The 57221-nt window shown below is 62.5% G+C and carries 56 protein-coding genes and 1 riboswitch (1 of these 57 running past the window's edge); of the genes, 32 read left to right on the forward strand and 24 right to left on the reverse strand.

The genetic code is table 11. The annotated features are described in order from the left end of the window. Nucleotides 1–85 precede the first annotated feature (85 nt). Nucleotides 86–1306, forward strand: coding sequence for a group II intron reverse transcriptase/maturase (gene ltrA / locus CIK76_RS06155; RefSeq protein WP_255248369.1), 1221 nt, complete (start codon nt 86–88; stop codon nt 1304–1306). Between the two features lie 51 nt (nt 1307–1357). On the opposite strand, the gene CIK76_RS06160 is transcribed toward ltrA, so the two are convergent. Continuing rightward, nucleotides 1358–2437 (reverse strand): IS110 family transposase, encoded by a 1080-nt coding sequence (locus CIK76_RS06160; protein WP_096284510.1) that lies wholly within the window; start codon nt 2435–2437, stop codon nt 1358–1360. Between the two features lie 368 nt (nt 2438–2805). Further along, the gene (locus CIK76_RS06165; RefSeq protein ID WP_217990351.1) at nt 2806–3774 is read right to left on the reverse strand and encodes a GNAT family N-acetyltransferase; all 969 of its coding nucleotides are present in this window, start codon (nt 3772–3774) and stop codon (nt 2806–2808) included. Nucleotides 3775–3853: 79 nt separating this feature from the next. After that, nucleotides 3854–3959, forward strand: a riboswitch (TPP riboswitch). Between CIK76_RS06165 and thiO the strand changes: the two genes are divergently transcribed. The 7 genes from thiO (at nt 3955) to CIK76_RS06200 (ending at nt 10296) form a co-directional block, all read left to right on the forward strand. Then, the gene (gene thiO / locus CIK76_RS06170; RefSeq protein WP_096284512.1) at nt 3955–5073 is read left to right on the forward strand and encodes a glycine oxidase ThiO; all 1119 of its coding nucleotides are present in this window, start codon (nt 3955–3957) and stop codon (nt 5071–5073) included. It overlaps the preceding riboswitch by 5 nt. A gap of 12 nt (nt 5074–5085) precedes the next feature. Further along, nucleotides 5086–5331 (forward strand): sulfur carrier protein ThiS, encoded by a 246-nt coding sequence (gene thiS / locus CIK76_RS06175; protein ID WP_096284514.1) that lies wholly within the window; start codon nt 5086–5088, stop codon nt 5329–5331. 2 nt (nt 5332–5333) lie between these two features. Next, nucleotides 5334–6137, forward strand: coding sequence for a thiazole synthase (locus CIK76_RS06180; RefSeq protein ID WP_096284517.1), 804 nt, complete (start codon nt 5334–5336; stop codon nt 6135–6137). Then, nucleotides 6137–7276: a ThiF family adenylyltransferase gene (locus tag CIK76_RS06185; RefSeq protein ID WP_096284519.1), complete on the forward strand. Its 1140-nt coding sequence runs from the start codon at nt 6137–6139 to the stop codon at nt 7274–7276. Before CIK76_RS06180 ends, CIK76_RS06185 begins: the two co-directional genes overlap by 1 nt. 22 nt (nt 7277–7298) lie before the next feature. Then, nucleotides 7299–7835 carry a GNAT family N-acetyltransferase gene (locus CIK76_RS06190; protein WP_096284521.1) on the forward strand — a complete coding sequence of 179 codons (537 nt, stop codon included), beginning with the start codon at nt 7299–7301 and terminating at the stop codon, nt 7833–7835. Between the two features lie 141 nt (nt 7836–7976). Then, nucleotides 7977–9887 (forward strand): translational GTPase TypA, encoded by a 1911-nt coding sequence (gene typA, locus CIK76_RS06195; RefSeq protein ID WP_096284523.1) that lies wholly within the window; start codon nt 7977–7979, stop codon nt 9885–9887. Next, entirely contained in the window at nt 9868–10296 is a 429-nt protein-coding gene (locus tag CIK76_RS06200) for a hypothetical protein (protein ID WP_096284526.1), read from the forward strand. Before typA ends, CIK76_RS06200 begins: the two co-directional genes overlap by 20 nt. A 46-nt stretch (nt 10297–10342) precedes the next feature. Here CIK76_RS06200 and CIK76_RS06205 read toward each other — a convergent pair whose 3' ends face one another. Both CIK76_RS06205 and CIK76_RS06210 read right to left on the reverse strand, forming a co-directional pair. Further along, the gene (locus CIK76_RS06205; RefSeq protein ID WP_096284528.1) at nt 10343–10840 is read right to left on the reverse strand and encodes a helix-turn-helix domain-containing protein; all 498 of its coding nucleotides are present in this window, start codon (nt 10838–10840) and stop codon (nt 10343–10345) included. Nucleotides 10841–10998: 158 nt separating this feature from the next. Beyond that, nucleotides 10999–11259 carry a hypothetical protein gene (locus tag CIK76_RS06210; RefSeq protein ID WP_105568841.1) on the reverse strand — a complete coding sequence of 87 codons (261 nt, stop codon included), beginning with the start codon at nt 11257–11259 and terminating at the stop codon, nt 10999–11001. 205 nt (nt 11260–11464) lie between these two features. On the opposite strand from CIK76_RS06210, the gene fdxA reads away from it, so the two are divergent. The 4 genes from fdxA to CIK76_RS06230 all read left to right on the forward strand — a co-directional run bounded on the left by fdxA (nt 11465) and on the right by CIK76_RS06230 (nt 15042). Further along, nucleotides 11465–11788 (forward strand): ferredoxin, encoded by a 324-nt coding sequence (gene fdxA / locus CIK76_RS06215; RefSeq protein WP_096284532.1) that lies wholly within the window; start codon nt 11465–11467, stop codon nt 11786–11788. Nucleotides 11789–11800: 12 nt separating this feature from the next. Further along, complete coding sequence (dapC, locus tag CIK76_RS06220; protein WP_096284534.1) at nt 11801–12916, forward strand: succinyldiaminopimelate transaminase; 1116 nt, start codon at nt 11801–11803, stop codon at nt 12914–12916. 98 nt (nt 12917–13014) lie between these two features. Continuing rightward, nucleotides 13015–14295, forward strand: coding sequence for a citrate synthase (locus tag CIK76_RS06225; RefSeq protein ID WP_096284536.1), 1281 nt, complete (start codon nt 13015–13017; stop codon nt 14293–14295). 198 nt (nt 14296–14493) lie between these two features. Continuing rightward, nucleotides 14494–15042, forward strand: coding sequence for a hypothetical protein (locus CIK76_RS06230; protein WP_096284538.1), 549 nt, complete (start codon nt 14494–14496; stop codon nt 15040–15042). Nucleotides 15043–15110: 68 nt separating this feature from the next. Here CIK76_RS06230 and dapD read toward each other — a convergent pair whose 3' ends face one another. Beyond that, entirely contained in the window at nt 15111–16067 is a 957-nt protein-coding gene (gene dapD, locus CIK76_RS06235) for a 2,3,4,5-tetrahydropyridine-2,6-dicarboxylate N-succinyltransferase (protein ID WP_096284540.1), read from the reverse strand. 83 nt (nt 16068–16150) lie between these two features. Here dapD and dapE point away from each other — a divergent pair, with 83 nt between their 5' ends. Further along, nucleotides 16151–17236 carry a succinyl-diaminopimelate desuccinylase gene (gene dapE, locus CIK76_RS06240; RefSeq protein WP_255248370.1) on the forward strand — a complete coding sequence of 362 codons (1086 nt, stop codon included), beginning with the start codon at nt 16151–16153 and terminating at the stop codon, nt 17234–17236. Nucleotides 17237–17318: 82 nt separating this feature from the next. Here dapE and CIK76_RS06245 read toward each other — a convergent pair whose 3' ends face one another. The 4 genes from CIK76_RS06245 to CIK76_RS06260 form a co-directional block, all read right to left on the reverse strand. Further along, nucleotides 17319–18239 (reverse strand): amino acid ABC transporter permease, encoded by a 921-nt coding sequence (locus CIK76_RS06245; RefSeq protein WP_096284544.1) that lies wholly within the window; start codon nt 18237–18239, stop codon nt 17319–17321. Further along, nucleotides 18236–18913: an ABC transporter permease subunit gene (locus CIK76_RS06250; RefSeq protein WP_096284546.1), complete on the reverse strand. Its 678-nt coding sequence runs from the start codon at nt 18911–18913 to the stop codon at nt 18236–18238. The genes CIK76_RS06245 and CIK76_RS06250 overlap by 4 nt, the downstream gene beginning before the upstream one ends. A 138-nt stretch (nt 18914–19051) precedes the next feature. Then, a complete protein-coding gene (locus CIK76_RS06255) occupies nt 19052–19879 on the reverse strand; it encodes a glutamate ABC transporter substrate-binding protein (RefSeq protein ID WP_096284548.1) in 828 nt (275 codons plus the stop codon). Between the two features lie 33 nt (nt 19880–19912). Further along, nucleotides 19913–20644, reverse strand: coding sequence for an amino acid ABC transporter ATP-binding protein (locus tag CIK76_RS06260; RefSeq protein ID WP_217990352.1), 732 nt, complete (start codon nt 20642–20644; stop codon nt 19913–19915). Nucleotides 20645–20821: 177 nt separating this feature from the next. Here CIK76_RS06260 and CIK76_RS06265 point away from each other — a divergent pair, with 177 nt between their 5' ends. The 3 genes from CIK76_RS06265 to CIK76_RS06275 all read left to right on the forward strand — a co-directional run bounded on the left by CIK76_RS06265 (nt 20822) and on the right by CIK76_RS06275 (nt 22244). Further along, nucleotides 20822–21604, forward strand: a complete 783-nt coding sequence (locus CIK76_RS06265) for a TIGR00730 family Rossman fold protein (protein WP_096284552.1) — start codon at nt 20822–20824, stop codon at nt 21602–21604. 2 nt (nt 21605–21606) lie between these two features. Continuing rightward, nucleotides 21607–21951, forward strand: coding sequence for a DivIVA domain-containing protein (locus CIK76_RS06270; protein WP_096284554.1), 345 nt, complete (start codon nt 21607–21609; stop codon nt 21949–21951). Between the two features lie 125 nt (nt 21952–22076). Further along, nucleotides 22077–22244, forward strand: a complete 168-nt coding sequence (locus tag CIK76_RS06275; protein WP_096284556.1) for a DUF3117 domain-containing protein — start codon at nt 22077–22079, stop codon at nt 22242–22244. 65 nt (nt 22245–22309) lie between these two features. On the opposite strand, the gene CIK76_RS06280 is transcribed toward CIK76_RS06275, so the two are convergent. Beyond that, a complete protein-coding gene (locus CIK76_RS06280; protein WP_096284558.1) occupies nt 22310–22969 on the reverse strand; it encodes a class I SAM-dependent methyltransferase in 660 nt (219 codons plus the stop codon). Nucleotides 22970–23110: 141 nt separating this feature from the next. Between CIK76_RS06280 and sigE the strand changes: the two genes are divergently transcribed. Both sigE and CIK76_RS06290 read left to right on the forward strand, forming a co-directional pair. Further along, on the forward strand, nt 23111–23734 hold the full coding sequence (gene sigE, locus CIK76_RS06285; RefSeq protein ID WP_255248371.1) for an RNA polymerase sigma factor SigE: 624 nt from the start codon (nt 23111–23113) through the stop codon (nt 23732–23734). A gap of 67 nt (nt 23735–23801) precedes the next feature. After that, nucleotides 23802–24194, forward strand: a complete 393-nt coding sequence (locus CIK76_RS06290; protein WP_096284562.1) for a sec-independent translocase — start codon at nt 23802–23804, stop codon at nt 24192–24194. A gap of 5 nt (nt 24195–24199) precedes the next feature. Here the strand turns inward: CIK76_RS06290 and CIK76_RS06295 are convergent, their stop codons facing one another. The 3 genes from CIK76_RS06295 to CIK76_RS06305 are packed head-to-tail and all read right to left on the reverse strand — an operon-like array spanning nt 24200 to nt 27206. Further along, the gene (locus CIK76_RS06295; RefSeq protein WP_255248372.1) at nt 24200–25303 is read right to left on the reverse strand and encodes an Mrp/NBP35 family ATP-binding protein; all 1104 of its coding nucleotides are present in this window, start codon (nt 25301–25303) and stop codon (nt 24200–24202) included. After that, nucleotides 25300–25908, reverse strand: a complete 609-nt coding sequence (locus CIK76_RS06300; RefSeq protein WP_096284564.1) for a DUF1003 domain-containing protein — start codon at nt 25906–25908, stop codon at nt 25300–25302. Before CIK76_RS06300 ends, CIK76_RS06295 begins: the two co-directional genes overlap by 4 nt. A gap of 47 nt (nt 25909–25955) precedes the next feature. After that, a complete protein-coding gene (locus CIK76_RS06305; RefSeq protein ID WP_096284566.1) occupies nt 25956–27206 on the reverse strand; it encodes a CBS domain-containing protein in 1251 nt (416 codons plus the stop codon). Nucleotides 27207–27338: 132 nt separating this feature from the next. Between CIK76_RS06305 and CIK76_RS06310 the strand changes: the two genes are divergently transcribed. Then, entirely contained in the window at nt 27339–28187 is an 849-nt protein-coding gene (locus tag CIK76_RS06310) for a general stress protein (RefSeq protein WP_176484112.1), read from the forward strand. 170 nt (nt 28188–28357) lie between these two features. Here the strand turns inward: CIK76_RS06310 and CIK76_RS06315 are convergent, their stop codons facing one another. Continuing rightward, the gene (locus CIK76_RS06315; RefSeq protein ID WP_096284568.1) at nt 28358–29905 is read right to left on the reverse strand and encodes an aminopeptidase P family protein; all 1548 of its coding nucleotides are present in this window, start codon (nt 29903–29905) and stop codon (nt 28358–28360) included. A 66-nt stretch (nt 29906–29971) separates the two neighbouring features. Here CIK76_RS06315 and CIK76_RS06320 point away from each other — a divergent pair, with 66 nt between their 5' ends. Beyond that, a complete protein-coding gene (locus CIK76_RS06320; RefSeq protein ID WP_096284570.1) occupies nt 29972–30817 on the forward strand; it encodes a PHP domain-containing protein in 846 nt (281 codons plus the stop codon). Here CIK76_RS06320 and CIK76_RS06325 read toward each other — a convergent pair. The 6 genes from CIK76_RS06325 to CIK76_RS06350 form a co-directional block, all read right to left on the reverse strand. Next, on the reverse strand, nt 30802–31683 hold the full coding sequence (locus tag CIK76_RS06325; RefSeq protein ID WP_096284652.1) for a site-specific DNA-methyltransferase: 882 nt from the start codon (nt 31681–31683) through the stop codon (nt 30802–30804). The two genes, CIK76_RS06320 and CIK76_RS06325, sit on opposite strands and share 16 nt — an antisense overlap. 74 nt (nt 31684–31757) lie before the next feature. Next, the gene (locus CIK76_RS06330) at nt 31758–33377 is read right to left on the reverse strand and encodes a DEAD/DEAH box helicase (RefSeq protein WP_096284572.1); all 1620 of its coding nucleotides are present in this window, start codon (nt 33375–33377) and stop codon (nt 31758–31760) included. A gap of 266 nt (nt 33378–33643) precedes the next feature. Further along, the gene (locus CIK76_RS06335) at nt 33644–35110 is read right to left on the reverse strand and encodes an RNB domain-containing ribonuclease (protein WP_096284574.1); all 1467 of its coding nucleotides are present in this window, start codon (nt 35108–35110) and stop codon (nt 33644–33646) included. A 102-nt stretch (nt 35111–35212) separates the two neighbouring features. Next, on the reverse strand, nt 35213–35434 hold the full coding sequence (locus CIK76_RS06340) for a DUF3107 domain-containing protein (protein WP_096284576.1): 222 nt from the start codon (nt 35432–35434) through the stop codon (nt 35213–35215). A 63-nt stretch (nt 35435–35497) separates the two neighbouring features. Further along, nucleotides 35498–36121 (reverse strand): TetR/AcrR family transcriptional regulator, encoded by a 624-nt coding sequence (locus CIK76_RS06345; RefSeq protein ID WP_096284578.1) that lies wholly within the window; start codon nt 36119–36121, stop codon nt 35498–35500. Between the two features lie 134 nt (nt 36122–36255). Further along, entirely contained in the window at nt 36256–37596 is a 1341-nt protein-coding gene (locus tag CIK76_RS06350) for a glutamyl-tRNA reductase (RefSeq protein WP_096284580.1), read from the reverse strand. A 149-nt stretch (nt 37597–37745) separates the two neighbouring features. Here CIK76_RS06350 and hemE point away from each other — a divergent pair, with 149 nt between their 5' ends. The 9 genes from hemE (at nt 37746) to CIK76_RS06395 (ending at nt 47635) form a co-directional block, all read left to right on the forward strand. After that, the gene (hemE, locus tag CIK76_RS06355) at nt 37746–38801 is read left to right on the forward strand and encodes a uroporphyrinogen decarboxylase (RefSeq protein WP_096284582.1); all 1056 of its coding nucleotides are present in this window, start codon (nt 37746–37748) and stop codon (nt 38799–38801) included. A 117-nt stretch (nt 38802–38918) separates the two neighbouring features. After that, nucleotides 38919–40499, forward strand: coding sequence for a protoporphyrinogen oxidase (gene hemG / locus CIK76_RS06360; protein ID WP_096284584.1), 1581 nt, complete (start codon nt 38919–38921; stop codon nt 40497–40499). Between the two features lie 80 nt (nt 40500–40579). Next, complete coding sequence (gene hemQ / locus CIK76_RS06365; RefSeq protein ID WP_096284654.1) at nt 40580–41266, forward strand: hydrogen peroxide-dependent heme synthase; 687 nt, start codon at nt 40580–40582, stop codon at nt 41264–41266. Then, entirely contained in the window at nt 41263–42468 is a 1206-nt protein-coding gene (locus CIK76_RS06370; protein ID WP_255248373.1) for a ferrochelatase, read from the forward strand. Before hemQ ends, CIK76_RS06370 begins: the two co-directional genes overlap by 4 nt. Continuing rightward, nucleotides 42465–43439, forward strand: a complete 975-nt coding sequence (gene hemC, locus CIK76_RS06375; RefSeq protein WP_096284586.1) for a hydroxymethylbilane synthase — start codon at nt 42465–42467, stop codon at nt 43437–43439. The genes CIK76_RS06370 and hemC overlap by 4 nt, the downstream gene beginning before the upstream one ends. 8 nt (nt 43440–43447) lie before the next feature. Further along, on the forward strand, nt 43448–44245 hold the full coding sequence (locus CIK76_RS06380; RefSeq protein ID WP_096284588.1) for a uroporphyrinogen-III synthase: 798 nt from the start codon (nt 43448–43450) through the stop codon (nt 44243–44245). 11 nt (nt 44246–44256) lie between these two features. Next, nucleotides 44257–45243 (forward strand): porphobilinogen synthase, encoded by a 987-nt coding sequence (hemB, locus tag CIK76_RS06385; RefSeq protein ID WP_096284590.1) that lies wholly within the window; start codon nt 44257–44259, stop codon nt 45241–45243. Then, a complete protein-coding gene (hemL, locus tag CIK76_RS06390) occupies nt 45244–46551 on the forward strand; it encodes a glutamate-1-semialdehyde 2,1-aminomutase (protein WP_096284592.1) in 1308 nt (435 codons plus the stop codon). A gap of 163 nt (nt 46552–46714) precedes the next feature. Then, nucleotides 46715–47635 (forward strand): amidohydrolase family protein, encoded by a 921-nt coding sequence (locus CIK76_RS06395; RefSeq protein WP_255248374.1) that lies wholly within the window; start codon nt 46715–46717, stop codon nt 47633–47635. 86 nt (nt 47636–47721) lie between these two features. Here CIK76_RS06395 and CIK76_RS06400 read toward each other — a convergent pair whose 3' ends face one another. The 4 genes from CIK76_RS06400 to CIK76_RS06415 form a co-directional block, all read right to left on the reverse strand. Then, nucleotides 47722–48573 carry a MetQ/NlpA family ABC transporter substrate-binding protein gene (locus CIK76_RS06400; protein ID WP_096284595.1) on the reverse strand — a complete coding sequence of 284 codons (852 nt, stop codon included), beginning with the start codon at nt 48571–48573 and terminating at the stop codon, nt 47722–47724. Between the two features lie 106 nt (nt 48574–48679). Continuing rightward, nucleotides 48680–49360: a methionine ABC transporter permease gene (locus CIK76_RS06405; protein ID WP_096284597.1), complete on the reverse strand. Its 681-nt coding sequence runs from the start codon at nt 49358–49360 to the stop codon at nt 48680–48682. Between the two features lie 3 nt (nt 49361–49363). Next, the gene (locus CIK76_RS06410) at nt 49364–50356 is read right to left on the reverse strand and encodes an ATP-binding cassette domain-containing protein (protein WP_096284599.1); all 993 of its coding nucleotides are present in this window, start codon (nt 50354–50356) and stop codon (nt 49364–49366) included. Nucleotides 50357–50599: 243 nt separating this feature from the next. Continuing rightward, on the reverse strand, nt 50600–51283 hold the full coding sequence (locus CIK76_RS06415) for a 3'-5' exonuclease (RefSeq protein ID WP_096284601.1): 684 nt from the start codon (nt 51281–51283) through the stop codon (nt 50600–50602). Nucleotides 51284–51370: 87 nt separating this feature from the next. Between CIK76_RS06415 and CIK76_RS06420 the strand changes: the two genes are divergently transcribed. The 3 genes in view from CIK76_RS06420 to CIK76_RS06430 are tightly spaced (at most 2 nt apart) and all read left to right on the forward strand, a layout consistent with a single transcriptional unit that may run on beyond the window. Then, the gene (locus tag CIK76_RS06420) at nt 51371–51760 is read left to right on the forward strand and encodes an MGMT family protein (RefSeq protein ID WP_096284603.1); all 390 of its coding nucleotides are present in this window, start codon (nt 51371–51373) and stop codon (nt 51758–51760) included. 2 nt (nt 51761–51762) lie between these two features. After that, nucleotides 51763–54966 carry an ATP-dependent DNA helicase gene (locus CIK76_RS06425; RefSeq protein WP_255248375.1) on the forward strand — a complete coding sequence of 1068 codons (3204 nt, stop codon included), beginning with the start codon at nt 51763–51765 and terminating at the stop codon, nt 54964–54966. Then, nucleotides 54963–57221, forward strand: partial view of an ATP-dependent DNA helicase gene (locus CIK76_RS06430; RefSeq protein WP_096284607.1) — the 5' portion only. 1089 nt of this gene lie beyond the right edge of the window; only the first 2259 of its 3348 coding nucleotides appear in the window; the start codon lies at nt 54963–54965; the stop codon falls past the right edge of the window. The genes CIK76_RS06425 and CIK76_RS06430 overlap by 4 nt, the downstream gene beginning before the upstream one ends.

Consider the following 57221-nt stretch of genomic DNA (forward strand, 5'->3'; position numbering starts at 1 on the left):
CACAACATCATGACAGCTCAATGGGGAAGAAATCAGGGATCAACAGGTTGATCTGTGGGAACGAGTGTTCTCGCAGGAGAATCTGATGTTCGCATTGAAACGTGTTGAGCGTAATAAGGGTGCCGCTGGTGTTGACGGTCTGGGAGCGCGTGTATTGCGCGACTGGGTCGGTGAACACTGGGCTGATACTCGTAGGGCGCTTGATGCTGGCACTTATGCGCCGTTGCCGGTGCGTCAGGTGATGATTCCGAAGCCTGATGGTGGTCAACGGATGTTGGGTGTGCCGTCCGTGTTGGATCGTTTGATTCAGCAGGCTCTCGCGCAAGTTCTGTCTCCGGTGTTTGATCCGGGGTTTGTGCCGGTCTCTTATGGATTCCGGCCGGGTAAAAGCGCCCACGATGCGGTGAAGGTCGCCCAAACGGTGATCTCCCAAGGGTATCGGTGGGTTGTTGAGGTTGATCTTGATGCGTTCTTTGATCGGGTGAACCATGACGTGCTGATGTCTAGGGTTGCGCGGAAGGTGAAAGACAAGCGGGTTCTGAAGCTTGTTCGCCGTTATCTTGAAGCGGGGATCATGGCGCAGGGTGTTCGCCGGGAAACAGCGGAGGGAACCCCGCAGGGGTCGCCTTTGTCGCCGTTGCTGTCGAATATTATGCTGGATGATTTTGATCAGGAGTTCTGGTCTCGGGATCATCGCTTTGTGCGGTACGCCGATGACATCAGGATTTTTGTGAGGTCTAAGCGGGCTGCGTCGCGGGTGCTGGAGCAGGCGACGAAAGTCCTTGAACAGCGCCTGAAGCTGAAGGTCAATCGGCACAAGTCCGTGGTCAATCCAGCGAATGTTGCAACTTTGCTGGGCTTCGGATTTTACTTCGTCAGGGGCGGGGTGCAGATTCGGGTTGCTCCGAAGGCGTTCAAACGCATGAAGGATACGATTCGGAGGCTGACTTCCCGTAAGTGGAGTGTGTCGATAGACTACCGCATCGGTCAGCTGAACCGTTATGTTCGGGGTTGGATGGGCTATTTCCGGTTGTCTGCGACACCGAAGAAGTTCTCTGAGCTTGATAAGTGGTTTCGGCATCGGATGCGTCAGATCCGTTGGAAGGAATGGAAGCTTCCGAGGACTCGGGTGGCGAATCTTCGTCGTCTGGGTATCGTCAAGGATCAGGCTTACCAGTGGGGTAATAGCTCGCGTGCTTATTGGCGTGTGGCTGGTTCTCCGATTCTTCAGCGTGCCCTGCCGAATTCCTATTGGGAAGAGTTGGGTGTGTTGCTCTTTCGCCGGGCTTGGGACCGTTTTAAATGACTTGGCGAACCGCCGGATGCGGGCCCGCATGTCCGGATTCTTCTATATCTGTCAAGCCTTGCTCGGTAGCATTTCGGCGGACTCAAGGATCTTGAAGATTCGGCGAGCTAAGAACCGTTTGATGCACCGGCGGATCTCCTTGATTGTCTTGCCTTCCGCGGTACGTTTCTCAACGTAGGCCCTCGTCTCCTCGTCATGGGTCATCCGCACCAATGCAGCAGTATGCAGCGCCTTATTCAGCTTTCGGTCCCCTCTCCGATTGAGCCGGTGGCGCACCGTATTCCCCGAAGACGCAGGGATAGGATTCACTCCCGCCAAGGAGGCGAACGCGGCCTCCGAACGCACTCGGCCGGGATGCGACCAGGCCGCTACGCAGACCGCCGCGACCACCGGCCCAATACCTGTGACGTTAAGCAGTTCCTTGCCTTCGCTGAGCTTGACCAATTCAGACATTTCCGAGGAGTTCTCCTTGATGTCCGTGTCTAGTTCACCGATGCGTCGGGCCAGGCGTACCGCCTCGGCGCGGGCAACCCGTAATTCGATGGTTTCATCCCGGGTGCGCCAGCCCGCCACCTCGAGGATCTGAGCGTTGCTCAAGGGTTTGCGGGCATCGATACCCAGCAGGGTCACACGCAGAAGCGCGGTGAGTGCGTTGACGTATTTCGTGCGTTCTACGGCCAGCATGTCACGGGCTGTGACCAGTACGCGTAATGCGGCGCGGGCCCCGTCGTTCTGCCGTGGAATACGTAACTTTTCGCAGTCCACTGGTAGCGCTGCTGCGGCCATTCTCTGGGCGTCTAGTGGATCAGTTTTGCCCACGCCGCGTCCGGCTTTTGCGTAGCCGCCGGGGGCTTCGGCGACCGTGTAACCGGCGTCGGAGACGGCGCCGGTGAGGATCGCTCCGTAGGAGGCTGTTCCTTCGATCACCCATAGGGTGTTGGCATCTCCACCGGTGCGTCTGTCGACCCAGGCGATGGCTCGTTTGATGCTGGCGCTGGTGGTGGGGAAATCGCGGGTTTCGAGGTGTTCACCACTGTTGGTGATGATGGCGTAGACATGCTTTTTCGCGTGGGTGTCCACGCCGATGATGTAGGAGTATGTTTTGGCGATGCTCTGGGGGAGGATAGTCATGCGGCTCGGTGCTCTCTTCTTTTCACGGACAAGGGTTTCGGCCGTACGGCCGGTACCGGTCCGGGGAGAGGTCACCGTCGGAGCAACACTGTGATGGGTCACGCCCTGTTGGGTGGACAATCTTCTGATCAGGCTACCGGGGTGGGCCGGGTAGGTGCCGGCCGCCCACCACCGAGAGCAGACAATTCCGGACAATGACACCATACGGGTCAGTAGTGTGATGAGTCATGTTCCCGGCAGTGAGAGGCCTGGTTCCTACCTTGCCAGCTGATCCCAGACCAGCCACTACAAGACTCACAGTGGTGTGAGAGGTGGGGGCTAGACACCCCCACCTACTCGATTCCGTTCCGCTGCGGCCCCGAAGAAAATCAGCCTCCCGCCGCCTCCGCGCGAAACTCCAGCGGACTGATCGGCGGGATGGGATCGGTGGGCAACCGCGCATAATTCAACACATCGATCCGCTGGCCATCGATCAGGAACTTGCCGCGCTCGCGTCCTTCGAGAATGAACCCGCAACGCTCGGCGACTATCCTCGACGCCGGATTGTTCACGCGCAAACCCAACTCCAGTCGCTGCAAGCGGTAGCTGGAGAATAACTCCGCCGAGAGGGCGGCCAACGCCCGGCTGCTCAACCCGCGGCCCCGATGCTCCGCGTGCAGCCAATACCAGACCCAGGCGCTCAGGTTCGCCTCATCGATGATCCCGCACACCAGGCCAACGAGCGCAGAATTCTCGACGACGGCCAACGGAACCTGCCGGGCCGGGAATTCGAGCAACATGCGGACATAGGCTTCGGCCTCGGCAAGCGTACTCACCTCGCCTTGCCGGGCCATATCCGGGCTCGAAAGGAAGGCCGCGAGGACTTGCGGTGCATCCGCTAGGCGAAGCGGACGCAAAGATGCCGTCGTTTGCCCAGCGGCGCCGAGCCGCCGGCCGCTGATCTGGGACGACGCAGATTGACCGGTGCCTTGATGAAAGAGCAATTGCCAACCTTGGGCCGAATGAACCCAGAGCGAGGTGCGTTGGCTCAGGTTCTCCGGCTTGGTTCGCCACCGCAGCATCAGCAGCGAATCGCTGAGCCTGCGCACGCGCGGATCATGCACTTCGTCCCTAGTCGATTCAACGACTGGTTCATTGCACAGCTGCTCGATAATCTGCGCGCGAGAATAGCACCTGCCCGAGGCACCAACCTCTTCGAAATCTGCGTGGAGCAGCCGCAATAATGCCTGCCGATCCCGGCGGACGGCAGGCAAGAGCAGTTGCCGTTCGCCATCGATGACAACCTGTGCCAGCCGATGATCGGTAGACAAATCCTCCGGACCACTGAATTCGCTCATGCCAACGAGTAAAACACAGGCAGAAGCACAGGTTGAAGTCATGAAGTTCGCCAAAGTGAGCTGAGGCATGCTTATAATCCAAGTACTCCGCGGGAGCCCAACAGCGATTGGGCTGAGAGGGCCATGTGCCGACCGCTACACCTGATGCGGGTCATGCCGCCGTAGGAAGGAAATGCCTTCGTGCATATAGTCATTGTCGGCGCCGGAATCATCGGGCTTGCCACGGCATTCGAACTGCGCGCCCGCGGCGCCGAAATCACGCTAGTGGATCCGGCGCCTGGGCTAGGAGCCAGCCACGCCGCGGCGGGAATGCTCGCACCGACCGCCGAAACCACCTGGGGACAGGGCGCACTTCACCGCCTGATGGCCACTTCGGCCAAGGAATACCCCGCATTCATTGACCGCGTGGAACAAACCACCGGCAGCAGACCAGCGTACGTAGAAAACTCCACGCTGGTCGTCGCCGCCGAAACCGCGGATATGGACGCACTGCTTGCGCTCATGAAGCTGCAAGCCTCGCTGGGATTCAGCGCCGAGCGGCTGCTGGGCAGCGCGGCACGCAAACTCGAGCCGGCGCTTGCCACCGGCATCGCCGGCGCCATCCGCTGCGCCGAAGACCAGCAACTGGACCCGCGGTCCCTGCTGCGCATCCTGATCGATGAGCTTGACCGGTCGATCGTGCGCGAAACGGCGGTGCGGCTGCTGCGCCAGGGATCACGGACCAGTGGAGTGCTTACCTCAACTGGCCAAGAAATCCATGGCGATCAGGTACTGCTTGCCAACGGGTTGGGCGCGCTAGCAGGTGCGCCGGCTCTGCCATTGCGCCCGGTCTACGGAGACATCCTCAGGCTCCAAGGACCGGTGGGCGCGCCGCTGATCAAGCACACCGTGCGCGGAATCGTGCATCGGCAGCCGGTCTACCTGGTGCCACGCACCGATGGAAGCCTCGTGCTGGGCGCGTCGAGCCGCGAGGACGGCCAAGAGCAGGTGAACGTGGGAGAAATGCACGCCCTGCTGGACAATGCGCGCAGGCTCGTGCCGGGCATCGTCGACACCACCTTGAACGAGGCGATCGTGCGGGCCAGACCGGCGACACCCGATGATCGGCCGCTGCTCGGACGCGTAGATGAGGGACTGGTGGTTTCCACCGGTTATTCGCGCCACGGGGTGCTGCTTACCCCGCTCGGCGCACGGCTGGGGACCGAGCTGCTGCTCGGGAACCCGGCAGATGCACAACAGCTGACCAGCGTTTCACTCGATAGGTTTGGCGCGCAACTCGCCAACAGCACACCATTTTAGGAGCCAGAGAAGATGCAACAGATCGAATTTATCCTCAACACCGAGGCGGCCACCGTGCCGGCGGGAAGCACCGTGCGCGAGCTGCTCGCGGCGCACTTGGGAAAGAGCATCGGAACGGACGGACGGGCCAGCGACGGGTCGCGTTTAGGCGTTGCGGTGGCGGTGGACTCGGCAGTTGTCCCGCGCAGTGGCTGGAATGACTTCGAGCTGAAGCCCGGCCACCGGGTTGAACTCGTCACCGCGGCTCAGGGAGGCTGAAGATGGAAGAGCTAACTCTTGACACCGATGGCTTCGAGGTCGCCGGGGAACGCTTCGACTCCCGGCTGATTCTCGGCACCGGCGGGGCGACCTCGATGCATACCCTCGAGCAGGCCCTGCATGTTTCGGGCACCGCGCTGACCACCGTCGCCATTCGCCATTTCGCCGCGGCCGGTTCCGGATCGGTGTACGAGCTTCTGGCGCGCAACGGGGTGCGCCCGCTGCCCAATACCGCCGGATGCTTCACCGCGCGAGATGCGGTGCTCACCGCCCAGCTGGCGCGCGAAGCGTTGGAAACCGACTGGATCAAGCTCGAGGTGATCGCCGATGAGCATACGCTGCTGCCGGATCCCATCGAATTGTTCGCCGCGGCCGAAGAACTCGTCGCCGACGGTTTTAAGGTGTTCGCCTACACCAACGATGATCCGGCCCTGGCCATGCGGCTCGAACAGCTCGGCGTGGCAGCGGTCATGCCGGCCGGATCCCCGATCGGCTCCGGAATGGGGATCCTGAATCCGCACAACATCTCAACGATTACCGCACGCGCCGGGATTCCGGTGATCCTGGACGCCGGGGTGGGGACCGCCTCGGATGCGGCCAAGGCGATGGAGCTCGGCTGCGATGCGGTGCTGCTCGCCAGTGCGGTGACCCGAGCGCAAAACGCGCCCTTGATGGCCGCCGCGATGCGCGACGCGGTCCGGGCCGGGCGCGCGGCGTTCCTTGCCGGGCGTATTCCGCAACGCGATCTCGCGCTGGCCTCATCTCCGACAGCGGGAATGATGCAAAGACTCGTTGGAGAATTCTGATGTCTACCAAGCCGATGCCGCCGCGCAGCCGTGCACAACTCGCCCGGTACACCCGCCATCTGTCCCTGCCCGGGGTGGGTGTGGAAGGCCAAGAGCGTATCGCGAACGCGAAGGTACTGATCGTGGGCGCTGGGGGATTGGGCAGCCCTATCGCCAGCTACCTGATCGCGGCCGGCGTCGGAGAGCTGAGCGTGATCGATCCGGACACCGTCGAACTCTCGAATCTGCAACGCCAGACCGTGCACCGTGAAACGGACCAGGGCCAGCTTAAGGTTGAATCGGTGCGGCGCCTGGCGGAAGAACTGAACAGCGAAGTTTCTGTGCGGCTCTACGCACAGCGACTGGATCCTGGCAACGCGTTGGAACTTTTTGCCGAACACGATGTGGTGATTGACGGCAGCGACAATTTCGCCACCCGGTACCTGTCAAACGATGCCGCGGAGTTGACCCAGACGCCGCTGGTCTGGGGCACCATCTTCCAATTCTCCGGTCAGGTCTCGGTGTTCGACCCCCGAGTGGGCCCAATGCTCAGGGATATTTTTCCCGACCTCCCGGAAGCGGATTCGGTCCCTTCCTGTGCCGAGGGAGGAGTCTTCGGGGCCCTTTGCGGAGTCATCGGTTCGCTGATGGCCACCGAGGCGCTGAAGCTGATCACCGGCGTCGGAGAACCTTTGAGCGGAAAGCTCTGGCTCTACGACGCGTTGGAGGCAAGCGTTCGCATCTTGACGTTTGCACGAGATCCGGAGCGTGCTCCGGTCACCGGGCTCGGTGAATATACCGTGGCGTCCTGTGCGGTTGCAGGCTCCGCCCAGGAGCTGAACGCAAGTGAATTTGAACTGCTTCGGGCCGCCCGGGAAGTCCTGGTGGTAGATGTTCGCCAGGGGTGGGAACGCGAGCTTGCGGTCATTCCCGGCAGTGTCCACTTCCCGCTGGAAAGACTTGCCAACGAAGGCTGGCGGGAGCTTCAGAGCTTCCCCGCAACCGAGCTGGTTTTCGTGTGCAAAACCGGTGTTCGCTCGCTGCGCGCCGCCACGGAATTGAACCAGTCGCTCCCCGAAGGCAGCGCCCGGGTGCGGAGTTTGCGCGGGGGAACGCTTGGGTGGCTTGCGGAAATCCGCGATGAAATAGTGACTTACTAGCCGGTGCTGACATACTGAGGTTATGCAGCGTTCCACGAAACTAGTGATCAGAGAGCTTGTTCCGGATGATGAAAGGCAGGCTATCGCCGCTCATCACGACTTGCTGGACGATGACTTTGATTTTCTTCCGACGTGGTCCGCACGCCAAAACTGGGAGGCGTACATCGAGCGCATGGCCGAGGGGCGCAGCGGCGAGTTCGTCCCCGAGGGATGGGTGCGCAGCGGACTGTTCGTTGCCGAACTGGACGGACAACTCGTTGGCCGTGTTTCGGTGAGGTACGAACTCAACGATTATCTCAGCGAAGTCGGCGGACACCTGGGCTATGGTGTAGTCCCGAAATTTCGCAGACAGGGAATCGCCACCCAACTGTGCAGATTCGCCCTCGCCGAGCTGGGATCCCACGGTGTCGACTCGGCTTTGGTAACCTGTGATAAGCAGAACGCCGCCTCGCGCGCAACGATTATCGCGTGCGGCGGCCAAATAGATCAAAACCGTCCCTCGGTTGAAGAAAACGGCGGAAATACGAAGCTCCGCTATTGGATTTCAACACGCGGCTAGATCCCGTTAATCAAGTAATTTCTGTATGTTGCGCCACAGATAAACAACGCAATTGCCTCGAGCGCGTAAAATAGTATGTTGGGTCGCCTGTGGCCCCGCCTCCGAGACCCTAAATTCTCTACACGAAGTGAGCCTTCCCGTATGTCAGATACAACTCTCATCCGTCGCGACGACCTGCGCAACGTAGCAATCGTTGCTCACGTTGACCACGGCAAGACCACCTTGGTCAACGCAATGCTCCAGCAGACTGGTGCATTCGACAGCCACGGTGAAACCGAAGATCGCGTGATGGACTCCGGCGAGTTGGAACGCGAGAAGGGCATCACCATTCTTGCTAAGAACACCACGGTGTTCTACAGCGGTCCGGCCGCCGAGGGCAAGAACATGACCATGAACATCATCGACACCCCGGGTCACGCTGACTTCGGTGGCGAGGTCGAGCGCGGCCTTTCCATGGTCGATGGCGTGGTTCTGCTGGTTGACGCTTCCGAAGGTCCACTGCCACAGACCCGTTTCGTGCTTCGCAAGGCCTTGAGCGCCAACCTTCCGGTGATCATCGTCGTGAACAAGACCGACCGCCCGGACTCGCGCATCGAAGGCGTCATCTCCGACTCCATGGATCTGCTGCTGGGTCTGGCCTCGGACTTGGCCGATGAAGCTCCAGATCTGGATCTGGACGCGATCTTGAACGTTCCTGTCGTCTTCGCTTCGGGCAAGGCCGGCTACGCGTCGAAGAACCAGCCAGAAGACGGCACCCTGCCAGACAATGAGGACCTCGAGCCATTGTTCGAGACCATCATCAAGCACGTGCCGGCCCCGACCTACAACGAGGGCGAAGTTCTCCAGGCGCACGTCACCAACCTTGACGCCTCGCCATTCCTTGGCCGTCTTGCCTTGCTGCGTATCTTCAACGGCACCCTGCGCAAAGGCCAGGTCGTCGCCTGGGCCCGCCAGGATGGCACCATGAAGCAGGTCAAGATCACCGAGCTGCTGGCCACCAAGGGCCTGGCCCGCGTTCCGGCCGAAGAAGCCGGTCCGGGCGAGATCGTTGCAGTCGCCGGTATCGAGGACATCATGATCGGTGAAACCCTCACCGACCTTGAGAACCCAAAGCCATTGCCGCTGATCACCGTTGATCCACCGGCCATCTCGATGACCATCGGTATCAACACCTCGCCGCTGGCCGGCAAGGTGAAGGGTGCCAAGGTGACCGCGCGCCAGGTCAAGGACCGCCTGGACAAGGAACTGATCGGTAACGTTTCGTTGAGCGTACTGCCAACCGAGCGTCCGGATGCTTGGGAAGTTCAGGGCCGTGGCGAATTGGCACTGGCAATCCTCGTCGAGCAGATGCGCCGCGAAGGCTTCGAACTGACCGTTGGCAAGCCACAGGTTGTCACCAAGATGATCGACGGCAAGGTCAACGAGCCAATGGAACACATGACCATTGACGTGCCAGAGGAGTACCTCGGCGCAATCACCCAGCTGATGGCTTCGCGCAAGGGCCGGATGACCAACATGGCCAACCACGGCACCGGCTGGGTCCGCATGGAATTCATGGTTCCAGCCCGTGGCCTGATCGGCTTCCGTACGCGCTTCATGACCGAAACCCGCGGCGCCGGCATTGCCGCCTCGTTGGCTGAAGGCTACGAGCCATGGGCCGGTCCGATCGAGTACCGCATCAACGGTTCGATCGTGGCTGACCGCGCTGGCGTGGTCACTCCGTTCGCGATGATCAACCTGCAGGAACGCATGAACTTCTTCGTGCGTCCAACCGAAGAGGTCTACGAGGGCATGATCGTTGGCGAGAACTCGCGCGCCGATGACATGGACGTGAACATCACCAAGGAAAAGAAGCTCACCAACATGCGTGCGGCTTCCTCGGACTCCTTCGAGAACCTGACCCCACCGCGTAACCTGACTCTCGAAGAGTCGCTGGAATTCGCTCGCGAAGACGAGTGCGTTGAGGTGACCCCGGAAGCGATCCGCATCCGCAAGGTGCTGCTGAACGCAAACGACCGTGCCAAGGCAACGCGTGCACGAGCAAAGAGCTAACCAGCCGCTCACCGTCGGCGGCAACCCGGGCGCGCTGCTGCGTGGCCTGGTTGCCGCCGTGGTTGCAGGTTTACTCGGTACGGCAATCCACGCTTCGCTGAGCTACGCGGGCGATATCCCGCTGGTCTGGGGAGTGCTGCTGGCTTGGCTGCTGCTGGGGCTGCTCGTTTACTGGTCTGTGATTGCCTCGGGCAAGCTCTGGGCCGGGGCGGTCGGCTTCATCGGCTGCTACCTGGTCGTCGGCTCGATTTCCTATTTCGGAAACGACACGCTGATCTTGCCGTTGCAGTACCTTCAGTACCTGCCAGGTCCGACCATCGCGTCCCTGTTGTGGATGTATGGGATGATCGTGCCCGCCGTGATCGCGTTAACCGCTGCACTGCGAGTGCTTCGCAAACGCCAGCGTTAAGCCAAAAAATCCCCAGCCAATGGCTGGGGATTTTTTTGCGCAAAAACTACTTATTGCCGGTCACATCGAGGTGGTGGGCCAGGAACAACGAGGTGGCAACGCCGTCAACCTCCGGTTCGCGCATCGCATAGTCTTCGATAACCGCGCGAATGCGGCCCATCATTTCCTTCTGCGTAGCCTCGGATAATTTCAACCCCACGCGGATGACCTGAATTTCCTCGGGCTCCAGCCCGTTGATTTCCTGCAAGAACGTGTCCACAAGCAGGGGAGCGGCATCGGGGATGCGGGTACCCCACGATTGGCGGGTGCTGCGATAGGGGACTTCCTTCGCCCCCCGGTTTCCCCGGCGAGGTTCCTCTGCGCTGAGAAAACCGCTGCTCACCAGCGTGCGTACGTGATGCAACGAGGTAGCCGGGTTCAACTCGAGAATGTCAGCTATTTCCTTGTTGGTGCGAGGCTCATGCAGGCATAGGCGCAGAATTCTAAGCCGCAACGGCGAGCTCAATGCTCGAGCGCGGGCTTGGACATGTTCGTCGGACGGCATATGGCCAGCATACGCGAAATTGGCCCAGTGATTGGTATCTTCAAATCACATGTCGCGAAACCAGCGGTCTGCGGGCGGCGGCGCAACCGCGCAAGGAGTTCCGCGGGGCTCCGTGGAACCTCTGCGGGCCTGTCAACGCGCGGGCTCGCGCGGAGGGGTTACTTCAGGGTTGGCGGACGAGATCGGCGTACCGGTGGCGGCGGAACGCGTTTGGCATGGGTGATATTTTCACGCTCCACCTCGACCGGGCCGCGCCGAGTGCTGATGCGGATCTTGTCCGCATTCACCTCGATGACCTCCCCAAGTACGTCGCTGCTGGCGCGGTTGCCTGTGGCGACAGATGACTCGGTAAGTCGGTAGCGGACCACAATGCGGTCACCGGGAGTAAGATCTTCAAATTTGAGCATATTTTCCGTCATGTAATTGTAAGAAGAATTCACTTTCGCAGTCGCGCAACGAAATGTGAATGGTCGATTACGTCACAGGATGAGTGTGCGAGATCCCTTGCATGGGTATCAGGACTAGACTGTAGCTAGAGCTTACTTGCGGATTCAACGAGCAGTCGTTAAATCCGTGAAACCGAAGTGAAATCTTAAAATTGCGCTAAGAAAGGTCTCAGCACCCGTGACTTACATCATCGCCCAGCCGTGCGTCGACGTTAAAGACAAGGCGTGTGTCGAAGAGTGCCCGGTAGATTGCATTTACGAAGGCGAACGCTCGCTGTACATTCATCCCGATGAGTGCGTCGACTGTGGTGCTTGTGAACCGGTGTGCCCCGTCGAGGCCATCTACTACGAGGACGATGTTCCGGACGAGTGGGCCGACTATTACAAGGCCAATGTCGAGTTTTTCGACGAACTTGGTTCACCCGGTGGCGCCGCTAAGATTGGAAACACAGGAAATGATCACTCGTTGATCAGTGTCCTGCCTCTGCAAAACCAAGGCTAGGTTCCCCCTTTTATGCTTGAGCTCCCCGATTACCCCTGGAACCAGCTCGCACCCTACCGCGAGTTGGCTGCCGAACATCCAGGTGGTGTTGTCGATCTTTCCATCGGCACACCTGTCGATGACACACCACAGGTAATCCAGCAGGCTCTGGCAGAAGCCGCAAATTCCCATGGATACCCGACCACCCACGGAACGCCCGCGGTGCGTCAGGCAATCGTCGACTGGTATGCCCGACGGCGCAACGTCACCGGGCTCGGTATTGACGATGTCATGCCCACCGTTGGTTCCAAAGAGCTGGTGGCCTGGCTCCCGCTCTTGCTCGGCATGGGTGCCGAGGACATCTTGGTGCGTCCGAAGATTGCTTACCCCACTTACGATATCGGTGCTCGCTTGGTTGGAGCCACGGCCATCGCCGCGGACGATTTGAGCGAACTGACCGAGGCGGAACGCGCTCGCGTGAAGCTGGTCTGGGTCAATTCTCCCGGTAACCCCACCGGCAAGGTCCGCGACGTGGAATCGCTGCGCCAATTGGTCGCCGAGGCGCGCGAACTCGGTGCGGTCGTGGCCTCCGACGAATGCTACGCCGAGCTTGGCTGGGATGAGTTCGACGGTCAGGTGCCCAGTGTTCTGGACCCGCGGGTCAACGGTGGAAACCTGGATAATTTACTCTCGCTGTACTCGCTGTCCAAGCAATCGAACCTCGCTGGATACCGGGCCGCATTCGTTGCCGGTGCCCCGAATTTGATGCCCGCGTTGGTCAACAGCCGCAAACATGCCGGCATGATCGTCCCGGGTCCCATTCAGCACGCAATGGTCATCGCCCTGGGTGATGACGCGCATGTGGCCGCGCAGCGTGAACTGTATCGGGCGCGCCGCGAAGCGTTGCGCCCAGCTCTTGAAAACTTCGGGTTGACCATCGAGGATTCGGTGGCCGGACTCTACCTCTGGTGCACCGAGGGCCGCTCCAGCTGGCAGACGCTGCAGCGCCTGGCGGAGCTTGGAATCGTCGCCGGCCCAGGTGCCTTTTACGGAACTGCCGGGCAGTCGCACGTACGTGTGGCGCTGACCGGTTCCGACGAACGGATCGCCACGGCCGTTGAGCGGTTGAATTCATCCGCCGCCCGGTGAAGATGACAGTCTAATTAGCATGAACGGGTCAGTTAGCGGTATGTTCTACCGTGACGACTGACCTTTCGGAACTAAAGCCTTTCCGGTTAGGAGATGCAATGACAGATACTAAATCTGCACAGCTACATTTTGGTGAATCCAGCCTAGAGCTACCGGTTATCCCGGCTGCCGAGGGCAATGATGGTTTTAACGTAGCGCCACTATTGAAGACCACCGGGAACGTAACCTACGATCCCGGCTTCATGAATACCGCGGCCACTAAGTCCGCGATCACCTACATCGACGGCGACGCAGGCATCCTGCGCTACCGCGGTTACCCAATCGAGCAGCTGGCACAGCACTCGAGCTTCACCGAGGTCAGCTACCTGCTGATCAACGGCGAACTGCCTTCGGCGACCGAGCTGGAAACCTTCGATGGTTCCCTGCGCCGCCACACCCTGCTGCACGAAGAGCTCAAGGGCTTCTTCGGCGGCTTCCCCCGCGATGCACACCCCATGCCGGTGCTGTCCTCGGCCGTTTCGGCCCTGTCGACCTGGTACCAGGATTCGCTGGATCCAACCGACGACGTGCAGGTCGAGCGTTCGACCCTGCGCCTGCTGGCAAAGCTGCCGGTACTTGCCGCCTATGCGCACAAGAAGTCCATCGGCCAGGCACTGCTGTACCCGGATAACTCGATGAACATGGTCGAGAACTTCCTGCGCCTGTGCTTCGGTACCGCCGCCGAGCCTTACGAGCTGGACCCAGATGTGGTCAAGGCCCTCGACCTGCTGCTGATCCTGCACGCAGACCACGAGCAGAACTGCTCGACGTCCACCGTGCGCCTGGTCGGCTCCTCGGATGCGAACATGTTCGCCTCGGTCTCCGCAGGCATCCATGCCCTGTCGGGCCCAGCACATGGTGGCGCCAACGAGGCAGTGCTCAAGATGCTGCGCGAGATCCAGTCTTCGGGCATAACTCCTGAGGCCTTCATGGAGAAGGTGAAGAACAAGGAAGACGGCGTACGCCTGATGGGCTTCGGCCACCGCGTGTACAAGAACTACGATCCACGTGCACGCATCATCAAGCAGACCGCACACGATCTGCTGGCCAAGCAGGGCAATAACCAGCTGCTTGACATCGCGATGAAACTGGAAGAAACGGCGCTGAACGATGAATACTTCATCTCACGCAAGCTCTACCCGAACGTGGACTTCTACACCGGCCTGATCTACACCGCGATGGGCTTCCCGGAGAAGATGTTCACCGTGCTCTTCGCCATCGGCCGCCTGCCGGGCTGGATCGCCCAGTGGCGCGAACTGATCAAGGACCCAGAGACCAAGATCGGCCGTCCACGCCAGTTGTACATGGGTGAGACCGAGCGCAACTACCCGGGCGTCTAAACCGCGGATAGACGATTGAGTCTTGGCGAAACGGCCGGGCAAGCACGAAAGTGTTTGCCCGGCCGTTCCCTGTTTTAACGCGGAATTTCGGCGTATCCTAGGGTTCTAGGGCGCAATGATGCGTGGAAAAGTCAGGTGGTGCGCGTGTATTTTCGTCGTGGCAATAATTGGACTTTGGCCATAAATACAAATCCGAGCATGGTGTTGGCACTTTACCTACGCGAGTTGGGCGGGCTGGACCCGACCGAGGTGGGACCGAACTCCGGACTTGCGCCTGGCATCAAGGCACGCGGCAATCGGCAGGTGGCGGCCGGGCAAATCAAGCAGGAATGGTCCTCCTGGTGGGATTCGCTCATTTCCCGGGATCCAACAAGCGACGCCGAAGGCACCGTGGATCTGCTGGCGGACCTAGGCGCCGGCTGCTATCCAGAACTAGCGAAGCTGGCCAGCGCGCACTACGGGCAGGCCACCTTGTACGCTCAGCAGCACCGTGCGAAATTCAGCGAGCAGTCCAAAGACTATATTCCGCAGCGCATGGACGAGGTCGAACGGATTCTCATCGACCACGGGGTAGAACATGCCCAAGAGGTGGAAGAAATGCAGATTCAGGTCATCGACGTGCCGCTCACCGAGCCGCGGGCCTGGCTGATCGGCGGCGCGACGATCGTCGCGAGCACCTCGCTGTTGCGTGACGGGCGGGCCTTTCACGGTTACATCCAACCCATGGTGACCATCATCTTCCCCTGAGCACTGCACGGATAAAGGTCGAGGGACGCACCAGCCGGTGCGTCCCTCGACCTTTTGCATTGGGAGAACTAGTTGGCGTGCAACGCGCTGTTCAGCTCGACCTGCTGTCCGGCGCGGGCCAGTGCCTCCACGGCGCCGCTGACCGAATTGCGGCGGAAGAGCAGGTTCGGGACACCGGAGAGCTCCAGGGCCTTGACCGACTTCGCACCGAGCTGCACCCGGGTGCCAGCGGTAACGTAAAGCCCTGCTTCGACCACGCAGTCATCTCCGATGGAGATGCCCACCCCCGCATTGGCTCCCAGCAGGACGCGCTCGCCAATGGTGATGCGTTCCTTGCCGCCGCCGGAGAGCGTGCCCATGATCGAGGCGCCGCCGCCGACATCGGAGCCGTCGCCGACAACCACGGAGGCCGAGATGCGCCCTTCGACCATCGAAGCGCCCAGGGTGCCGGCATTGAAGTTCACGAAGCCCTCGTGCATCACCGTGGTGCCTTCGGCCAGGTGCGCGCCGAGGCGGACACGGTCCGCATCGGCGATCCGCACGCCGGTGGGCAACACGTAGTCGACCATGCGCGGGAACTTGTCGACGCCGAAGACATCGACGTTGCCGCGGGCACGCAGTTTCAGTCGGGTCATTTCGAATCCCGCCACCTGGCAAGGGCCGAAGTTGGTCCACACCACGTTGGCCAGGTGTCCGAACACGCCGTCGAGGTTGATCGAGTTCGGGGTGACCAGGCGGTGCGAAAGCAGGTGCAGGCGCAGCCACACATCGGCGGTGTCGGCAGGCGCCACATCGAGGTCGATGGTCAGCGAAATGACCTTCTGCGTGGTGCCACGCTGGGCGTCGTCGAGTGCGGCGGCGGAAAGTTCGCCGGAAAGTTCTGGAGCCTCGGCGAGCACACCGAGAACGGGGGCCGGGTACCAGACGTCAAGTACGGTGCCATCGGTCGCGATGGTGGCCAAACCATGACCGGAGGCCAAACGTACTGAGGAGTCAAAAGAAGTTGCTGCAGGTTCAAAAGTCATTCTCTGATCGTAGCGTTTGCACTGCGAGTAATGTTGATAAATGACAGCGGTATGAACTCAAAAAGTGTAGAACGATGGGTATTGTGAACGAATTAGACCTTCGAGAAGACGTCGCCAGCTTGACCGAACGGATCATGAATATCGAATCCGTCTCCGGAAACGAAAAGGCGTTGGCAGATGCGGTCCATCAAGCGTTGTTGGCGCTGGAGCACCTGGAGGTGCATCGGGACGGGGACTCCATCGTGGCGCGCACTCGGCTCGGTCGCGAGCGACGGGTGGTGCTGGCCGGGCACCTGGATACGGTGCCGTTGCCGCATACCCAAGGAGCGCGCGGCACGGTGCCGGCCACGGTGGTCGACGGGGTGCTCTACGGCCGCGGGGCGACGGATATGAAAGGCGGGGTCGCGGTCCAGCTGGCTCTGGCCGCCGAACTGACCGATCCACGCTATGACGTCACCTACATCTTCTACGACCACGAAGAGGTCGCCGCGGCGAAATCCGGATTGGGACGTCTGGCCCGGAATGCGCCAGAGCTGCTGACCGCCGACTTTGCGATTCTGCTTGAACCGACCAACGGCACGGTGGAGGGCGGCTGCAATGGCACAAGCCGTTTCCTGGTGCGAACCACCGGCGCCGCGGCGCATTCGGCTCGCGCCTGGATGGGGGAGAACGCCATCCACAAGGCCGCTCCGATCCTGGCACGCTTGGCAGCCTACGAGCCGCAGACCGTCGATGTCGAAGGCCTGGCCTACCGGGAATCGATGAACGCGGTACGGATCTCCGGTGGCATCGCCGGGAACGTGATTCCGGATTATTGCGAGGTGGAGGTCAACTACCGCTTCGCCCCGGATAAGGACCTGGCCCAGGCCGAAGCGGCCGTGCGCTCGCTGTTCGAGGGATTTGAGGTCGAACGCACCGATGGTGCCGAAGGCGCCCGCCCGGGCCTGGACCAAGCCATTGCGGCCTCGCTGGTCGAGATCCTCGGGCAGGAGCCCAAGCCGAAATACGGTTGGACCGATGTGTCGCGTTTTTCTGCGCTGGGAATCTCGGCGGTGAACTTTGGCCCGGGCGACGCCTTGCTGGCCCACACCGATGGCGAGCATGTCACGCAGCAGGCGATCCGCGATTGCCGCAACACCCTGCGTGCCTGGTTGAGCGAAACCAAATAGTAGCCGGACCCTTGGACCCGGGGGTTAAAACAGCAGTTGCCTCCCCAAAAGGAGAGGCAACTGCTGGCGAGGAGCAATCCGACTAGCTCCGAGGATTCGGTTCGTCCTCGGCGTTCGGAGTTGGTTCCACCGGCAATACCGAGGGAGCTCCGACAACTGCAGCCTGCGGCGCCTGGCCGCCGGTCTTGTCCTTCTTCTCCCTGCTGCCCAGACGGCGCGAGACGATCTCGGCAATCTTGCCCAGGGTGAAGTTGATCAGGATGAAGATCGCCGCGGCAACGATCAGTGCCTGCAGGACGTTGCCGTTGGGAGACGAGTAGGTGCGTGCGAAGAACAGCAGCTCGTTGAAGCTGATGATGTAGCCCAGGGCCGAGTCCTTCAAGATGACGATGAACTGCCCGATCAGGGCCGGCAGCATGGCCACCAACGCCTGGGGGATTTCAATGAACCGCAATGACTGCCCGCGGGTCAGGCCGATCGCAATGCCTGCCTCGCGTTGCCCCTTGGGCAGGTTATGCACGCCGGAGCGCACCAGCTCGGCGACCACCGAACCGTTGTAGAACACCAGTGCGGCGACCACAGCCCACAGCGCGGTATCTCCTGGCAGCTGCAGGGAACGGGAGAAGAACACGTTGAAGAACACGATCATCAGCAGCACCGGCACGGCGCGGAAGAATTCCACGACAACGGTGCTGAATCCGTTGATGAGCTTGTTCTGCGAAAGCCGTCCGACGCCGAAGATCAGGCCGAAGATCACCGAGCCGACGATGCCCAGCACGGCGGCCTTGAGCGTGTTCAGCAGACCCGGCAGCAGATAGTTAGCCCAGGTGCTGCCTTCGATGAAGTCATCCCATTGGGAAGGCTGCATCTGGTCCTTGTTGGCCAGCCCGAAGATGATCCAAGCCAGGAGTCCGGCTGCAATCAGCGCGCCGACGACGTTGATGGCCAGGATGTTTCGCCGGGCCTTAGGACCCGGGGTGTCAAAGAGAATCGAGGCGCTCATCGTGCCACCGCCAGTTTCTTGGAGAGCCAGGTTGTTAGCAGACCCACCGGGATCACGATGATCACAAAGCCGACGGCGAAGGTCAGGAAGATCGGGATCACGATGTCCGCGCGGAATTCGATCATGGTCTTCATGGTCGAGGAGGCCTCGGTTGCCACCGAGCCGACGGCTGCTACGGTCGAGTTCTTAATCAGCGCGATCAAGGTGTTGCCCAACGGGACGATTGCGCCGCGGAAGGCCTGCGGCAAGATGACCTCGCGGGCCGCAGGCAAGAAGCTCAGCCCTATGGCGCGAGCGGCCTCGGCCTGCCCCAGCGGCACGGTGTTCACGCCCGAGCGGATGGCCTCGCAGACGAATGCTGCGTGGTAGAGGGCAAGTCCCATGACCGCCAAGCGGAAGAAGTTCCCCTGGAAATCTCCACCCAGGTTGAAGCCCAATTGCCCGTAAAGCGCCAGCACTCCGAAAAGGATGATGATCGTCAGCGGAGTGTTCCTGATGAGGTTCACATAGCTGGCGCCTATCGCACGGAAGCTGGCGACCGGTGAAATGCGAAGGAGCGCAAGTACCGTGCCTAGGAGCAGGGCGCCCAGAGCGGCCCAGAAAGTTAGTTGGATGTTGACCCAGAATGCTCCGGGTACGTCGTATTCAGTGAATATCGATAGATAGTTGTCCACTGCAAGCCTCTATCTCGATGGCCGCACCTGCGGCCAAGCGGCTATGGGTGTGGTGCCCGCTGCACGGGGCACCGCGAAACATGAAGGTGTGCAAAGGGGCCAAGGGCAATGCGCTTGGCCCCTTTGCTACGGATGCTGCTAAGCGCAGGTATCCGAGAGTTCCGGTGGGTTGGTTTCCGAGTTCGGCGTGTAGCCGGTGCCCTCGGTGTTTGCCGTCAAGGCTTCTTCCCAGGCGCCGGATTCGATCATCTTGGTGATCGCCGCGTTGATGTCGCCGCACTTGTCGGTTCCGTCGGGAAGGCCCACTCCGTAGTTTTCCTCGGAGAACGGTGCACCGGCAACCTTGAACTTGCCCTGGTAGGCAGGCTGGGCCGCCAAACCGGCGAGGATGATGTCATCGGTGGTCACCGCGTCGATGGTGCCGCCGCCCATCTGGGTCACGCATTCTGCGTAGCCCGGAAGCTCCTGCAGGTTGGTGTTCTCGGCGTAGTTGTCCTTCACCTTCTGGGCCGAGGTGGAACCGGTGACCGAGCACAGGTTCTTGCCGTTGAGGTCTTCGGGGCTGGCGATATCCGAATCGGTGGCCACCAGCAGATCCTGGCCTGCAACGAAGTATGGTCCGGCGAAGTCGACAACCTTATTGCGTTCCTCGGTGATCGAGTAGGTTGCGAAGATCATGTCGACCTGGTCATTCTGGAGCATGGTTTCGCGGTTCGCCGAAGGGGCCGAAACCCATTCGATGTTCTCCTCGGCGTAGCCCAGCTCGTTGGCAACGTACTTGGCAACATCTACGTCGAATCCGGTGTAGTTGTTGCCGTCTTTGAAGCCGAGGCCCGGCTGGTCGAACTTGATGCCGATGCGGATGCTCTCGGCATCGCCTTCGCCGCTCCCGCCGCCACATGAAGTGAGGGCCAAAGCCGCCACGGCTGCCATTGCAGCGACAGCGCCTAAACGATTCTTACGCATGATTCCTCCTGAATACAGAATGCGGTGATGGAATTAGTGGTTGGTAATGAGCTTGCCCAGGAAGTCCTTGGCACGGTCGCTCTGCGGGTTGGTGAAGAACTCGTGCGGAGTGGCCTGCTCGACGATCTGCCCGTCGGCCATGAAAATCACTCGGTCGGCGGCCTTGCGGGCGAAGCCCATCTCGTGGGTCACCACCAGCATGGTCATGCCTTCCTTGGCCAACCCGACCATGGTGTCTAGCACCTCATTGATCATTTCCGGGTCCAGCGCACTGGTCGGCTCGTCAAACAACATGACCTTCGGCCTCATGGCCAGCGCACGGGCAATTGCCACGCGCTGCTGCTGGCCGCCCGAGAGCTGAGCCGGCAATTTGCCGGCCTGGTTGGCGACGCCCACGCGCTCCAAGAGCTGCATGGCGAGCTTGTCCGCCGCGGCCTTCTTCAGACCCTTGACCTTGATCGGGCCGAGAGTCACGTTCTCCAGGATGGATTTGTGCGCGAAGAGGTTGAAGGACTGGAAAACCATTCCCACATCGGCGCGAAGCGTCGCCAGCGCCTTGCCCTCCTCGGGCAGGACCTTGCCATCGATGCTGATTTTGCCGTCGTCAATCGTCTCCAGACGATTAATGGCGCGGCAGAGCGTCGACTTGCCCGAACCGGAAGGTCCGAGAATGACTACAACCTCACCCTTCGTGACCTGAAGATTGATGTCGTTCAGTACATGGAGTGCCCCATAATGCTTGTTGACCCCAGTCAATTCAACGATGGGGCCGTCAGAAGAAGCTTGAGCTTGCTGATCGCTTTTCATAATCTAGACATTACTTCATGTGACGCACATAATGCGAGGCTACGAATGCGTCACAAAAAGTTGTTATCAAACTGTTCCGTAATCGTGCATCGGGCAATGCGCTGGATGCTGGGTGGTTACCGATAGAGTGAGGTCATGGTCCATAAGCGTAAAAGCGAAGAAAATGCGCATGCAGGGCGCAAGGTCCACGTTGAAGCGAGCTGGCCAAACAAAGAGCCAGCCGAGCAACTTGACCGCTATCTGCTGGAGAGTCCGCAGGAAGACGTCACGCATAGCGATGTGTGGCGCGTGCTGCGCATCCAATCGGAATTCGTCTCTGGATTCGGTTCGTTGGCAGGGCTGGGACCAGCGGTGTCGGTCTTCGGTTCGGCGCGCACCGATCCGGACAGCCTGTACTACAAGCAGGCTTATCGCATCGGGCAACGGCTAGCCCAGTCCGGGGTAATCACCATCACCGGTGGCGGCCCGGGCGCGATGGAGGCTGCCAACAAGGGTGCCAGCGATGCGGAAGGCTCCTCGGTGGGGCTGGGGATCGAACTGCCCTTCGAAACCGGGCTGAATTCCTGGGTGAACCGCGGCATCAACTTCCGCTATTTCTTCGTGCGCAAAACCATGTTCGTCAAGTACTCGCAAGGATTCATCGTGCTGCCCGGCGGTTTTGGCACCTTGGACGAGCTTTTCGAGGCATTGACCTTGGTGCAGACGCAGAAGATCACAGGATTCCCCATTGTCTTGGTTGGCACCGAATATTGGGGTGGGCTGGTGGACTGGCTGACGGATGTGGTTGCCAAGGAACGCGCCATTTCACCAAAGGACCTGGATCTCTTCCACCTCACCGACGATCCCGACGAAGCCGTGGACATCGTGTTGCGTAATATGGTGGAGGACCTGGACAAGAAGCAATCGAGCCGGAGCTAGCCATGCCATTTTTTCTCATAGCACTGGCAATCCTGGCCGTGGGCGGCGTGGCGTTGCTGATTTCAAGCCAACGGAAATCGGTTCCGGCCGGCCGGCATTTCGAATCCACGAGCGAGCCAATTGTGGGGCTCGTGGAGCATGAAGCGTCGTTGCCGCCGGTGTTGTTGCCGGAGCATCCGCGCGCCAACGATATTGACTCCGTGAAGTTCTCGCTGGGGCTGCGCGGCTACCGCTGCGATCAAGTAGACGACACCCTTGATGTGCTGGCTGCCGAGATCACCCGACTGGAAAATACAATTCGTGACATGGAGTCCCGGCGTGTGATTAGCGACACGACGCAAAATTAGCAATAATAGAAGATAAGTGTCCCTTATCAGCGACGAATCATCGCAGAAGGTGGACTTAGACATTGGGTTGTGCGCAAGGCAAAAAATGTTGCGCGCGTTAGCCACGGACGAAGGGAACAGCTCATATGGCTGCGATGAAGCCACGTACCGGTGACGGGCCGATGGAAGTCACCAAAGAGGGTCGAAGCCTGATTTTGAGACTGCCAATCGACGGCGGAGGTCGTCTGGTGGTGGAGCTGAACAGTGCGGAAGCAACTGAACTGCGTAACTGTCTAGTTGGGGTCACCGAATAATTCTTTAGCAAACCGAGGGCCGGCAAGATGCCGGCCCTCGGTTTTTCTACCCGCCGAACGCCCCGCTAGCGCGCTTTAGGTGCGGGCAGCACCGTGGCCACGAACAATCCCTGCTCGCTGGGGAAAAGGTGGGTCTGCAGCTTCGGGTCCTCGCGCAGCAGGCGCAGCGCATCGCGGGTGGCGACGGTGGAGGCGCGGCGTACCGCGGGACGCGCGAGGCGGTGCTCATCGAATGCGTTATTCAGCACGATCACCCCGCCCGGACCCACCAGGCGCTTGGCCTCGGCCACGTAGTCCAGCAGCAGTTCCGCGCTGGCATCGATGAGCACCAGGTCATAGGCGTGGTCGGCCAAGCGGGAGAGCACGCTTTCGGCGCGCTCGTTGATGATGCGCACGCGCGCCGAGAGGATTCCGGCTTCGCGCAGGCCCTGGCGCATGGCGTTGGCATGCTCCAGATCCGATTCGATGGCCGTCAGCGTCCCCGTGGCGCCCATGGCTTCGAGCATCGCCATGGAGGCGACACCCACTCCGGAGCCGATCTCGACGATGCTGTGCGGGGCGCGCAGGGTGCAGAGCAGGGCGAGCATCGAGCGCCCGGCCGGATCGATGCATCGAACACCAAGATCCGCGGCCCGTTCGCGTGCGGCAAGCACATGATCGCGCTCGGGCAGCTGGTTTTGGCTGAAGCCCCAGCTGGCGAGGAGTTCTGGATTCATCGAAGGCATGAGTGTGAGGTCCTTGGGGTTGTCTGTCGGGTGGTCCGGAGACCATCGTACCTACCGAGTTGGGCCGATCTTGGACGAACTGCTGGCAGGTGCGCAGGCGATTCTTAGCTTCAGCTCAGCTTTCCGGGTCACAATTGAAGAGTGAACACTGCAAGTAGCCAGCTAATTGCCCCCGTGGACGGCCCCGAAACCGAGACCCCCTCATGGGACTCCATGGTGCACGACCATGGCGAACGGGTCTTCCGTTTGGCGTACCGTCTGACCGGTAACCGCCAGGATGCCGAGGACCTGTCGCAGGAAGCCTTCGTGCGGGCGTTCAACGCGTTGGAGAAGTACACGCCCGGCACCATGGGCGGATGGCTGCACCGCATCACCACCAACCTGTTCCTCGACCAGGCGCGGCGCAAGTCCAAAATCCGTTTTGACCGTTTTGCCGAAGGCGCCGAGGACCGCTTCCCGAGCAACGCGGTCACCCCCGAGCGGGACTTCGAATTCAACAATCTGGACGTCGATGTGGCCAAGGCGCTCAAGGCGCTCGCCCCCGACTTCAGGGCGGCGATCGTCTTGTGCGATATGGAGGGTTTCTCCTATGAGGAAGTCTCGCAGATCCTGAATGTGAAGCTGGGCACCGTGCGGTCGCGCATCCACCGTGGGCGCGCCATGCTGCGCGACGCGTTGGCGCACCGCAACCCGGCCAACCGCGCCCCGTTGACCGTGAGCCTGCCGCGCATCCCGTTGGGGCTGCGCACCGCCAAGCAGGGCTGACGCATAAGTCATCCGCCGTGGCGCGGTGACTTCGACCATTCGAAGCCGACAAGGTAATCTTTCATACGTGGAGTTAATTGGAATCAATGGCGGAGAATTCATTATTCTCGCCATCCTCGCAGTGGTGATCTTGGGTCCCGAGAAGCTTCCGGAGTACGCCAAAAAACTGGCTAACCTGGTCAAGGAACTACGCCGCATGGCCAATGGCGCCAAGGAGCAGCTGCGTGAAGAGGTCGGCGACGAGGTCGCAGACATGGACTGGCGCAAGCTGGACCCGCGGCAGTACGATCCGCGGCGGATCATCAAGGAAGCGCTCGTCGATGAATTCGACGAGGCGGTGAACGCGGCCAAGGCGCCGCCGCACCCCGCGCAGGCCCCGGTGCGAACGGCCGTTGAGACCGCCAAGCAGCAACCGCTGGCGGCCGACGAGCTGGCCCCCTTTGACACGGAAGCCACCTAGAACCTCTAGAAGGACATTGGCAGCGATCGCCCGGCAAGCCCGCGCGGCCGCTGCCCTAATTTCTGCGCCAGCTGGCGCAGGGAACCGGCCACCGGCGACTCCGGGGTGCCCAGCACCACCGGGACCCCTCGATCCGAGCCCACCCGCACCGCCTCTTCCAGCGGCAGCTGGGCGAGCAGCTCCACCGGATATCCGAGCTGTTCGCTGAGCGATTCGCTCAGCCGCTGCCCGCCGCCGGTTCCGAAGATCTCCATCTTGCCGCCGTCGGGCAGGCTCAGGTAGCTCATATTCTCCACCACGCCGATAACCTGCTGCTTGGTTTGCAAGGCAATGGTTCCGGCGCGTTCGGCCACCGCGGTCGCCGTGGCCTGCGGGGTGGTGATCACCAGCAGTTCGCTATTGGGCAGCAGCTGCGAAACCGAGATCGCCATATCCCCGGTGCCCGGGGGCAGGTCCAGCAGCAGCACGTCCAGGTCCCCGAAGTACACGTCGGTCAAGAACTGTTCCAGCGCGCGGTGCAGCATCGGCCCGCGCCAGATCACCGGCTGGTTCGAGTCCAGGAACATGCCGATGGAAATGACCTTCACCCCGTGGGCCACCGGGGGCAGGATCATCTCGTCCACACGGGTCGGTTTCCCGGTGATGCCCATCAGCGCCGGGATCGAGAAGCCGTGCACGTCGGCATCGATCAGTCCGACCTTCAACCCGTCCGCGGCCATGGCGGCCGCCAGATTCGCGGTGATCGAGGACTTGCCCACCCCGCCCTTGCCGCTGGCCACCGCGATCACCCGGGTCAGCGAATCCGGGTCGGAGAATACCGTGCGCTTGGCTTGCAGCTTCGCGCGCAGCTCGGCGCGCTGGACCGGGTCCATCACATCCAGCACGACGTTCACCGCCGCCACCTCGGGCAGCGCGCCCACCGCCTTGGCCACGTCGGCCTCGATGGTCGAACGCATCGGGCAGCCGGCGATGGTCAGCAGGATGCGCACCCGCGCGGTGCCCGCGACCAGTTCCGCGGAAGCCACCATGCCCAGTTCGGTGATGGGGCGGCGCAGCTCCGGGTCGATTACGGATTCAAGGGCGCGGTGCAGGGCCGCGGATTGGGTCACTTTGGGTTTGCCTTCCGATGCTGGGAGCGGTTGGAATCAACCGTGTCAATTAATCCGGTGGACGGATTGCTGTGCTTGTTCTTGCGCTTGGCGCGCAGATGCAGGTCTTCGCCGTCGGTGGTTTCGAGCAGTTCTTCGAGCACATTGCGCAGTTCGGAACGCACATAGTCGCGGGTGGCGACATCGCGCATGGCCAGGCGCAGGGAGGCGAGCTCCCGGGTGAGGTATTCGGTGTCGTAGAGATTGCGCTCGGCGCGGTTGCGGTCCTCGGTGAGCGAGACGCGGTCGCGGTCATCCTGCCGGTTCTGCGCGAGCAGCAGCAGCGGGGCCGCATAGGAGGCCTGCAAGGAGAGCATCAGGGTCAGCGCGGTGAAGCCGATGGCCGCGTCATCGAAGCGCCAGGCGGCCGGGGCGACGGTATTCCAGACGAGCCAGAAGGCGCAGAAGATCGTCATGTAGAACAGGAACTGCGGGGTGCCCATGAAGCGGGCGAATTTCTCCGTCGCCGAACCGAAAAGGTCCGGATCGGGGGAGAACTTCGGCCAGAACCGGCTGCGTGCCGAAAGGGGAGTATCCAGCCCGTTGCTCTTGCGCTGTTCGGCCATCCGGTGAACTCCTTTGCTGCTGATCGAGAATGCTGAAGCTTGCCGGCCTAATCCGCCGAGCGCCAGTCATCGGGAAGAATGTGGTCCAGGACGTCGTCGACGGTGATGGCGCCGACGAGCCGCCCCTCGTTGTTGACCACGCCCACCGAGGTGAGGTTATAGGTGGCCAGATGGCGGACCACGTCGGTGATGCTCGACAGGTCCGACATCGGTTCAAGTTCCTTGTCAAGAATATCGCCCAAGGGCTCCGGGGGAGCGGCGCGCAACAGCGCCTGGATGTGAACTTGGCCCAGATAGCGGCCGGTGGGGGTCTCCAGCGGCGGACGCACCACATAAACCGTGGAGGCCAGCGCCGGGCTGATCTCTTCGAAGCGGACCGAAGCCAGCGCCTCGGCCACCGTGGATTCCGGGGTGAGGATCACCGGCACCGGGGTCATCACCGAACCGGCGGTGCCTTCGGGATAGGCCAGCAGGCGGCGCACGTCCTCGGCCTCCTCCTCGTTCATCAGCTCCAGCAGCTGGTGCTTGGTCTCCTCTTCCACCTCGGCGAGCAGGTCGGCCGCGTCATCCGGGTCCATCTCCTCGAGCACATCCGCGGCGCGCTCCAGGCTGAGCGCGGAGAGGATTTCGACCTGTTCCCGGTCCGGCAGCTCCTGCAAGACGTCGGCCAGCCGGTCATCTTGCAGATGCGCGGCGACTTCCAGCCGGCGTTTGCCGGTCATCTCATGCAGCGCGTCGGCGAAGTCGGCGGCCTTCATCTCATCGTGGGTGGCCACGAAATTATCCGCGGACTGCGGTTCGCTCTGCGCCCCCTGGCGGATCTCCTCCCAGGAGACCAGCACCTTGTTGCGGCGGCGGGTGCGCAACCCCAGCAGCGTGCTGGTCGTCTCCAGGCGCTGGACGAAGTACTCGTTGATCTCCCAGTCCCCGCGCCGGGTCTGGGTCAGCCCCACGTCCTCGATCAAACCGCGCCCGGAGGCATCGAGGAAGGTGACCGTGCGGTCGAACATTTCGGCGACGACGAGCATTTCCTGCCCGCGCTGCTGGAAGCGGCGCATGTTGACCAGTCCGGAGCAGATGACCTGGGTGGATTCCATCGACTGGATCCGGGTCATCGGCACGAAGACGCGGCGTTTACCCGGAACTTCGACGACCACGCCGACACAGGCCGGGGCCCGCTGCGGGCCGCGCGAAACGACGACGACGTCGCGTAGCCGGCCCAGGCGATCGCCCAAGGGGTCGAAGACGTCCAGCCCGAGGAGCCGGGCGACAAAGATTTTAGAAACGTGTGCGCTCACCGTTCTAGCCTAGCGTGCAAAGGGGCCGTTGGCGGTGTGCTGGGCCACGAAGCGGCACAGGATTCTTTCACCCTCAGCGATAGTGGGTGTACAACTGGGCGCACTCACAGTATTAGCGTGCACAATATAGGTATGACCTCGCCGCATGGAGTAAATTCAATCAGCCCCAACGGTTTGCCCCGTGGCGAACTGCTTGGGCGCTACACCAGCTATCTGGATGCCCAGAAACTGGTCGACTATCTTGCAGATAACAACTTCCCGGTCTCCGCCGTGAGCATCGTGGGCAACGACGTGCGCACCGTGGAACGGGTGACCGCGAAGCTTTCCTACCCGAAGGTGGCGCTGTCCGGCGCGGCGCAGGGCGGCATGATGGGCCTCTTCGTGGGCCTGCTGCTCTCGCTCTTCGGCGGCAGCGGAACCGGCCTGTACCAGATCCTCTCGGCCATCGGGCTGGGCATGGCGATCTGGATGATCGCCGGAGTCGTTTCCTACTCGATGCGCCGGGGCAAGCGCGACTTCGCCTCCTCGAGCAAGTTCGTGGCGACCAGCTTCGACGTGGTCGTGGACTTCGAGCATTCGCAGACCGCCCGGCAGCTGGCCGCCCAGCTGCCGATGCGTCCGCAGCCGGCACCGGGCACCGCGCCGGCAGCGCAGCCGGTACAGCCGCCCGCCGCCCCGGTGGCGCAGCCGCCGGCAGCCCCCGCAGCGACGCAGGCTCCGGCAGCTCCGGCAACGGAAGCAGCGCCCGCACCGACCAGCCAATTCGGCGACCTGCCAGATGGCCGCCCGCGCTACGGTGTGCGCGTGGACGAGCCAAAGCCCGCGGCGCCGGCGCAGCCCGAGGCGCAGGATGTGGCGCAGGCCGAGCCGACGGTTAAACAGGATGCGGTGCAGCCGCCCTCCGGCGAAGCCGCCCCGGAGACGGCCGGCCAGCCACAGGCCGAAGCCAAGGAATCCGACAAAGAGACCAAGCAGCAGTAACCAAGCGCAGCAAACCCGCCACGAAGTCTTCCGCACCGAGCGGAGCAGCGTGGCGGGTTTTTGCTTGCCCGCCGGTCCCCGGCAGCCAGCGACGCAAAAAACCAGGGGCAGCCGGGCTTCCGAGGTGGAAACCGGCTGCCCCTGGCAACTGTGCAATGACCGCTGGCGGACTAGCCGCGCAGCTTTGCCATCCACGCCTCGACCTCGTCGGGCTTGCGCGGCAGGGCCGCGGAGAGGTTCACCGCACCATCGGCGGTGACCAGGATGTCGTCCTCGATGCGCACGCCCAGCCCGCGGTACTCTTCCGGGATGGCCAGGTCCTCATTCTTGAAGTACAGGCCCGGTTCGATGGTGAACACCATGCCCTCGACGAGTTCCGCGTCCAGGTACAGATCCGCACGGGCCTGGGCGCAATCATGCACATCCAGGCCCAGATGGTGGCTGGTGCCATGCGGCATCCAGCGGCGGTGGTGCTGGCCTTCGGGAGACAGCGCCTCCTCCAGGGAAACCGGGAGCAGCCCCCAATCCTGCAGGCGTTCGGCGAGCACGGTGGTGGCGATGAGGTGCAGGTCGCGGAACTTCAGCCCCGGGCGGACCGCCGCGTAGGTTGCATCGGCGGCGTCGAGCACGGCCTGATAGACCTTGCGCTGCAGCTCGGTGTACTTCCCGGAGACCGGCAGGGAGCGGGTGATGTCCGCGGTGTAGAGCGACTCGGCTTCCACTCCGGCGTCCAACAGCAGCACCTCGCCCTCGTTGACCGCACCGGTGTTGCGGATCCAGTGCAGGATCGTGGCGTTGTTGCCCGAGGCGGCGATGGTGTCATAACCCAGTTCGTTGCCCTCGAGGCGGGCGCGGGCGAAGAAGGTGCCCTCCACGATGCGTTCCCCGCGCTGGTGGGCAATGGCGGCATCCAGGTTGCGCACGACGTCTTCGAAGCCTGCGATGGTGGCATCCACGGACTTCTGCAGTTCGGCCAGTTCGTACTCGTCCTTGACCAGGCGCAGCTCGGAGACGAACTCGGCGAGCTCGTTATCCAGCGCATCGCTGGCCTCCAGATCCTGTCCGGTGTTGATCCGCGAGGTATCGACCAGCGCCTCGACGTTCAGGTCGATCTCGCGCATCAGGCGGATGCGGATCCCGCCCAGGGCCTGCGGTCCCGAGTTCTTGGTCAGCGCATTTTCCAGCAGATCCAGCGACTGCGTGGAGATGCCGGTGCGGGCGGACATGGTGCTCAGCGTGGGACGCGGGCCCACCCAGAATTCTCCGGCGCGCGAGTCGAGGTAGAAGTCCGAGCTGTCCCGGCCCGCCATCGGCGCGAAGTACAAGGTGGCCGCGTGGTTGCCGCCCTGGTCCCCGGCCCCGTCGTCGGTTGGCTCCAGCACCAGGACCGCATCGGGTTCGTGGTCGACGCCCAGACCGGTCAGGTGCGCGAAGGCCGAATGCGGGCGGAAACGGTAGTCCGTATCATTCGAGCGGACCTTTGCCGGGCCGGCCGGAATGACCAGGCGTTCGCCCGGGTAGTGCGCGGAGAGGGCCGCACGGCGGGTGGCTGCAAAGCTTGCGGCAGGATCTGCTGCGGGAAGCTGGGAGGTGTCCGGCGCCCAAGAGGAAGCCATGAACTTCTTGAATGCTTCCGAGGTGGGACGCTGGGAGCGGTTGTTGACGCGATCTTCGAGCGGCTGGTCGTTGCCCGAAGGCGAAGAAACTTGATTGGTCATACTACTTAGTGTGTCACCGATTCGGCTATCCGGGCAAAGTAGCAGTAGGCCAGCTAATCTAGGGATATGCGAATTGACCTGCACACCCATTCAAATGTTTCGGATGGGACGCAACCGCCTGCCGAACTGATCGCGGCCGCGCAGCACGCCGGATTGGATGTGGTGGCGCTGACCGATCACGATCAGACCGCCGGGTGGGGCCAGGCGCGGCAGGCCGCGGCGAAACTTGGTGTGGGTTTTGTCCCCGGAATGGAAATCACCTGCCAGGACCATCAGGGAATCAGCGTGCACCTGCTGTGCTATCTGCAGGACCCCGGCTATCAGCCGTTGCTCGATGAATTGGATCTTTCGCGCAATTCCCGGGTCATCCGCGCCCAGCGCATCGTGGATCGGCTCGCCGAAGATTTTCCGATCAGCTGGGATTTGGTCTCCGAGCATTGCCAGCCGGGCGCCACGGTGGGACGCCCGCATATTGCCGACGCGTTGATTACCGCGGGGGTGGTGGAAAGCCGCAATGAGGCCTTCGCCAACATCCTCTCGGCGCGCTCGCGATACTACGTGGGGCACCCGGCCATCGACCCGCGCGACGCGGTGCGCCTGGTCCTGGAAGCCGGGGGAGTGCCGGTCTTCGCACACCCTGCGGCCGCCTTGCGCGGACGGGTCGTGCCCGAAGCGACCTTCCACGAGATGATCGATGTGGGACTGGCCGGGGTGGAGATCCACCACCGGGACAACAGCGCGGAAGGCAAGCGCTTCCTGGCCCGGCTGGCCAAGCAATACGACCTGATCGTGACCGGTTCTTCCGATTACCATGGGGCCGGAAAACTGAACCGGCTCGGTGAGAATCTCACCGAGCCGGACATGCTGGATCGAATTATTGCGGCGGGAACCGGAGCTCAGGCCTCTTTGTAGGCGGTGGTTTCCGGCAAGCGGGAACGCATCACCTCGATGGCCTCGGCGTTCTGGTCGATCAGCACGAAGCGCCGATTCAACTTCGCGGCTACCGCACCGGTGGTCCCGGAGCCGGCGAAGAAATCCAGCACCCAGTCGCCTTCGCGCGATGAGGCGGCGATGATCCGACGCAGGATACCTTCGGGCTTCTGCGTCGGGTAGCCGGTCTTCTCCTTGCCGGTCGGAGAGACGATGGTATGCCACCAGACATCGGTGGGCAGTTTGCCCAGGGCGCGCTTTTCGGGGGTCACCAGACCGGGAGCCATATACGGTTCGCGGTCCACCTCGGCCGAATCGAAGTGGTACTTCTTCGGGTCCTTCACGTATACCAAGATGGTGTCGTGCTTCGCCGGCCAGCGGCTTTTGGCGCGGGCACCGTAGTCGTAGGCCCAGATCAATTCGTTCAGGAAGTTCTCGCGCCCGAAAATCTGGTCCAGCAGCACCTTGACGTAGTGCACCTCGCGGTAGTCCAGGTGCACATAGAGCGTGCCGTCTTCGGCAAGCAACCGGTGGGCTTCGTGCAACCGGGGCTCGATGAAGCTGAGATAGTCATCGAAGCTGTCGTGATAGGAGCGCGCGGCTCCCAGCTCGGTGTTGTAGGAAAGACCCTTGAAGCCCACCCGATCGCCTTCGCCCTCGGCGGCCCGCACCATGGTGCGTTGCGCCCGGGTTTGCTTCCGGCCGGTGTTAAACGGCGGGTCGACATAGATCAGCGTGAAACTCCCGTCGGGCAGTTCCGACAAAGCCTTCACATTGTCACCGTGCAGCACGGTATTTTCCTGCGCCGGAGCGCCCGCGGTGAGTGCGGGCGCTCCGGTTTCGGGCAGGGTGGAATCCTCTGGTTGAGCGAGCACCGTTGGTACTGAATCCTTTCGGAAGAAGAATGGAAACGGAGAACTAATTAGTCCTGCGTTCCACCTTCGGTGCTGCGGGTGCGGCGGCGGGGCCGGCGGCGCGCACGCGATTCCTGTTCGGAGTCGGTGCGGGCAGCTGGCTGTTCCTCGTGCTGGTGGGTTTGGCGGTGGCGTTCGCCCTCGCGCGCCGGGCGGTCCTGCTTGCCCTTGGAATGCCCGTGGCGGCTGGCGCCCTGGTCGCCGGACTGTTCGCCTTCGACGGTGCGGGTACGGCTGCGGCCACCGGTGCTGCGCCGGCGCGGGGTGCGCTCGGTGCGCTCGGCTTGGTCGCGGCGCGGGGAACCGTCGCCCTCGGCCGGCGCGGTCTTCTTTGCACGCTGCAAGCGGCCCTTGGTGCCCTTGGGGATGTCCAGGTCGGCGAAGAAGTGCGGGGAGGAGGAGTAGGTTTCGACCGGCTCGGGCACATTCAGGCCCAGCGCCTTGTTGATCAGCGACCAGCGAGGCACCGAATCCCAGTCCACGAAGGTCACCGCGATGCCGGTGTTGCCGGCGCGGCCGGTGCGGCCCACGCGGTGCAGGTAGGTCTTCTCGTCGTCCGGGCACTGCAGGTTCACCACGTGGGTGACGTCGTCCACGTCGATGCCGCGGGCCGCGACGTCGGTGGCGACCAGGATCTCGACCTTCCCGGCGCGGAAGGCCTTCAGCGACTGCTCGCGGGCCCCCTGGCCGAGGTCCCCGTGCAGGGCGCCGGCGTTGAATCCACGGTCGATCAGTTCGTCGGTGAGCTTGGCTGCCGAACGCTTGGTCTGGGTGAAGATGATGGTCTTGCCGCGGCCCTCGGCCTGCAGCAGGCGGGCCACCATCTCGTCCTTGTCCAGGTTGTGCGCGCGGTAGACCAGCTGGCGGATGTTGCGCTTGGTCAGCGAATCGTCGTCGCCCGGGTCGGTGGCGCGAATGTGGGTCGGGCGGGACATGTAGCGGCGGGCCATGGTGATCACGGCGCCCGGCATGGTAGCCGAGAACAGCATCGCCTGGCGCAGCGGCGGCAGGGCGGCCAGGATGCGCTCCACGTCGGGCAGGAAGCCCAGATCCAGCATTTCGTCGGCCTCATCGAGGACCACGGTCTTGATCTGCTTCAGGTTCAGCACGCGCTGGCGGTTCAGGTCGATCAGGCGTCCCGGGGTGCCGACGATCACGTCGGTGCCGGCCTTGAGCGCGTTGATCTGCTCCTCGTACGGGCGGCCGCCGTAGATGGTGGTGATCGAGATATTCGAGTGCTTCGAAGCCTGCGCCAGGTCGGCGCCGACCTGAATGGCCAGCTCGCGGGTCGGAGCCACGATCAGCGCCTGCGGGGCGCCGGGGAATTCGAGCTTCTCATAGCCCTTGTCGCCCTCGCGGATGACGCGCTGCAGCGCGGGGATGCCGAAGCCCAGGGTCTTGCCGGTACCGGTCTTCGCCTGGCCGATGATGTCGTTGCCACCGAGCGCCACCGGAAGGGTGAGCGACTGGATGGGGAATGGGTACTCAATACCTGCTTCGAGCAGCGAAGCGACGATGTCTTCGCGGACCTTGAGCTCGGCGAAGGTCTGCTTGGGAACCTCTACGTCGGCGGTATCAATTGGCTCGGGGAGTTCGACCTGTTCGGTCGATAGCGTCGTGTCGGTCACGATGTGTGTGTTCTCGTTTCATTTGTGGCACCGGAACTGGTGCTGCCAGCCCTGAGCTTCCAGGGGGCCGGCACCTGCCGGTGCGGGTCCAGCGGAGCCGATCGCGTCATACACGTCAACCGCCGCGCGGGCGGATGTCGCAATGGTGACCGCTGGGAAGTCACCACGAAACTGTTCTCTTCGTTCAGCACGGTGCGACCGGGCATCCTAAATAGTGATAGCCCTAGCATAGCCTCTCCGCGCCGGAATCCCGTCGGCCGGGGGCGCTAGCCAACGATGTCGAACATGATCTTGCGTGTGGCGGGGTCCGCCGAACGCAGCGTGACGGTGACCAGCGTGCCCGGTGCCGCGCTTCCGGTGAACTGCCCGGTGATCGGTTCGGTGACCAATTGCAAGTTTCCGGGGCGGTCCTTGGCATCGGTCGAGGCGGGGTCGCCATTGTGCGTTCCGGTGGCCTCGCGCAACACGATGGCCTCAAACCTCTCGCCGACCCGGTGCTGCAAGACGTAGGCCTCGATCAGGTTGATGGCCGCCCGGGAGATCTGATTCGCCGAAATTGAACTTTCCCGCATCAGCCCCGGCAACTGCTCCAGCGCTTCGCTCAACTCGTCCGGGATGGGCTTGGCATTGGCTTGCAGGAAGCAGCACAGCAGCACGAAGCGGTCCACCAGGCGGCGCAACGGTGCGGTGGTGTGCGCATAGGGGGCGGCCAGCGCCGCCTGCTCCATCTCGTCTTCGTTTTGCCCGTTGATCACGTCATAGTCTGCGCCGCGGAACAGCGAGGCGGCCCGATGCATGATGACCAGCTGGCGCGGATCATTCACGTCTAGGGTGCGCAGATACTGGCCGTAGTTAAGCTGTCCATCCCAGGGGTGTCCCAGCAGCTTGGTCTGCTCCTTGAATTCTGCCAGGTCCTTCTCATCCGGGGCCGGCATGGTGCGCAGAATTCCGGTGCCGTGATCGAGCATGATCCGGGCGGCGGCCATGCCGGTGAGCAGGGAAATCTGCGCGTTATAGTCTTCCAGCGGCAAGGGCTGGCGGCTGACCAGTTTGTAGCCGCCATTGTCGGGCTCGACCTCTTGATCCGGAAGGTTCAGCGAGGCACCGCCGCGCAGGCGTTCCTGCTCGATGCGCACCGCGCCGATTTGTGCCAGCAGCTCCAGCTGCTCCCCGCCGTGGCCGGAGTCCAGCTTCGCTTGCGCGGAGGCGTAGTCCAGCATTTCCCGGGATTTGATCGTGGTGCGGCGCAGCTGCACGTCGGTGATGGCCCCCGCGGCATCCAGCGTGATAAGCCACAAGAATACCGGGCGGACTGCGCCGGGCAGCAGGGAACCGGCATCTTCTGAAATCAGCGGCGGGTGAAGGTTGATCTTGCGTTGCGGCAGATAGTAGGTCTGTCCGCGTTCCCTGGTGACCTCATCGAGTTTTGAGTTCAAGGCGACGAATGACGGAACGTCGGCGATCGCATAGTGCACCAGGTAGCCGTCGTCTTTTCGTTCCAGGTACATGGCCTGGTCGAGATCCGTGGCACCCTCGGGGTCGATCGTGAAAAACGGTAGCGCGGTGTCGTCGTGTTCCGGTGCCCGCAGGTTCTCGACCGCCTCTTGAGCCGCTTTGAGGGTTTGCTCATCGAAGGGCGCGGGGACCCCCAATTCGCTTTCCAAGGCGAGCAGCAGCTCGTCCAGATTCGCTGCGGCATGTTTGCGGGGGCTGTGGATTCGTGGATTGGTCACACACCTAGGATTATCACAGAAGAGTGATTCAAACCACGATTAACGCAGCGTGGCCGCCCCCAAATGCCGGGGGGCGGCCACGCTAGCGCAGGAAAGTTTGCCTTACTGGGCGAAGCCCACGCGGCGGGCCTCTTCGGGACCAACCTCAACATAGGCGATACCGGCCGCTGGGACCAGCACTTCGCGGCCCTTGGGATCCTTCAGCGATAGCATCGTACCCTCGGAGATCGCCTTGGATAACAGCTCGTTCACTTCGGCGTTGCTCAGCTCGGACTCGAGCACGACTTCGCGGGCTACATTCTGAATGCCAATCCGGATTTCCATGATTGTCAATGATCCTCTCGAAAGAATTACGAGTCCCGTCAGGGGCCTCTGAAACAAATCTAGCTAGTTTTCCTTCGGGAACCGTGAAATTCCGCGCCAAGCTAAACGCGAGATCAGGTCGACTGCGGTTTCCTGGTCCACCGGCTCGCCGCTGGTGGCCCAATATCGTGCCGAAACCTGGGACAGGCCCGCCAAGGCGCGCCCCACAAGCAATCCTTCGTCCTCGTCGAGGTCGGTGTCTTTGACAACAACCTTCGAAATCGAAGTTGCCAGCGCATTGTTGAATTCTTCAATGCGTGCGGCGACCAGCGGATCGGAGAGCACATCCGATTCGAAGATCAGCCGATAGGCCTGCGACTCACGTTTGATGTACTGGTAATAGGTGTTGATCGTTTCGAAGACGCGTTGGCGGTTTTCGTTTGTCGAGGAGATTGCGTCATCCAGCAGCTTGGTGAAATCGGCCAGATGCGAATCGAGCAAGGCCAGATAAAGTTCTCGCTTGCCGGGGAAATGCTGGTAGAGCACCGGTTTGGAGACGAGTGCAACCTCGGCGATCTCGTCCATCGAGGCCCCGTGGTAGCCGTGGGCTACGAATACCTGGTGGGCTGCCTGCAGCAGCTGGCGGCGGCGCGCTTCGCGAGGCATCCGCTGGGTGCGTGGATTCTTGATTTCCCCGAGTTCCGCCATGATGTAGACCTTTCAACCTGCTGCGTGTGGTGGTTGCCGGCGAATGCTCCGCCCGTAAAACCACCACCTACTTGCAAGTAGTATTCCATGTCGCGCCGAAAATATCGCCAGCGACGGCGGGGTGTCTGAAGTGCTTAAGCGCTTTGCTCCAAGGGAAGTACCGGGCAGGCGGCGTTATCTGCAGATTCTGCGTCGACACGCACCGGCTTGGCCGGCGCGGTGGCCGCGGAACCGGAAAGATCCAGCCCGTAGAGGGTTTCGAGGGCTGCCACATATTCGTCGGTACGGCCTTCGGCCGCCAACTCGCGGGCCCGCATGGTTGGCACGTGGAGCAGCTGGCGCATCATCCGGCGCATGGCTAGTTCCACTTCTTCGGCCGCGGCGGTGCATCCGTGCTGCGCGCGGACCTTCGCTACTTCGGCGTCCAGTACGGTCTTGGTGTGGGCGCGCAGCGCCACAATGGCGTGGTCCGCTTCGCGCTCGCGCTGCGCGGCGGAGAATTCGCGGGCGGCCTTGGTGACGATCCTGGTGGCGTCGTGCACGGCCAGAGCCTGGTCGTTGGGCGCTGCCATCCGAACCGATTCGAGGGTGATGAGCTCAACGTCGGCCAACTGCGCAATGGTTGGATCAAAATCGTGGGTCAACGCCATATCGATGGCTATCAGCGGCTGGCCCTTAACGCGCAGTTCCTCCAAGGTATGGCTTTCCAAACGGTTTCCACCGCCGGAACAGCCGACGATGACGTCGGCTTCGCGCAGGGCTTGGGTCAGGTGCTGCTCGCTCAGCGGGAAGCCGCCGCGCTTATCGGTGAAATCTGTTGCCCGGCCCGAGTGGGAGTACACGCTGATGCGCTTGACGCCGCGTTCCTTCAGCAGCGCCATGGTGGCGCCCGCATAGGATCCGGTCCCGAATAGCACGATGTCCTGGTCTTGCCAGCTGCGGCTGCCATCCATCAGCTCTTCGGCGAGATCCAAGGCCACCGAAACGACGGATTTTCCTTGGGAGCCCAGATCGGTGCTGCTTCCGACATCCTTCGCGGCGCGCGTGGCGTTTTGGAAGAGCCGGGTGAGGCTGCTCGTGGCTGTTTTCTCCTGCTGGGCCTGGGTCAATGCGCGACGGACCTGACCGGCAATTTCACGTTCGCCCACTACGGCGCTGTCCAGGCCGGCGCCCACGGAGAAGAGGTGGTCGATTACCGGTTCCCCTTCCAGGGTGGTCAGCCGGCGGGCGAGGAAGTCCGCGGACAGCTCGGTGTGCGCGGAAAGTTCATTGACCAGATGCTCGGTGGCATCTTCGACGTTTTCCACATCCGCATAGACTTCGAACCGGTTGCAGGTGGCCAGCACCACGGCACCGTTGATAGCCGCCGAACCATTGATGGAAGCGGCGGCTAGCCCGCTGGCCGAAGCGCTCAGTTGCGCCACGGTCTCCAGGTCGAGCTGTGAATGCGATGCGACAAGAGATAAGAAAACCACAATGTTCCAAGAATAGGCCGAATTAGGGCAGCTAAACAACGCAGGCGAACCTAACTGATGGGGGTTTTGGCCCGTAATGTTGCTCACCTTCCCCTGAGGGTGAACGGCACAAATGGGCTTTTACCTGCAAGAGTTGGCATCATTGAATCATGACTCTGTCGCAGAACCATCCCTTCGTTGATGGACGTACCTCCGATTCCGCATTGATCCAGGCCCTGACCGGTCGCACACCGAGCCACCACCCGGTGTGGTTCATGCGCCAGGCAGGGCGCTCGCTGCCCGAATACCTCAAGCTCCGCGAAGGCGTGAGCATGCTTGACTCGTGCCTGGACCCTGCGATGGCCAGCGAAATCACCTTGCAGCCGGTGCGCCGGCACAAGGTCGACGCCGGCATCTTCTTCTCCGATATTGTGATCCCCCTGCGGCTGGCGGGCATCGGCGTGGACATCGTCCCCGGTGTCGGCCCGGTCTTGGACAAGCCGATCCGCACCGCAGAAGACGTGGCCAATCTGCCCGAGCTCACCGATGAATCCCTGGACCCGATCCGCGAAGCGGTGGCGCTGACCGTCGCGGAGCTGGGCAGCACCCCGTTGATCGGTTTCGCCGGGGCACCGTTCACCGTGGCCGCCTACATGGTTGAGGGCAAGCCGAGCCGCGACCACCTGGGCCCACGCACCATGATGCATTCGGACCCCGAGGTCTGGGACAAGCTGATGAGCTGGGCCGCCGACGCTTCGGGCAAGTTCCTGCGCGCCCAGGTGGAGGCCGGCGCCTCCGCCGCGCAGCTGTTCGACTCCTGGGCCGGTTCGCTGTCCCTTCCGGATTATCAGCGGTTCGTCGCCCCGTATTCTTCGCGTGCGCTGGACTTCGTCCGCGATACCGGCGTGCCGCTAATCCACTTTGGCACCGGCACCGGCGAATTGCTGACCGCCATGCGCGACTCCGGCGTGGACACCGTGGGCGTGGATTACCGCATCCCGCTGGAAACCGCGATCGAGCGGCTGGGCCAGAGCGTGTCGGTGCAGGGAAATATTGACCCGGCCCTGCTCACGGCCCCCTGGGAAGTGCTCGAAGCCCACGTCCGCCAGGTCGTAGCCAGCGGCGCCAAGGCCCGCGGGCATGTGCTGAACCTGGGGCACGGCGTGCCGCCAACCACGGATCCGACGGTGCTCACCCGAGTGGTTGAACTCATCCACTCGCTCTAGGCACACAGGGCTAGGCTAGGTTTCAAAGACAGATCTCCGCTTCCGGGACGCGCCGGCAATCCCGGCACGTCCCGTTCGGCGGGGAACATCGAGTTGAAGGTGGAAGGTGCAGCGCCCATGACCAAGAATCAGCGCAACGCCCCGGCGGCAGACAAACAAGGTGCACGTCCGGCGGCAAAAATCCGCCGTGATCTCGCCGGAGACACGGCAGCACATGCCCTGCGCCTGCTGGAAAAGGTCCGCGCGGCCGCGGAAACCCGGGCCTCGAAAGACAGCGCACCGCACGATGCCGCACCGCACGCGATAGTTGTCGGCGGCGGTATCGCCGGATTGGTGGCCGCGCGTGAAATGAGCCAGACCGGATACCGGGTTACGGTCCTTGAAGCCTCGGACAATTTCGGTGGCTGCCTGCGCCGGGTTGAGGTCGCCGGCCTGGCCCTCGACGCCGGAGCCGAGTCTTTCGCGTTGCGCGGCGGCACCGTCAGCGCATACCTCGATGAGCTGGATCTGAGCGAAAAAATCGCCCAGACCTCCGGGGTCGGCGCCTGGCTGATCCAGGGGGACGCCGAAAACGTCGAGGCTAATCCGCTGCCGCCGAGCTCCTTGCTGGGGATCCCCTCGAATATCCGCACCGATGAGGTGCGCCGAATCATTGGCCGGGCCGCCACCGTGCGTGCCGCGGCCGATCTGGTCACGCCGATGCCCAAGAAGTGGGCCACGGAAAAGCTTTCGCTCGCCGAGGTGGTGCGCCACCGCATGGGGCAGAGCGTGCTTGACGCTTTGGTCGCCCCGGTAGTCAACGGGGTGTACTCCACCGACCCGGCACGGATCGACATCGACGCCGCAGCCCCGGGGCTGCGCGAAGCAATGCAGCGAACCGGATCCCTGGCCAAGGCCGTGGCCCAGCTGCAGGGCGATGCCCCGGCAGGTTCGCGAGTCGCCGGCCTGGACGGCGGCATGTACACGCTGGTGACGACGCTGACCGAGCAGCTGCAGGAATCCTCGGTGGCGCTGGTGCGCAATTCGCCGGTAACCGAGATCCGCCATCACGACGAGGCCGCGCAGCCGTACACCGTGCAGACCCTGGGCCAGGAGCTCGGCGCGGACCGGGTAGTCATTGCCACCGAGGCCCAGGCCGCGCTCAAGCTGCTCAACCCGCTGCTTGAAGAACAGCAGCGCATCAGCGCCGAGGCCGAGGCTAATTCCATCGCCCTGGTGGTGCTCGTGGTCGATAAGCCAGAACTCGACGATGCGCCGCGCGGTTCCGGGGCGCTCGTGGCCAAGGAAGCGCCCTTGGTGGCCAAGGCCATGACCCATGCCAGCGCGAAATGGCCGTGGCTGGCAGAGCAATCCGGTCCGGGCACCCACGTGCTGCGGCTGTCCTTCGGCCGGATCGGGCAGCATGAGCCGCTGGTCGAGTCCGGAGACGAGCAGGCGCTGCTTGCGCAGGCAGTCAAAGATGCTTCAAAGATTCTCGGTGTTGAATTGCATCAGGACGATGTCGTGGGAAGCGCCGTGTCGCGCTTCAACGACATGGTGCCGCTGCAGGGCGAGGCCGCCAGTGCACGCCGGGCGCAGGTGAACTCGGCGGTGGAGAAGTTTGACGGTTTGGACCTCGTGGGCGCGTGGCTTGCCGGCACCGGGTTGGCCCGAGTCATCGGACACACCCGGCGGACAGTTGCCATCAGCGCCCGCTAACTAGTTTTAAAGCATGAGATAGATCAGTTGATCAAGGAGAGCACTAAGTGAGCTACGAAGTACAGCACAATTCACCGGTCATGCGAGACCGCGACGCCGCTGGTGAAAACCCGACCATGTTCTACACCTTGTGGACCGTGTTCAAGCGCTCCGCCAACGTGGAACTAGGCGCGGCGGATGTTGCGGCCTTCGACTCGCTGGTCGCCGAACTTGCCGCATCCGGTGTGGCCGTGCGCGGTATCTACGACGTGTCGATGATGCGCGAAGAGGCCGACGTGATGCTCTGGATGCACGGACCGGCCGCCGAGCTGCTGCAGGCCTCGATGCGCCAGCTGCGCCGCAGCTCGCTGCTCGCCGGCACCGAGATCGTGTACTCCACGATGGCCGTGCACCGCGAAGCCGAATTCGCCAAGGACCACTCGCCGGCCTTCGCCCGCGGCCTGGATGCCAAGGAATGGATGACCGTCTACCCCTTCGTGCGCACCACCGACTGGTACACCATGGACCCGGCGGACCGCGGCAAGATGCTGCGCGATCACGGCATGCTCGGCCGCGAATTCCCGAACGTGCTGGCAAATACCGTTGCCGCCTTCGCCTTCAGCGACTTCGAATGGCAGATCTGCCTCGAAGCCGACGACATGATCGACCTGGTCGACATGATGCGCCACCTGCGCTACACCGAAGCCCGCCACCACGTGCGCGAAGAGACGCCGTTCTACACCGGACGGCGCATCTCGGCCGCCGAGGTCATCGAGGTTTTGAAGTGACCCAGGATTTCGATCCACGCACCGGCTATGACGCCAACGGCAAGATGGCGCCGAAAGCCTACGACGCGATTCTGCTCTCCTCCTTCGGCGGTCCCGAAGGCCAGGAGGACGTGATCCCGTTCCTGCGCAATGTCACCGCAGGCCGGGGGATCCCCGACGAACGCCTCGAAGAGGTGGCGGTGCACTACCGCAAGAACGGCGGCGTCTCGCCGATCAACGCGCAGAACCGCGCGCTGCTTGCCGCCCTGCAGGCCGAACTGACCGCGCGTTCCATCGAGGTGCCGGTGTACTGGGGCAACCGCAACTGGCACCCGTTCGTCAACGACACGCTGAAGCAGATCGCCGAGGACGGGCACCGCAAGGTGCTGCTGCTGGGCACCGGCGCGTACACCGGCTACTCGGCCTGCCGCCAGTACCGCGAAGACCTCGGCATGGGACTGCGCGATACCGGGCTGGAGGGTGTGCTGGAAGTTGACAAGCTGCGCCAGTTCTTCGACACTCCGGCCTTCGTGCAGCCCTTCATCGAGGGGCTGGGCGCCTCGCTGGCCGAGGTGCGCGAACAACTTGCGGCGAAGGACAATGCCGCGGACAAGATCAAGATCGTCTTCGTGACGCACTCGATTCCGCAGGCCGACGCGGACGCCGCGGGACCTGCTCAGCTGCGCGCGCAGGCGAGCGAGAATCTCTATACCGCCCAGCACCGTGCGGTCGCCGAGCATATTCTGGCCAACGTTCCCGAGGCCCAGGGCCTGGAACACAGCCTGGTCTACCAGTCGCGTTCCGGGGCCCCGCACGTTCCGTGGCTGGAACCGGATATCAACGACGCGCTGGCCGAGGACGCCGCCGCCGGGGTGGCCGGGGTCGTGGTGGTGCCCATCGGGTTCATCTCCGACCACATGGAGGTCTTGTGGGATCTGGACACCGAGGCCAAGGACAGCTGCGCCGAACTGGGGTTGGCCTTTAGCCGGGTCGCAACTCCGGGAACGCACCGGGCTTTCGTCTCGGGCCTGGTCGATCTGCTCGAAGAGCGCCTGGCAGATGCCAACGGCCAAGCGCTGCGCGCAGGCCGGATGAGCGCCGTTGCCGGTGGACCATGGTTTGACGTGTGCCGCCCGAATTGTTGTGAAAAGCGCGCGTTGGACGGCTCCTTGCGTCCGACCATCGCTGCGGTCGATTCCGAAGTGGGGGTGCCCCAGGCATGAGCGAGAGCTTTCGTGTAGGTACGCGCGGCAGCGCGCTGGCGACCACGCAGACCGGGTGGGCCGCCACGCGCTTGGCCGAAGCCTCCGGGCTTCAGGTGGAGACGATTCTGGTCAAGACCGAGGGAGATGTGATCACCGGGCCGCTCTCGCAGCTTGGCGGCACCGGGGTCTTCGCCGCCGCCCTGCGCCAGCGGTTGCTGGATTCGGGCTGCGATCTGGCGGTGCACTCGCTGAAGGATCTGCCCACCACGCAGCCCGAGGGCCTGGTGCTGGCCGCCATCCCGGAACGTGAAGACATGCGCGACGCCCTGTGCGCTCGCGACGGGCTGACACTCGCCGAACTGCCCGAAGGGGCGAAGATCGGCACCGGTTCGCCGCGCCGCGCCGCGCAGCTGCTGGCCTTCCGCCAGGATCTGCAGATCGTCGACATCCGCGGCAACGTGCCCACCCGGCTCGGCCGGGTGAAAGGCACCGGCGCCACCCATGACGACGGAAGCGTGGGGCGCAGCGTGCAGGGTGACCTGGACGCCGTCATCCTCGCCGCCGCCGGCATGCGCCGGCTCGGCCTGGAAGCGCACATCACCGAGTACCTGGATCCGGCCATCATGCTGCCGGCCCCCGGGCAGGGGGCGCTGGCCTTGGAGGTGCGCGCCGCCGGTTCGGATCACCCGGCCCTGGATCGGGCGCTGGCCGAACTGGACCACCTGCCAACGCGCCTGCAGGTCGAGGCCGAACGTGCGCTGCTGGCGGCTTTGGAAGCCGGCTGCGCGGCGCCGATCGGCGCCCTGGCCCGGGTTCAGGGCGGCACGCTCGTCTTGGAGGCGGTCGCCTGCAACCCGGACGGCTCCGAAACCATGCGCCGCAGTGCCCGGGCAAGCGCGGCCACCGTAGCGGAGGCACGCGAGCTTGGGCGCAGCCTGGCCGAATCGATGATCGCCGACGGCGCGGCGGTAGTCGCAGGTTTGGCCTAATTGCGACCATGAGCTATCAGGCGTTGATCCTGCGCGACGCGGCGCGAGCCGCGGCTACCGTGCGGGAATTTGAGCAGCTGGGCATCGAATCTTGCTGTGCCCGGCTGATCGACACCGTCTGGCCCGCGGATCGCAGCGAGCTGTCCCGCGGCGTCGCGGCACTGGCGGCGGGCTCCTACCAGTGGCTGGTGCTCACCTCGGTGAATACCGTGGAGGTGATCGCCACCTTGCTGGCCGGACGCCCGCTTCCGCCGCGGCTGCGCGTGGCGGCGGTGGGCACGAAGACCGCCAAGGCCGCCCGCGCGCAGTTGGGCGTCGATGCGGATTTTGTGCCGACGGAGCAGTCCGCGGCCGGAATGGTGGCCCAGTGGCAGCTGGAACCGGGGCAGAAGATCTTCTATCCGCATGGGGACCTGGCCAGCTCGACGCTCTCGGCCGGGCTCGGCGCCCATGAAGTCCACGAGGTCCTGGCTTACCGCACGGTTGCCGCCGGCAGCGGGGGAGCACCGCTTACGGCGGTGCCGGCGCCACCGGGAATTCGCGTGCTCGCCCCGGAAGAGATAACCCGGCAGCTGGATCGGCTGGATCTGCTGGTGTTTAGCGCACCAAGCATCGTGCGCCGATTCGTGCAGCTAGCCGGTGACCGGTTGCCCGAGCGGGTGAAAACCGTTGCCATCGGCCAGCCTACGGCCGCGGCCTTGCGCGCGGCCGGGTTGCGCGTTGACGCCATCGCCGCGGAACCGACGCCCGCCGGTTTAGCTCGCGCGGCCCAAGAACTTTTGCACAATGCGAATCATCAATTCTAGAAAGAAGTGACATGGCTTTCCCTCAGCACCGACCTCGCCGGCTCCGGCAGAATCCTGCAGTTCGCCGACTCGTCGCGGAGTTCGAGCTGTCCTCGCGTCAGTTGATCCTGCCCGCCTTCGTCCGCGAGGGCATCGGCGAGCCGAACCCGATCAGCTCCATGCCCGGGGTCGTGCAGCACACCATGGATTCGCTCAAGGCCGCCGCGGCGGATGCCGCCGAGCGGGGCCTGGGCGGCATCATGCTCTTTGGCATCCCGGAGGACCGGGACGAAAACGGCAGCGCCGGAATCGACCCGAACGGCATCTTGAACCGGGGCATCGCGGCCGTTCGCGAAGAGGTCGGCGACGAGCTGGTCATCATGTCCGACGTGTGCCTGGACGAGTTCACCTCTCATGGCCACTGCGGCGTGCTTGATGCCCAGGGCCGGGTGGACAACGACCGGACCCTGGAAATCTATGCCGAGATGGCGGTAGTCCAGGCCGAGGCGGGGGCGCACATCCTGGGCCCTTCGGGCATGATGGACGGGCAGATCGCGGTGATCCGCGAGGCCCTGGACCAGGCCGGACAGCAGGAAGTGGCGGTGCTCGCCTATGCGGCGAAATACGCCAGCGCCTTCTACGGCCCATTCCGCGAGGCCGTCGACTCGCAGCTGCAGGGGGATCGCCGCAGCTATCAAATGGACGCCTCGAACCGCCGCGAGGCGCTGCTGGAGGTCGAACTGGACCTGGCCGAAGGCGCGGATATGGTCATGGTCAAACCCGCCATGAGCTACCTGGACATCGTCTCGGATATCGCGCAGCTATCCCCGGTGCCGGTCTCCGCCTATCAGATCTCCGGAGAATACGCGATGATCGAAGCCGCGTCGGCCAACGGCTGGATCGACCGCCGCGCCGCGGTGCTCGAATCCCTGCTTTCCATTCGCCGGGCCGGCGCCCAGCAAATCTTGACCTACTACGCAGCCGAAGTCGCCGGCTGGTTGAACGAAGGAAAAAAATAAATGTCGAATTCCGAGAAGCTTTTCACCGAGGCCCGTGACGTCATGCCCGGTGGCGTGAACTCGCCGGTGCGCGCCTTCGGCTCCGTCGGCGGCGTGCCGCCGTTCATGGTCGGCGCCAAGGGCGCTTACCTCACCGATGCCGATGGCAAGGAATACGTTGACCTGGTGTGTTCCTGGGGTCCGGCCCTGCTGGGGCATGCCCACCCGGAGATCCAGTCGGCGGTGCACGCCGCGGTCGACCGCGGGTTGTCCTTCGGCGCCTCCACCCCGGATGAGGCAAAGCTCGGCCGGCTGATCAAGGATCGCATGGGCGGCGTGGACCGGGTGCGCATGGTTTCCACCGGCACCGAGGCCACCATGACCGCCGTGCGCCTGGCCCGCGGCTTCACCGGCCGCGAATTGATCATCAAGTTCTCCGGCTGCTACCACGGCCACCTCGACAGCTTGCTTGCGGATGCCGGCTCGGGCGTCGCCACCTTGGCGCTGCCGGGTTCCGCCGGGGTCACCGCGGCCACCGCCGCCGAGACCCTGGTCCTGCCGTATAACGACCGTGCCGCCATCGACGCGGCCTTCGCCGCGCATGGGGCGAATATCGCGGCCGTGATCACCGAATCGGCACCCTGCAATATGGGCGTGGTGGTACCGGAGGAGGGGTTCAACAAGTTCTTGAAGGACACCACCGCCAAGCATGGCGCGCTGCTGATCCTCGACGAGGTACTGACCGGCTTCCGCGCCTCGTCCTCCGGGTACTGGGGCTTGACCGGCAAGGAAGAAGGCTGGAACGCGGATCTGTACACCTTCGGCAAGGTCATCGGCGGCGGCTTGCCGACCGCGGCCCTGGGCGGCCGCGCCGAGGTGATGGATTACCTGGCTCCCTTGGGCCCGGTCTACCAGGCGGGAACCCTCTCGGGTAACCCGGTCGCCATGGCGGCCGGCATCGCACAGCTGACCCACGCCACCGAGGAGGTCTACGCACACATCCTCAAGGCGTCCACCGCGCTGGAAGGCGCGCTGCGCGAGGCCTTTGACACCGCCGGGGTGGACCACTCGATCCAGCGCGTCGGTTCGTTGTTCTCGGTGGCCTTCGGCACCTCGGCCAAGGGCGTGCACAACTACGCCGACGCGCAGGGGCAGGAAGCATTCCGCTACGCGCCGTTCTTCCACTCGATGCTCGACTCTGGCATCTACCTGCCGCCAAGCGTGTTCGAGGCTTGGTTCCTCTCCGCGGCACACGACGACGCAGCCATGGAGAAGATCTTCGCGGCACTGCCAGCGGCCGCTCGGGCCGCCGCTGCGGCCACCGCATAGTAGCCACCAGCACCAAGAGGCCACGGTAGCCGCTCGCCCCATCCGGGCAGCGGCTACCGTGGCCACTTTGCTTTCCTGGGCCGGGAACTGGGCAGCCGCCGGCGGTCCCTGATAGCTTGGCCCACAGCATCAGCAACGGCAGTGAAAACCAGAGGAGCGCCAGATGACCGAGACGATCGCCGAGCACATGATTCCCCTGACCGACGAGCAGATTCCGGATTTGTTGGACTATCTGGGCATACCCGGGTTGGCCGATATCCATGTGCACTTTCTGCCCGAGCCGATGCTGGAAAAGGTCTGGGCGTACTTCGATGAGGCGGAGCAACGTTATGGTCGCTGCTGGCCGATTACCTATCGCATGGCTGAGGACGCCCGAATCCAACGGCTCCGTGAGATCGGGTTGGCGGCTATCCCTGCGCTTTCGTACGCGCATAAGGCGGGCATGGCCAGTTGGCTCAATGATTGGGCGGCGCGCTTCGCCGAACGCGTCGACGGGGCACTGCATTGCGCAACCTTTTACCCGGAACCCGGGGTAGGCAGCTACGTTCGGCAGGCCATCGATGCCGGGGCACAACTATTCAAGATCCACATCCAAGTCGGCGGGTTCGCGCCCCACGATGCGCTGCTCGACGAAGCATGGGAAGTCCTCGAGCAAAGCAGGATACCGGTGGTCATCCATGCCGGGTCGGCACCGTTGAGCGGCAGCTACACCGGGCCGCAGAACGTTCGAATCCTGCTGGAGAAGTATCCGGACCTCGTGCTGGTCATAGCGCATATGGGGATGCCCGAGTATCACGAATTTGCCGATCTTGCCGAGGCGTTTTCAGGCGTTTATCTGGATACGACCATGGTGGGTACCGACTTCACCAACGAATTCGCGCCGATGCCGCAAAGCTATGTTTCCCGTTTGGCTTCACTCCAGGACAAAGTCATTCTCGGCTCGGATTACCCGAATATCCCTTATCCCTATGCGCATCAGCTGCAGGCACTGGCCCGGTTGGGGCACGGAAAATCCTGGATGCGAGCGGTGCTCTGGGAGAACGGGGCACGGCTGCTGGGGCTTTCCCGAGCTGGGGTTGCCTAGCTTAAGCGCGATAGGGGCGGTTAACGCAGTGGTGTCCTTGTCCCCGAATTCCCGGGACAAGGACACCACTGCGATGCTGCCTGGCGCTAGGAGGCTGGGATGACGTTTCCGTCGGTCCAGGTCTCTTCGATGTACTTGGCTACCTCGTCGGAGTGCAACAGTTCGTCGAGCTTCTCGATAGCTGGGGTGCTTTCGCCTGCACGCCAGGTCAGGAAGTTGGAGTTCGGGTTGTTCTCGGGGGATTCCTGAACGAGAACTTCCTCCAGGTTGAGCTCTGCCTGAACAATGTAGTTACCGTTGATCACGGCGAGGCCAATGTTGTCGTCCTGGGTGTAGTACTGCGGCACCTGCTCCGAGTTGACTTCCCGGAACGTCAGTTTCTTGGGGTTTTTGGCTTCGTCATCTTCAATGGTGAGGGCCGAATCTTCGTCGGTTAGCCCCGAAAGCAGTCCTGCGCTTTCCAGCACACGCAGTCCACGAAGCTGATTCACCGGGTCATTGTTCAGCAGAACCAGTGCGCCTTCGGTGACGTCTTCTGGCTTATCGAAATTCTTGGAGAAAACGGTCAATGGCTCCAGATGGATGCCCTTGCCGTGCTCGAACTCGTAGCCCTTGTCCGCAACCTGCTGGGCCAAGTAAGCCTCGGTCTGGAAGTAGTTTGCATCGATGGTGCCGTCTGCCAAAGCGATGTTCGGGGTCTGGTAGTCGTCGATTTCCTGAATCTCGAGATCGATGCCAGCATCCTTGGCCAAATTCTCATCGATGAATTCAAGAATCTGGGAGTGCGGGATCGGGCTTGCGCCAACTTTGACGATGGTTGGGTTTGCTGGGTCAAGCGTGGCCGCAGCGGTTGGCTCGGTGGATCCGGTGCTACCGCAGGCGGTCACCGCAAAGAGGGTTGCGACACCGGTGATTGCGAGTGCAAGCTTTTTACGCATTGTGAGTATTTCCTTTGAGTATGAACCGTTTCCGGTAACTAAGGGGAGTTTTGGTACGACATGCGTGCCGACCAGGCCCGCCGGAATTCCGGCGGAAGTTTTTGAGCTAACGATGATCGATCTTTCGCGCGACCAGGTCGCCGACGATCTGAACGAACTGCACCATGATAAGAATAATGACTATGGTTACCAGCATGATTCCCATGTCATAACGCTGGAAACCGTAGTTGTAGGCCAGCCGGCCAAGACCGCCACCGCCAACCAAACCGGCCATCGCCGAATAACCAATGAGCGTGACCACGGTTGTGGTCAACGCGGCAATGAGCCCGGGCATCGCTTCGGGAACGAGCACCTTGCGAATGACCTGCAATTTCGTCGATCCCATTACCAGCGCCGCATCAACCTTGCCCGATGAGACATCGCGCAGGGCGGTCTCAACTAGACGTGCGAAGAACGGAACCGTGCCGATGGTCAGCGAGACGGAAGCGGCCACCGGTCCGAGTGAGACACCCGTAATTGCCTTGGCTAGTGGAATCAAGGCAACCATCAGAATTGCGAAGGGAATCGAACGGGTGATGTTGACAATGATCCCGGAGAGCACCACATTGAGCCAACGCACTGGCAGCAACCCGCCCTTGCCGGTGTTGTGCAGCAAAATACCTAACGGCAAACCAATGACGATGGTGAAAACCGTTGCAATCAAAGTCATTTGCAGGGTTTCCACGGTGGCAGGCCACATGGCCTTGGTGATACCTGGATTGTTTAAGAGTTCAGCGAAGAAATCCATAACTTACTTGGCCTCCTTCACGGTCACTGCAATACCGGTGGACTTCAGATGTTCGATAATTGCCGCGATGTCCGCGTCTGGGGCGAACTGCACTCGCAGGTGCGCGAACTGCTGATCACCCAGATGCTCTACGGAGCCGGCCAAGACATTGACGTCGGTGTTGAACTTTCGCGCGATGCCGGAGATGACCGGCTCGGTGGCTTGTTCGCCCGTGTAGAGAAGATCAAGTACGCGACCTGCACCTTCTACCTGCGGGGCTTCTCCCGGCAGTGGAAGCAGCGTAGAAGCCAAACGTCCCGAAGGGTTGGTGATGACCGCTTCGATGTCGCCATGCTCCACGATCTTGCCGGCTTCGAGCAGCGAAACCGAATCGCAGGCATGCTTGACGACGTGCATTTCATGGGTGATGATCAGCACCGTGATGTTCAACCGGTCGCGAAGCTTTTTTACCAGCTCAAGAATTTCATCGGTGGTGGCCGGGTCCAAAGCACTGGTTGGCTCGTCGCAGAGCAGCACATCAGGATCCGTCGCTAACGCGCGGGCGATACCCACGCGCTGTCGCTGACCACCAGAAAGCTGCGATGGGTAGCCCTTGGCGAACTTCGTCAGCCCGACGAGTTCCAAAAGCTGCGCAACTTTCTCGGCGATTTCCTTCTTCGGTGTGCCCACCAATTCCAGTGGGTAGGCAACATTCTGTTCGGTGGTTCGTGAATCGAACAGATTGGCATGCTGGAAGACCATGCCGATACGGCGACGCGCGTTGCGCAACGCGTCGGAGTCGACATTCGTCAGTTCCTTGCCGTTAACCGCAACGGAGCCGGACGTAGGCTGGTCAAGCAATGTCAGGCAGCGGACAAGTGTTGATTTGCCAGCTCCGGAATGTCCAACGATGCCATGAATTTTCCCGGTCGGGACTTCAAGGCTCACACCATCCAGTGCAACAACGTCATTGCTGCCTTGACGATAAACCTTACGCAGGTCACTAACTGTGATCACTAGGCGCGTTCCTTCAATTCTCAAGGGGTATAGAGAGTACCCTCCATTGAATCACTATCGAACAATATCGCCCGAACCGCCCGCAAAACGCATTCACTATTCTTCATATGCGGCCAAAATCGGGGACGAATCGAAGATGATTCGCAGATTTGTGACTGAAGATGAACTAATGACTTACCCGGAATCTCGCGGGAGCCAGTTTTTGGGATGTGAAGTGCCTAACATTCACTGGAAATGCATGGTTTAGCTGTCTTTTATCGGCCAAGCGCCATCGACGAGGGCCTGGGGATCGCGCTTGCGCAGGTATTCCTGGAAGCTCGCGGCTTGTTCGCGAGCCCACCCGATCTGCCAGCCGTGCAAATCCTGCGGATCAACTTGTAGCTGCGGGTACTTCTCGGCGATGGCTCGCGCTACCGCCACGCATGCCACCGAATCGGCGAAGGAGGTGTGGGCATTTTCCAGGACGACGCCGTAGTGTTCGCAGGCAGCTGCCAGCGTGCGCTTTCCCTTGCGGAACTTGTCGACCTGCTTGTCGATGATGAACGGGTCAATCACGTTTCCGGGGATGAACGGCACCAGGTCGTAGCGCAAGGCCTCGGCATGCAGGACGGAGAAGTCATAGGCGGCGTTGAACGCGACCACCGGGGACTGCTGGGCGGCGAACTGGAGCAGGTTGAGGATCTCGGCAACGCCCTGAGCGGCAGGAATGCCTTCCGCACGAGCTTTTTCGGTGGACACGCCGTGCACCGCGGCAGCAGCCTCGGGAATTTCAACGCCGGGATCAATCAGCCACTCCCGTTGGTTCACAACCTGACCTTGGGCATCAAGCAGAACCACCGACGCAGTGACGATGCGCGCCGTAGTGGTGTCGACGCCAGTGGTTTCCAAGTCAAAGCCAACTGCAAGGCCCTTATGCCATTCATTCATGAAATCAACGCTACCCGCTCACTCGGTCAACCATTGGGCTGACGCTCCGGTTGTGGATGAGGATGTCCAAGTTGGCACAATAGGGACATGAGCTCCGAATCAAGCCACTTGCCCCTCGATTATGCCGAGGCCGTCCATCGGCTGGCGGCACTTGTCCCGCCGGGGGCCGTACTCAGCTATGGCGACGTAGCAGAGCTCCTGGGGGTCGGCGGCGCTCGGCAGGCTGGCAAAGCGATGGGAAGTTCACCGGAGGGGACACCCTGGTGGCGCATTCTTCGGGCCGACGGCACCCTGACTCTGGCACTCGGCGAACGCGGAGAGGCCGAGTGGACGCGGGAGAACACTCCCCGCCGGGGTAGGCGCGTGAATATGGCCCAAGCACGCTGGAAACCGAACGATGCCCAATGGGCGCAAATTGATTCGCTCAAAGCGGCGTTGCAACCGGGCTACTTGTCCGAAGCGGATGATCAACTATGAACATGGAAGATATGACCGACCCGGCACAACTGGATACGTCTTCGCTGCTTGAAAGGCTGGCAACGGTAGCCAAACCTACCCTCGTGACCGGGGCCCCGGGGACCGGGAAAACCACGGCTCTGCTGGACACAGCCGTGGCGCATCTGGACGCTGGTTTGGATCCGCTGCAGCTGTTGATTATTGCGCCAACTCGTCTGACCGCTGCCGGCATTCGAGACGACCTCAGCCGCCGAGCGGATCAAACTTTTACCGAGCCGGTGGTGCGGACCTGGTCCGCATATGCCTTTGATCTCATCCGAAGGGCACGCTTGGAAGGCCTGCTGCCGAATTTGGAACGGGCTCCTCGGCTCCTTTCGGGACCTGAACAGGATACGCTCATCGGCAACCTCCTCGAAGGCCACCAGCAGGGATTGACCGCGGGCCCGGGGTGGCCCGAGGACTTGAACTTAGCGGTCGAAACACGCGGGTTCAGGAAAGAACTGCGTGAATTCTTTGACCGGGTTTCTGAGCTTGGACTTGAACCGGTAGATATTGCGCAGCTTGGGGAACAGGCCAAGCGCGCAGAGTGGGTGGCCGCGGCACGCTTCTATCAGGAATACCGCGACCTGCTGGACCTAGGCAGTGCCGAAGCTTTTGACCCGGCGGGTCTGATGACCCGTGCCGCCCAATTGTTCGAACAGCATCCAGAGTTCCTGGCCGAAGAGCACGAAAAACTGCAGCTGATCCTCGTCGATGACCTGCAAGAGGCGACCTTGTCGCAGCATCGGCTGCTGCGGCTGATCGCGCGTGATCGCCGGCTCGTTGCCTTTGCGGCGCCAGATAATGTGGTCCAAGGATTTCGTGGTGCACGCCCCGATGAGCTGAACCGTTTCTCGCAAAATTACAGCAGCAACGATGAGGCTCAACTCTTCGAATTGGATACCAGCTTGCGCATGGCACCGGCCATTATGGATGCTTGGAAGCGCGTCGTGCGGCGAATCCCGCTAGCGGCCGGCCTGCGCGGACGAAAACTGGAAGCGCCAGCGGAAACCGAAACCGGGCAGGTTCAAGCTCTGTGCTTTGAAAACTCCACCTTGGAAGAACGCTACATAGCCCAACGCATAGTCCAGATGGATCTCTACGAGGGCTTCCCGCTCTCCGACATGGCCATCGTGGTCCGCAACGGTTCACAGGTACGGTCCTTCAGTCGGTTCCTCGAAGGCCAAGGGATCGCGGTCCAGGTTCCACCGGCCGAAATCCCCTTGAAGGATGAGGGCGCGGTACGGCCCTTGCTCGACCTGGTCCAGCTGGCCCTGGCCGGCGGCGTAAGCGACGATCCGCTGCTGATGCAGAACTTGCTGCTCTCGCGCTACGGAATGAGCACCGCCTTGGAAATTCGACGCCTGAGGCAGCTGCTGCGCCAACGCGAAAGCTCGGTGGGCGGACGGCGATCCAGCCAAGAGCTTCTCGAAGCGAGCCTTCATGAACCGGAACTGAGCCGTGACTTGGGGCCCGTAGCCTTTGGCTTGGAACGCCTGCTGAGCATGTTCAGTGCCTTGCGCACCGAACTTGCCAGCGGGCAGGCAACCCCGGAAACGGCGCTGTGGGCGTTGTGGGAAGCCTCGGGCCGGGCCAACGCCTGGCGCAAGGAAGCGCTGGGCACCGGAAATACCGCCCGTCGTGCCGATCACGACCTGGACGCGGTCCTTTCGCTATTCCAGGCAGCCGAACGGTTTGTGGATCAGCTGCCCGGTGCCAGCGTGGAACTTTTCATCGATCACATTTTGCATCAGGAACTGCCGATGGACTCGCTGGCCTCGCGAGCCACCGGGACGAAAACGGTCACGGTGCTGACCACCGCGGCGGCCGCAGGCAAGCACTGGCCCGTCGTATTCATTCCGGGCCTGCAGGAAGGCAGCTGGCCGAACCTGCGGCTGCGCGGTGAGCTGCTGGGTTCCAACGCCCTGGCCGACGCGGTAGAACACGGCCTGGCCTTCCTGAGCACACGCACCCCGACGCAGCTGGTGCGCGGAATCCGCAATGATGAAATGCGAAGCTTCAGCAACGCCGTTTCGCGCGCCTCGCGATTGTTGATTTGCACGGCGGTGGATAACGAGGACTCGCAACCCTCATCGTTCTTGGACTTGGTTGACCCAAACGGCGGCGCGCAACGAGAACTCACCGCGGTCCCACGAATCAGGGCCCTGCCCACGCTGGTGGCTGAACTGCGTTCGATGGCCGAACGCGCCAAGGCCGCGCAACTCGGTGCGGTCCCCGCTCCCGAGCACGTTTCGGCCGACGAGATCTACCACGACGCCATCACGGTGCTAGGGCAATTGGCCGACAGCGAATACCCGGTGCGTGGCGCTCACCCAAAGGGTTGGTGGGGATTGAAGCCACTGAGCACCAGCGCCCCGGTGGTTCCCGCCGATCAACCGCTGCGCGTGTCACCCTCAAAGGTCGAGACCCTGGTGAAGTCGCCGCTGAACTGGTTTGTGCAAAGCGCCGGGGGAGAAGCGGCGCATGACTTCGCCGCCTCCCTGGGCACCTTGATTCACTCCATCGCCGAAGAGCACCCGGAGGCCAGCGGGAGCGAATACTCGAACATCCTCGAGCAGCGGTGGCCGGAGCTGGAAAAGCTCCCGAATTGGGAGGGGCAGCGCGACTTTGACAGAGCCGAAGAAATGCTCAAAAAACTCGCGCAATACAGCATCGCCATGCGCACCTCCGGGCGTGAACTACGAGCGAGAGAACTGTCCTTCCAGGTTGACGTTCCGCAGGAAGGCAAGCATATCCAGCTGCGCGGAGTCATCGACCGGGTGGAAGCCGACGCTCAGGGCAAGGCCACGGTGGTAGATCTGAAAACCGGCGGCAAAGCGCCAACGCTCAAAGACACCGAAACCCACCCGCAGCTGGCCGTCTACCAGACCGCGGTGCAGCTCGGTGCATTGCAGCAGCACGATGAAACCGCCGCGCTTTCCACCGAACCAGCCGGAGCGTCGCTGGTCTACGTCGGTACCCCGACGAAGTCGGCCACCCTGCGGGATCAGCCGGCCCTTGGAACAGAAACCTGGGCGCGGGAGCTGATTCTCGAAGCGGCCGAGCTGATGGGCGAGAGCGAATTCACCACCCGGCACACCATTGGCTCCGAGGGCCTGCGCGGATCGTGCACGCTGCCCGAAATCTGCCCATTGTGCGAGCAAGGACGACAGGTCACCGAACCATGAGCAATATTCGATTCACCCCGCAGGAACTTTCCGAAGCCCTAGGGGAGCAGTTCCCGCCAACCGCGCAGCAGGCCGAGATCATCTGTGCCCCCTTGGAACCCATGCTGGTCATCGCCGGCGCGGGTTCCGGCAAGACGAAGACCATGGCGGACAAGGTGGTTTGGCTCGTCGCCAACGGGCTGGTTCGCCCGGAAGAAATCCTCGGCGTGACGTTCACGCGCAAGGCAGCCGGCGAACTTTCCGCACGTATCCGAGCCAAGATCGCGCAGCTAGTGGCCACGGGGCTGCTCGGTGAAGAGGAAACCAGAGACTTCCTGGACCCGGCGGTATCCACCTACCATTCCTATGCCAATACCTTGGTGCAGGACTACGGACTTCGCCTGGGGATCGAAGAAGACACGGTATTGCTCGGTGCGGCGCAATCCTGGCAGCTGGCCCATCAGGTGTTGGAGAGCTATACCGGAAACTACGAGCATCTCGGCTCGGCGACCAGCACGCTGATCGACGCAATCGTCTCATTCAGCTCCGAGTCCTCCGAGCATCTGGTCTCCCCGCCGCAGGCCCAGCAATGGCTCGACAACCTCATTGCCGAAGTCTCCCTGTTCCCGATGCAGGCGGACAAGGAAAAGAAGCGGACCGTTGCGGCGCAGAACATGATCGACCGGCTCGCCTCCCGCGCGACCATCGCCGAGCTGGCCCAGGAATACGCCCTGTCCAAGGCGAAACTCGGGGTGATGGACTACGGCGATCTGGTCTCCCACGCGGCGCATATTGCGCAGGAAGTTCCGGCCGCGGCGCTTGCCGAGCGCACCAGCCACAAGGTGGTGCTGCTCGATGAATTCCAAGACACCTCGCATGCCCAGATGGTGCTGTTCTCGCAACTTTATGGCGATGGCCACCCGGTGACCGCGGTGGGGGACCCCAACCAATCCATCTACGGATTCCGCGGTGCCAGCGCCGGCCAGCTATTCCGCTTCCCCCAGGAATTCCCCATAGTGCGCGAATCGAGCAGAGACCTCGCACATGTCAAGCACCTCACGGTGGCATGGCGGAATACCGTGAACGTCTTGGACGCGGCAAACCACATTACCGCTGGCGGTCAGCAGCCGGCCATTGGACCGGTCTCCGTCAAGCCGCTTGAACCCTCGGCTTTTGCGCAGCCCGGCCGAGTAGTGCTCAATCGCTGCGCGAGCGTCCGCGAGGAGGCCGAACGGATCGCGGACCTCATCGTGGCAGAAAATCGCCAGGGCGTCGGTGCCGAGCACAAGACCAGCGCGGTGCTCAGCCGCAACCGGGCGAATCTCTCGGTGATGGGCGAGGTGCTTGGCGAACGGGGCATTGCCTATCAGCTGGTGGGGCTGTCCGGGCTGCTCAGCACCCCTGAGCTCACCGACCTCGTGTCCTGTTTGCATGTGCTGGTGGATCCGTTGCGCTCGGACAAGCTGATGCGCTTGCTCGCAGGCGCCAGATGGCGTTTGGGCGCCGCCGACCTCGCAGCATTCGCCGATTGGTCGCGTTCGCTGGCCCGGCGCCGGGAGCGCGGGCTGAATCCCGAACTGGACTCCGCCGAACCGATCACCCAGAATCAAAGCACGGAGGAGGCGGCCCGCGCGGAGCTCAACGACGCTGCAAGCCTGATCGAGGCGCTGGATTACCTTCCTCCGGCTGGTTGGACGAGCTCCGACGGCCGGCGGTTGTCGAATACCGGCTATGAACGGCTCGAAGCGCTGCGATCCGAACTGCGGCAATTGCGTTTGATCGCCAACGATGATTTGGAAGCGTTGATTCGAGAAGTCGAACGCGCCATGAACCTGGACATCGAGGTGGCTGCCAGACCGTGGATTGCCGCGGACAAATATCGGGTGAACCTGGATGCCTTCGCCGATGTGGTGCGCGAATATTGCCGCAATGCCCCGCGCGTGGAGTTGGCGGGTTTCCTCATGTGGCTTGAACAGGCCGCCGAAAAGGAAAAGGGGCTCCCGCTGCCCTCCGAAGATGCTGATCCGCTGGCGGTACAGTTATTGACTATTCATGCCTCGAAGGGGCTCGAATGGGACATCGTCGCGGTGATGTCTTTGAACGAGGGGGTCTTCCCGGGAGCCAAATCCGATCGTTGGACCAGCGGCGATAAGGCGCTGCCTTGGCCGTTGCGCGGAGATGCCGGCGATTTGCCGCAGTGGGATACCGACCAGCCGGCGCTGAAGGAACTGATCGAGGCCGAATCGATCTTCAAAGATCGGGTGGACGACCATCAT

It is taken from the genome of Glutamicibacter sp. BW80, assembly GCF_002332385.1.
GTDB lineage: Bacteria > Actinomycetota > Actinomycetes > Actinomycetales > Micrococcaceae > Glutamicibacter.

Coding starts and splice junctions, on each gene's coding strand:
- ltrA (WP_255248369.1), top strand. CDS start 86: ATGTTCGCATTGAAACGTGTTGAGCGTAATAAGGGTGCCGCTGGTGTT.
- CIK76_RS06160 (WP_096284510.1), bottom strand. CDS start 2,437: ATGACTATCCTCCCCCAGAGCATCGCCAAAACATACTCCTACATCATC.
- CIK76_RS06165 (WP_217990351.1), bottom strand. CDS start 3,774: ATGAGCGAATTCAGTGGTCCGGAGGATTTGTCTACCGATCATCGGCTG.
- thiS (WP_096284514.1), top strand. CDS start 5,086: ATGCAACAGATCGAATTTATCCTCAACACCGAGGCGGCCACCGTGCCG.
- CIK76_RS06180 (WP_096284517.1), top strand. CDS start 5,334: ATGGAAGAGCTAACTCTTGACACCGATGGCTTCGAGGTCGCCGGGGAA.
- CIK76_RS06185 (WP_096284519.1), top strand. CDS start 6,137: ATGTCTACCAAGCCGATGCCGCCGCGCAGCCGTGCACAACTCGCCCGG.
- CIK76_RS06190 (WP_096284521.1), top strand. CDS start 7,299: ATGCAGCGTTCCACGAAACTAGTGATCAGAGAGCTTGTTCCGGATGAT.
- typA (WP_096284523.1), top strand. CDS start 7,977: ATGTCAGATACAACTCTCATCCGTCGCGACGACCTGCGCAACGTAGCA.
- CIK76_RS06205 (WP_096284528.1), bottom strand. CDS start 10,840: ATGCCGTCCGACGAACATGTCCAAGCCCGCGCTCGAGCATTGAGCTCG.
- CIK76_RS06210 (WP_105568841.1), bottom strand. CDS start 11,259: ATGACGGAAAATATGCTCAAATTTGAAGATCTTACTCCCGGTGACCGC.
- dapC (WP_096284534.1), top strand. CDS start 11,801: ATGCTTGAGCTCCCCGATTACCCCTGGAACCAGCTCGCACCCTACCGC.
- CIK76_RS06225 (WP_096284536.1), top strand. CDS start 13,015: ATGACAGATACTAAATCTGCACAGCTACATTTTGGTGAATCCAGCCTA.
- CIK76_RS06230 (WP_096284538.1), top strand. CDS start 14,494: ATGGTGTTGGCACTTTACCTACGCGAGTTGGGCGGGCTGGACCCGACC.
- dapD (WP_096284540.1), bottom strand. CDS start 16,067: ATGACTTTTGAACCTGCAGCAACTTCTTTTGACTCCTCAGTACGTTTG.
- CIK76_RS06245 (WP_096284544.1), bottom strand. CDS start 18,239: ATGAGCGCCTCGATTCTCTTTGACACCCCGGGTCCTAAGGCCCGGCGA.
- CIK76_RS06255 (WP_096284548.1), bottom strand. CDS start 19,879: ATGCGTAAGAATCGTTTAGGCGCTGTCGCTGCAATGGCAGCCGTGGCG.
- CIK76_RS06265 (WP_096284552.1), top strand. CDS start 20,822: ATGGTCCATAAGCGTAAAAGCGAAGAAAATGCGCATGCAGGGCGCAAG.
- CIK76_RS06270 (WP_096284554.1), top strand. CDS start 21,607: ATGCCATTTTTTCTCATAGCACTGGCAATCCTGGCCGTGGGCGGCGTG.
- CIK76_RS06275 (WP_096284556.1), top strand. CDS start 22,077: ATGGCTGCGATGAAGCCACGTACCGGTGACGGGCCGATGGAAGTCACC.
- CIK76_RS06280 (WP_096284558.1), bottom strand. CDS start 22,969: ATGCCTTCGATGAATCCAGAACTCCTCGCCAGCTGGGGCTTCAGCCAA.
- CIK76_RS06300 (WP_096284564.1), bottom strand. CDS start 25,908: ATGGCCGAACAGCGCAAGAGCAACGGGCTGGATACTCCCCTTTCGGCA.
- CIK76_RS06310 (WP_176484112.1), top strand. CDS start 27,339: ATGACCTCGCCGCATGGAGTAAATTCAATCAGCCCCAACGGTTTGCCC.
- CIK76_RS06315 (WP_096284568.1), bottom strand. CDS start 29,905: ATGACCAATCAAGTTTCTTCGCCTTCGGGCAACGACCAGCCGCTCGAA.
- CIK76_RS06320 (WP_096284570.1), top strand. CDS start 29,972: ATGCGAATTGACCTGCACACCCATTCAAATGTTTCGGATGGGACGCAA.
- CIK76_RS06340 (WP_096284576.1), bottom strand. CDS start 35,434: ATGGAAATCCGGATTGGCATTCAGAATGTAGCCCGCGAAGTCGTGCTC.
- CIK76_RS06345 (WP_096284578.1), bottom strand. CDS start 36,121: ATGGCGGAACTCGGGGAAATCAAGAATCCACGCACCCAGCGGATGCCT.
- hemE (WP_096284582.1), top strand. CDS start 37,746: ATGACTCTGTCGCAGAACCATCCCTTCGTTGATGGACGTACCTCCGAT.
- hemG (WP_096284584.1), top strand. CDS start 38,919: ATGACCAAGAATCAGCGCAACGCCCCGGCGGCAGACAAACAAGGTGCA.
- hemQ (WP_096284654.1), top strand. CDS start 40,580: ATGCGAGACCGCGACGCCGCTGGTGAAAACCCGACCATGTTCTACACC.
- hemC (WP_096284586.1), top strand. CDS start 42,465: ATGAGCGAGAGCTTTCGTGTAGGTACGCGCGGCAGCGCGCTGGCGACC.
- CIK76_RS06380 (WP_096284588.1), top strand. CDS start 43,448: ATGAGCTATCAGGCGTTGATCCTGCGCGACGCGGCGCGAGCCGCGGCT.
- hemB (WP_096284590.1), top strand. CDS start 44,257: ATGGCTTTCCCTCAGCACCGACCTCGCCGGCTCCGGCAGAATCCTGCA.
- hemL (WP_096284592.1), top strand. CDS start 45,244: ATGTCGAATTCCGAGAAGCTTTTCACCGAGGCCCGTGACGTCATGCCC.
- CIK76_RS06395 (WP_255248374.1), top strand. CDS start 46,715: ATGACCGAGACGATCGCCGAGCACATGATTCCCCTGACCGACGAGCAG.
- CIK76_RS06400 (WP_096284595.1), bottom strand. CDS start 48,573: ATGCGTAAAAAGCTTGCACTCGCAATCACCGGTGTCGCAACCCTCTTT.
- CIK76_RS06405 (WP_096284597.1), bottom strand. CDS start 49,360: ATGGATTTCTTCGCTGAACTCTTAAACAATCCAGGTATCACCAAGGCC.
- CIK76_RS06415 (WP_096284601.1), bottom strand. CDS start 51,283: ATGAATGAATGGCATAAGGGCCTTGCAGTTGGCTTTGACTTGGAAACC.
- CIK76_RS06420 (WP_096284603.1), top strand. CDS start 51,371: ATGAGCTCCGAATCAAGCCACTTGCCCCTCGATTATGCCGAGGCCGTC.
- CIK76_RS06425 (WP_255248375.1), top strand. CDS start 51,763: ATGGAAGATATGACCGACCCGGCACAACTGGATACGTCTTCGCTGCTT.